The 54,803-nt window shown below is 63.2% G+C and carries 59 protein-coding genes; 32 read left to right on the forward strand and 27 right to left on the reverse strand.

Annotated features, from left to right (window positions below):
* Window positions 1–329 precede the first annotated feature (329 nt).
* Genes PHS32_RS04760 through PHS32_RS04805 form a run of 10 tightly spaced genes read left to right on the forward strand, consistent with a single transcriptional unit; the run spans window position 330 to window position 10,137 of the window.
* Window positions 330–1,595: a phenylacetate--CoA ligase gene (locus PHS32_RS04760; RefSeq protein WP_301077853.1), complete on the forward strand. Its 1,266-nt coding sequence runs from the start codon at window positions 330–332 to the stop codon at window positions 1,593–1,595.
* 2 nt (window positions 1,596–1,597) lie between these two features.
* Window positions 1,598–2,089, forward strand: coding sequence for a 2Fe-2S iron-sulfur cluster-binding protein (locus PHS32_RS04765; protein WP_301077709.1), 492 nt, complete (start codon window positions 1,598–1,600; stop codon window positions 2,087–2,089).
* Window positions 2,090–2,109: 20 nt separating this feature from the next.
* On the forward strand, window positions 2,110–4,440 hold the full coding sequence (hcrA, locus tag PHS32_RS04770; RefSeq protein WP_301077710.1) for a 4-hydroxybenzoyl-CoA reductase subunit alpha: 2,331 nt from the start codon (window positions 2,110–2,112) through the stop codon (window positions 4,438–4,440).
* A gap of 10 nt (window positions 4,441–4,450) precedes the next feature.
* Window positions 4,451–5,419, forward strand: a complete 969-nt coding sequence (hcrB, locus tag PHS32_RS04775; protein ID WP_301077711.1) for a 4-hydroxybenzoyl-CoA reductase subunit beta — start codon at window positions 4,451–4,453, stop codon at window positions 5,417–5,419.
* A gap of 11 nt (window positions 5,420–5,430) precedes the next feature.
* On the forward strand, window positions 5,431–5,691 hold the full coding sequence (locus tag PHS32_RS04780) for a DUF2249 domain-containing protein (RefSeq protein WP_301077713.1): 261 nt from the start codon (window positions 5,431–5,433) through the stop codon (window positions 5,689–5,691).
* Entirely contained in the window at window positions 5,691–6,998 is a 1,308-nt protein-coding gene (locus PHS32_RS04785; RefSeq protein WP_301077714.1) for a hypothetical protein, read from the forward strand. Before PHS32_RS04780 ends, PHS32_RS04785 begins: the two co-directional genes overlap by 1 nt.
* A gap of 50 nt (window positions 6,999–7,048) precedes the next feature.
* Window positions 7,049–7,543, forward strand: a complete 495-nt coding sequence (locus PHS32_RS04790) for a hemerythrin domain-containing protein (RefSeq protein ID WP_301077715.1) — start codon at window positions 7,049–7,051, stop codon at window positions 7,541–7,543.
* Window positions 7,544–7,580: 37 nt separating this feature from the next.
* Window positions 7,581–8,591, forward strand: coding sequence for a GNAT family N-acetyltransferase (locus tag PHS32_RS04795; protein WP_301077716.1), 1,011 nt, complete (start codon window positions 7,581–7,583; stop codon window positions 8,589–8,591).
* Between the two features lie 23 nt (window positions 8,592–8,614).
* The gene (locus PHS32_RS04800) at window positions 8,615–9,598 is read left to right on the forward strand and encodes an XdhC family protein (protein WP_366143460.1); all 984 of its coding nucleotides are present in this window, start codon (window positions 8,615–8,617) and stop codon (window positions 9,596–9,598) included.
* Window positions 9,595–10,137 carry a nucleotidyltransferase family protein gene (locus tag PHS32_RS04805; RefSeq protein WP_301077718.1) on the forward strand — a complete coding sequence of 181 codons (543 nt, stop codon included), beginning with the start codon at window positions 9,595–9,597 and terminating at the stop codon, window positions 10,135–10,137. The genes PHS32_RS04800 and PHS32_RS04805 overlap by 4 nt, the downstream gene beginning before the upstream one ends.
* 24 nt (window positions 10,138–10,161) lie before the next feature.
* Here the strand turns inward: PHS32_RS04805 and PHS32_RS04810 are convergent, their stop codons facing one another.
* Window positions 10,162–11,700, reverse strand: a complete 1,539-nt coding sequence (locus tag PHS32_RS04810) for a hypothetical protein (RefSeq protein WP_301077719.1) — start codon at window positions 11,698–11,700, stop codon at window positions 10,162–10,164.
* A gap of 156 nt (window positions 11,701–11,856) precedes the next feature.
* Between PHS32_RS04810 and PHS32_RS04815 the strand changes: the two genes are divergently transcribed.
* Window positions 11,857–12,249: an MAPEG family protein gene (locus PHS32_RS04815; protein ID WP_301077720.1), complete on the forward strand. Its 393-nt coding sequence runs from the start codon at window positions 11,857–11,859 to the stop codon at window positions 12,247–12,249.
* A gap of 55 nt (window positions 12,250–12,304) precedes the next feature.
* On the opposite strand, the gene PHS32_RS04820 is transcribed toward PHS32_RS04815, so the two are convergent.
* The 11 genes from PHS32_RS04820 to PHS32_RS04870 form a co-directional block, all read right to left on the reverse strand.
* Complete coding sequence (locus PHS32_RS04820; RefSeq protein WP_301077721.1) at window positions 12,305–13,258, reverse strand: alpha/beta hydrolase; 954 nt, start codon at window positions 13,256–13,258, stop codon at window positions 12,305–12,307.
* 85 nt (window positions 13,259–13,343) lie between these two features.
* Window positions 13,344–13,730 (reverse strand): type II toxin-antitoxin system VapC family toxin, encoded by a 387-nt coding sequence (locus PHS32_RS04825; RefSeq protein ID WP_301077722.1) that lies wholly within the window; start codon window positions 13,728–13,730, stop codon window positions 13,344–13,346.
* Window positions 13,731–13,738: 8 nt separating this feature from the next.
* Entirely contained in the window at window positions 13,739–13,999 is a 261-nt protein-coding gene (locus PHS32_RS04830) for an AbrB/MazE/SpoVT family DNA-binding domain-containing protein (RefSeq protein ID WP_301077723.1), read from the reverse strand.
* Window positions 14,000–14,079: 80 nt separating this feature from the next.
* A complete protein-coding gene (locus PHS32_RS04835) occupies window positions 14,080–14,439 on the reverse strand; it encodes a RidA family protein (protein WP_301077724.1) in 360 nt (119 codons plus the stop codon).
* Window positions 14,408–15,847: an NAD(P)/FAD-dependent oxidoreductase gene (locus PHS32_RS04840; RefSeq protein WP_301077725.1), complete on the reverse strand. Its 1,440-nt coding sequence runs from the start codon at window positions 15,845–15,847 to the stop codon at window positions 14,408–14,410. Before PHS32_RS04840 ends, PHS32_RS04835 begins: the two co-directional genes overlap by 32 nt.
* Window positions 15,844–16,149 carry a (2Fe-2S)-binding protein gene (locus PHS32_RS04845; protein WP_301077726.1) on the reverse strand — a complete coding sequence of 102 codons (306 nt, stop codon included), beginning with the start codon at window positions 16,147–16,149 and terminating at the stop codon, window positions 15,844–15,846. The genes PHS32_RS04840 and PHS32_RS04845 overlap by 4 nt, the downstream gene beginning before the upstream one ends.
* Complete coding sequence (locus PHS32_RS04850; RefSeq protein ID WP_301077727.1) at window positions 16,142–17,251, reverse strand: FAD-dependent oxidoreductase; 1,110 nt, start codon at window positions 17,249–17,251, stop codon at window positions 16,142–16,144. Before PHS32_RS04850 ends, PHS32_RS04845 begins: the two co-directional genes overlap by 8 nt.
* The gene (locus PHS32_RS04855; protein ID WP_301077728.1) at window positions 17,248–18,042 is read right to left on the reverse strand and encodes an ABC transporter permease; all 795 of its coding nucleotides are present in this window, start codon (window positions 18,040–18,042) and stop codon (window positions 17,248–17,250) included. Before PHS32_RS04855 ends, PHS32_RS04850 begins: the two co-directional genes overlap by 4 nt.
* A complete protein-coding gene (locus PHS32_RS04860; RefSeq protein ID WP_301077729.1) occupies window positions 18,039–18,899 on the reverse strand; it encodes an ABC transporter permease in 861 nt (286 codons plus the stop codon). The genes PHS32_RS04855 and PHS32_RS04860 overlap by 4 nt, the downstream gene beginning before the upstream one ends.
* Window positions 18,896–19,936: an ABC transporter ATP-binding protein gene (locus tag PHS32_RS04865; protein WP_301077730.1), complete on the reverse strand. Its 1,041-nt coding sequence runs from the start codon at window positions 19,934–19,936 to the stop codon at window positions 18,896–18,898. The genes PHS32_RS04860 and PHS32_RS04865 overlap by 4 nt, the downstream gene beginning before the upstream one ends.
* Window positions 19,937–19,966: 30 nt before the next feature.
* On the reverse strand, window positions 19,967–20,977 hold the full coding sequence (locus PHS32_RS04870; RefSeq protein ID WP_301077732.1) for an ABC transporter substrate-binding protein: 1,011 nt from the start codon (window positions 20,975–20,977) through the stop codon (window positions 19,967–19,969).
* Window positions 20,978–21,215: 238 nt separating this feature from the next.
* On the opposite strand from PHS32_RS04870, the gene PHS32_RS04875 reads away from it, so the two are divergent.
* Window positions 21,216–22,121, forward strand: coding sequence for a LysR substrate-binding domain-containing protein (locus tag PHS32_RS04875; protein ID WP_301077733.1), 906 nt, complete (start codon window positions 21,216–21,218; stop codon window positions 22,119–22,121).
* Window positions 22,122–22,172: 51 nt separating this feature from the next.
* Here the strand turns inward: PHS32_RS04875 and PHS32_RS04880 are convergent, their stop codons facing one another.
* From PHS32_RS04880 to argH, 11 genes are all read right to left on the reverse strand, one after another.
* On the reverse strand, window positions 22,173–22,502 hold the full coding sequence (locus PHS32_RS04880; RefSeq protein WP_301077734.1) for a multidrug efflux SMR transporter: 330 nt from the start codon (window positions 22,500–22,502) through the stop codon (window positions 22,173–22,175).
* 37 nt (window positions 22,503–22,539) lie between these two features.
* Complete coding sequence (hisC, locus tag PHS32_RS04885; protein ID WP_301077736.1) at window positions 22,540–23,604, reverse strand: histidinol-phosphate transaminase; 1,065 nt, start codon at window positions 23,602–23,604, stop codon at window positions 22,540–22,542.
* A 35-nt stretch (window positions 23,605–23,639) separates the two neighbouring features.
* Complete coding sequence (locus PHS32_RS04890) at window positions 23,640–24,179, reverse strand: DUF1697 domain-containing protein (protein WP_301077737.1); 540 nt, start codon at window positions 24,177–24,179, stop codon at window positions 23,640–23,642.
* Between the two features lie 52 nt (window positions 24,180–24,231).
* Window positions 24,232–24,756 carry a hypothetical protein gene (locus PHS32_RS04895; protein WP_301077738.1) on the reverse strand — a complete coding sequence of 175 codons (525 nt, stop codon included), beginning with the start codon at window positions 24,754–24,756 and terminating at the stop codon, window positions 24,232–24,234.
* A gap of 30 nt (window positions 24,757–24,786) precedes the next feature.
* A complete protein-coding gene (locus PHS32_RS04900) occupies window positions 24,787–25,137 on the reverse strand; it encodes a hypothetical protein (protein ID WP_301077739.1) in 351 nt (116 codons plus the stop codon).
* Window positions 25,138–25,311: 174 nt separating this feature from the next.
* Complete coding sequence (locus PHS32_RS04905) at window positions 25,312–25,530, reverse strand: DUF433 domain-containing protein (protein WP_301077740.1); 219 nt, start codon at window positions 25,528–25,530, stop codon at window positions 25,312–25,314.
* Between the two features lie 80 nt (window positions 25,531–25,610).
* Window positions 25,611–25,826: a hypothetical protein gene (locus tag PHS32_RS04910; RefSeq protein WP_301077741.1), complete on the reverse strand. Its 216-nt coding sequence runs from the start codon at window positions 25,824–25,826 to the stop codon at window positions 25,611–25,613.
* A 157-nt stretch (window positions 25,827–25,983) separates the two neighbouring features.
* A complete protein-coding gene (locus PHS32_RS04915) occupies window positions 25,984–26,916 on the reverse strand; it encodes a hypothetical protein (RefSeq protein WP_301077742.1) in 933 nt (310 codons plus the stop codon).
* A gap of 98 nt (window positions 26,917–27,014) precedes the next feature.
* A complete protein-coding gene (locus tag PHS32_RS04920) occupies window positions 27,015–27,614 on the reverse strand; it encodes a hypothetical protein (protein ID WP_301077743.1) in 600 nt (199 codons plus the stop codon).
* A 69-nt stretch (window positions 27,615–27,683) separates the two neighbouring features.
* Window positions 27,684–28,112 (reverse strand): hypothetical protein, encoded by a 429-nt coding sequence (locus PHS32_RS04925; RefSeq protein ID WP_301077744.1) that lies wholly within the window; start codon window positions 28,110–28,112, stop codon window positions 27,684–27,686.
* Window positions 28,113–28,197: 85 nt separating this feature from the next.
* Window positions 28,198–29,649 carry an argininosuccinate lyase gene (argH, locus tag PHS32_RS04930; RefSeq protein ID WP_301077745.1) on the reverse strand — a complete coding sequence of 484 codons (1,452 nt, stop codon included), beginning with the start codon at window positions 29,647–29,649 and terminating at the stop codon, window positions 28,198–28,200.
* 106 nt (window positions 29,650–29,755) lie between these two features.
* Between argH and PHS32_RS04935 the strand changes: the two genes are divergently transcribed.
* The 3 genes from PHS32_RS04935 to PHS32_RS04945 all read left to right on the forward strand — a co-directional run bounded on the left by PHS32_RS04935 (window position 29,756) and on the right by PHS32_RS04945 (window position 32,790).
* Complete coding sequence (locus PHS32_RS04935) at window positions 29,756–30,793, forward strand: histidine kinase (RefSeq protein WP_301077746.1); 1,038 nt, start codon at window positions 29,756–29,758, stop codon at window positions 30,791–30,793.
* A 19-nt stretch (window positions 30,794–30,812) separates the two neighbouring features.
* Window positions 30,813–31,553, forward strand: coding sequence for a LytTR family DNA-binding domain-containing protein (locus tag PHS32_RS04940; RefSeq protein ID WP_301077747.1), 741 nt, complete (start codon window positions 30,813–30,815; stop codon window positions 31,551–31,553).
* Window positions 31,554–31,617: 64 nt separating this feature from the next.
* Window positions 31,618–32,790 (forward strand): RICIN domain-containing protein, encoded by a 1,173-nt coding sequence (locus PHS32_RS04945; protein WP_301077748.1) that lies wholly within the window; start codon window positions 31,618–31,620, stop codon window positions 32,788–32,790.
* Between the two features lie 64 nt (window positions 32,791–32,854).
* Here PHS32_RS04945 and ppc read toward each other — a convergent pair whose 3' ends face one another.
* Window positions 32,855–35,692: a phosphoenolpyruvate carboxylase gene (ppc, locus tag PHS32_RS04950; protein WP_301077749.1), complete on the reverse strand. Its 2,838-nt coding sequence runs from the start codon at window positions 35,690–35,692 to the stop codon at window positions 32,855–32,857.
* Between the two features lie 100 nt (window positions 35,693–35,792).
* Here ppc and hemC point away from each other — a divergent pair, with 100 nt between their 5' ends.
* From hemC to PHS32_RS04970, 4 genes are read left to right on the forward strand one after another with little or no spacing between them, the layout of a single operon-like run.
* A complete protein-coding gene (gene hemC / locus PHS32_RS04955) occupies window positions 35,793–36,740 on the forward strand; it encodes a hydroxymethylbilane synthase (RefSeq protein ID WP_301077750.1) in 948 nt (315 codons plus the stop codon).
* Window positions 36,740–37,546: a uroporphyrinogen-III synthase gene (locus PHS32_RS04960; protein WP_301077751.1), complete on the forward strand. Its 807-nt coding sequence runs from the start codon at window positions 36,740–36,742 to the stop codon at window positions 37,544–37,546. The genes hemC and PHS32_RS04960 overlap by 1 nt, the downstream gene beginning before the upstream one ends.
* Window positions 37,536–38,597, forward strand: a complete 1,062-nt coding sequence (locus PHS32_RS04965; protein WP_301077755.1) for a uroporphyrinogen-III C-methyltransferase — start codon at window positions 37,536–37,538, stop codon at window positions 38,595–38,597. The genes PHS32_RS04960 and PHS32_RS04965 overlap by 11 nt, the downstream gene beginning before the upstream one ends.
* Before the next feature lie 2 nt (window positions 38,598–38,599).
* Window positions 38,600–39,886: a heme biosynthesis HemY N-terminal domain-containing protein gene (locus PHS32_RS04970; protein WP_301077756.1), complete on the forward strand. Its 1,287-nt coding sequence runs from the start codon at window positions 38,600–38,602 to the stop codon at window positions 39,884–39,886.
* 86 nt (window positions 39,887–39,972) lie between these two features.
* On the opposite strand, the gene PHS32_RS04975 is transcribed toward PHS32_RS04970, so the two are convergent.
* Window positions 39,973–42,882, reverse strand: coding sequence for an Rne/Rng family ribonuclease (locus tag PHS32_RS04975; protein ID WP_301077758.1), 2,910 nt, complete (start codon window positions 42,880–42,882; stop codon window positions 39,973–39,975).
* A gap of 205 nt (window positions 42,883–43,087) precedes the next feature.
* On the opposite strand from PHS32_RS04975, the gene PHS32_RS04980 reads away from it, so the two are divergent.
* From PHS32_RS04980 to PHS32_RS05000, 5 genes are read left to right on the forward strand one after another with little or no spacing between them, the layout of a single operon-like run.
* On the forward strand, window positions 43,088–43,357 hold the full coding sequence (locus PHS32_RS04980) for a hypothetical protein (protein ID WP_301077759.1): 270 nt from the start codon (window positions 43,088–43,090) through the stop codon (window positions 43,355–43,357).
* Window positions 43,358–43,405: 48 nt separating this feature from the next.
* The gene (locus tag PHS32_RS04985; RefSeq protein ID WP_301077760.1) at window positions 43,406–44,455 is read left to right on the forward strand and encodes an RluA family pseudouridine synthase; all 1,050 of its coding nucleotides are present in this window, start codon (window positions 43,406–43,408) and stop codon (window positions 44,453–44,455) included.
* Window positions 44,433–45,119, forward strand: a complete 687-nt coding sequence (locus PHS32_RS04990) for an HAD-IA family hydrolase (protein WP_301077761.1) — start codon at window positions 44,433–44,435, stop codon at window positions 45,117–45,119. Before PHS32_RS04985 ends, PHS32_RS04990 begins: the two co-directional genes overlap by 23 nt.
* 18 nt (window positions 45,120–45,137) lie before the next feature.
* Window positions 45,138–45,500, forward strand: a complete 363-nt coding sequence (locus PHS32_RS04995; RefSeq protein WP_301077763.1) for a Rieske 2Fe-2S domain-containing protein — start codon at window positions 45,138–45,140, stop codon at window positions 45,498–45,500.
* A 4-nt stretch (window positions 45,501–45,504) separates the two neighbouring features.
* Window positions 45,505–46,575 (forward strand): S49 family peptidase, encoded by a 1,071-nt coding sequence (locus tag PHS32_RS05000; protein WP_301077765.1) that lies wholly within the window; start codon window positions 45,505–45,507, stop codon window positions 46,573–46,575.
* Window positions 46,576–46,584: 9 nt separating this feature from the next.
* On the opposite strand, the gene PHS32_RS05005 is transcribed toward PHS32_RS05000, so the two are convergent.
* The gene (locus PHS32_RS05005) at window positions 46,585–47,379 is read right to left on the reverse strand and encodes an SAM-dependent methyltransferase (protein WP_301077766.1); all 795 of its coding nucleotides are present in this window, start codon (window positions 47,377–47,379) and stop codon (window positions 46,585–46,587) included.
* 2 nt (window positions 47,380–47,381) lie between these two features.
* Window positions 47,382–47,975 (reverse strand): Maf family nucleotide pyrophosphatase, encoded by a 594-nt coding sequence (locus tag PHS32_RS05010; protein ID WP_301077767.1) that lies wholly within the window; start codon window positions 47,973–47,975, stop codon window positions 47,382–47,384.
* Between the two features lie 25 nt (window positions 47,976–48,000).
* On the opposite strand from PHS32_RS05010, the gene PHS32_RS05015 reads away from it, so the two are divergent.
* The 8 genes from PHS32_RS05015 (at window position 48,001) to fabF (ending at window position 54,395) form a co-directional block, all read left to right on the forward strand.
* Window positions 48,001–48,549 carry a YceD family protein gene (locus PHS32_RS05015; RefSeq protein ID WP_301077768.1) on the forward strand — a complete coding sequence of 183 codons (549 nt, stop codon included), beginning with the start codon at window positions 48,001–48,003 and terminating at the stop codon, window positions 48,547–48,549.
* A gap of 111 nt (window positions 48,550–48,660) precedes the next feature.
* Window positions 48,661–48,843, forward strand: coding sequence for a 50S ribosomal protein L32 (rpmF, locus tag PHS32_RS05020; RefSeq protein WP_301077769.1), 183 nt, complete (start codon window positions 48,661–48,663; stop codon window positions 48,841–48,843).
* 106 nt (window positions 48,844–48,949) lie between these two features.
* Window positions 48,950–49,975, forward strand: a complete 1,026-nt coding sequence (gene plsX, locus PHS32_RS05025) for a phosphate acyltransferase PlsX (protein WP_301077771.1) — start codon at window positions 48,950–48,952, stop codon at window positions 49,973–49,975.
* Between the two features lie 27 nt (window positions 49,976–50,002).
* Complete coding sequence (locus tag PHS32_RS05030; protein WP_301077772.1) at window positions 50,003–50,980, forward strand: beta-ketoacyl-ACP synthase III; 978 nt, start codon at window positions 50,003–50,005, stop codon at window positions 50,978–50,980.
* 63 nt (window positions 50,981–51,043) lie between these two features.
* On the forward strand, window positions 51,044–52,009 hold the full coding sequence (fabD, locus tag PHS32_RS05035) for an ACP S-malonyltransferase (protein ID WP_301077773.1): 966 nt from the start codon (window positions 51,044–51,046) through the stop codon (window positions 52,007–52,009).
* Window positions 52,002–52,745, forward strand: a complete 744-nt coding sequence (gene fabG / locus PHS32_RS05040; RefSeq protein ID WP_301077775.1) for a 3-oxoacyl-ACP reductase FabG — start codon at window positions 52,002–52,004, stop codon at window positions 52,743–52,745. The genes fabD and fabG overlap by 8 nt, the downstream gene beginning before the upstream one ends.
* A 153-nt stretch (window positions 52,746–52,898) precedes the next feature.
* Window positions 52,899–53,138, forward strand: a complete 240-nt coding sequence (gene acpP / locus PHS32_RS05045; RefSeq protein ID WP_114973157.1) for an acyl carrier protein — start codon at window positions 52,899–52,901, stop codon at window positions 53,136–53,138.
* Between the two features lie 9 nt (window positions 53,139–53,147).
* Window positions 53,148–54,395, forward strand: coding sequence for a beta-ketoacyl-ACP synthase II (gene fabF / locus PHS32_RS05050; protein ID WP_301077776.1), 1,248 nt, complete (start codon window positions 53,148–53,150; stop codon window positions 54,393–54,395).
* The last annotated feature ends 408 nt before the right edge of the window (window positions 54,396–54,803 follow it).

A 54,803-nucleotide genomic window follows, 5' to 3' on the forward strand; every position in this document is an offset into this window, starting at 1 on the left:
GGTCAGGACATGATCCACGAACGCAGGCTCAAGCGTCTGCGACCTCGAGGTTGCATGCACACTACGCTCAGGCGCCGGAGGCCCGAGGGCGCCGGGGTGAGTGACTCCGCGGCTGTCCCCCGGCCTGATCCTGCCACCAACCTACACGCCTCTAACCATGACAAGGCCGTCAGCTTCCAAGCCTCTGACCTGCCGTCATTTCAGGACAGACAGGATGTCCAAAGCTTTACAAAAACCAAGGAGACAACATGGGTGCTAACACCATGCCAGAAGTCGGAGTCATCCAGAACACCGATGCCGACAATTACTTTGATCGCAGTGCCGAAACCATGCCGCGCGAGGCGCTGGAGGCCTTGCAGTTTGCGCGTTTGAGAACCACGCTGCGCAACGCGCACGACAACGTGGCGCTGCATCGAAAGCGCATGGAGGAGTCCGGTGTGGTGCCGGAAGAAGTTCGCACGCTGGACGATCTGCGGCGCCTGCCCTTCACCTACAAGAGCGATCTGCGGGACAGCTACCCGTTCGGCATGTTTGCCCGCCCCTTGAACGCCGTCGCGCGCATTCATGCCTCCAGCGGTACCACCGGCAAGGCAACGGTGGTCGGTTACACCCGGGAAGACATTCAGAACTGGGCCGACCTGATGGCGCGCTCGCTGCACAGCGCCGGTGCCCGCGCCGGCGACGTGATTCACAACGCCTATGGCTATGGTTTGTTCACCGGGGGTCTGGGCGCGCATTACGGCGCCGAACGGCTGGGCGCCACCGTGGTACCGATGTCCGGCGGCTCGACCGAGCGGCAGATCGCCTTGATCATGGACCTGGGCGCCAACATCTTGTGCGCCACGCCTTCTTACGCGCTGGCCATGGCCGAGGTGGCCGAGCAGCAGGGGGTTGACCTGCGCAAGAGCCAGCTACGGGTCGGCGTTTTCGGCGCCGAACCGTGGAGCAATGCCATGCGCTGCGAGATCGAGGAGCGCCTGGCGGTCAAGGCGATCGACATCTACGGCTTGTCCGAAATCATGGGCCCCGGCGTCGCCTGCGAATGCCCCGCGCAAGCCGGCTTGCATGGCTGGGAAGACCACTTCCTGTTTGAGGTGCTGGACCCCGAAACCCAGGCGCCGGTGCCCGAGGGCGATGCCGGCGAGCTGGTCATCACCACGCTGACCAAGCAGGCCTTGCCGATGCTGCGCTACCGCACGCGCGACATCACCCGGGTTACCACCGCGCCCTGCGATTGCGGGCGCACCCATCTGCGCATCCTGCGCATCACCGGCCGCAGCGACGACATGCTGATCATCCGGGGTGTCAACGTCTATCCGTCGCAGATCGAGTCGGTGCTGGTGGGGCGCGCCATGATCTCGCCGCACTACCAACTGGTGGTGGAGCGCCGCGGCACGCTGGACCACGTCACGATCGAGGTCGAAGCGCAGTGCGGTGTCGATGCGGAGGCCTTCCCGGCGATCGCCCGTGATGTGGCGCGTCACGTCAAGTCGATGGTGGGCATCAGCACCGATGTCGTGGTCAAACTGCCCGGCGAGATTCCCCGATCGCAGGGCAAGGCGGTGCGCGTGCGGGATCTGCGTCCCAAGGAGTAACTGTGGCCAAACGAATCGTCAATCTCACGGTCAACGGCCGAGTGCGCGAGGATGCGGTGGCGGAGCACACCTTGCTGCTCGATTACCTGCGCGAGCAATTGGGGCTGACCGGCACCAAGAAGGGTTGCGACGGCGGCGAGTGCGGTGCCTGCACCGTGCTGGTGGACGGCAAGCCGCAGCTCTCCTGCCTCACCCTGGCCTGCCGCTGCGAGGGCCGCGACGTGCAAACCATAGAAGCGCAGGCGCAGGCCGGGCGCTTGAGCGCCTTGCAGACTGCCTTCCACGAAAAACTGGGAACCCAGTGCGGCTTCTGTACCCCCGGCATGATCATGGCGGCGCAAGCCCTGTTGCTGCGCCAGCCCGATCCGTCCGAAGACGAAATTCGCGAAGCCTTGTCGGGCAACATCTGTCGCTGCACCGGCTACGTCAAGATCATCGAAGCGGTCCAGGCGGCGGCTGCCGTTCTGGCCCACGCAGCGGGAGAACCAGCATAGACACCACTTCGCAAACCCAATTGGCGCACCATGCCATTGGCCAGCGCCAGCCGCTGATCGATGGCATCGAAAAAGTCACCGGTTCGGCGCTCTACACGGCCGATCTGCCGGCGCGCGAGGCGCTGGTCGGCGCCATCCTGCGCAGCCCGGTGGCGCACGCCAACATTCGTGCCATCGACGTCAGCCGCGCGCGCGCCATGCCGGGCGTGCGTGCCGTCATCACCGGTGACGATTGCGACGTGCCCTATGGCGTGATTCCGATTGCCCAGAATGAATTTCCGCTGGCCCGCGGCCGGGTGCGCTACTGCGGCGAGCCGGTGGCGGCGGTGGCGGCGGTGGATCAGGCGACGGCGCGCGCCGCCCTGGCCGCCATCACGCTCGATCTGGAACCCTTGACCGCCTATTTCGATGCTGCCAGTGCGCGCGCCAGCGATGCGCTGCAACTGCACGACGATCAACCCGGCAATATTGCGCGTGACGTGGACCACAGCTTTGGCGATGTGGCGGGTGGTTTCGAGGCCGCCGATCTGGTGCTGGAAGAGCGCTTCCATTACGCCGAAGTGACCCACGCCATGATGGAGCCCAACGCTTCGCTGGCCAGTTGGGACGCAGAGCGCGGCCGCCTGACCCTGCACACCGTGTCGCAAGTGCCGTATTACGTGCATCTGATTCTGGCCCAGTGCATGCGGCTGGATGCGGCCCAGATCCGCGTCGTCAAGCCGTTTGTCGGCGGCGGCTTCGGGCACCGCACCGAGACCCTCAATTTCGAAATCATTGCCGCCCTGCTGGCGCGCGCGGCCAGCGGCACGGTCAAGCTGGAACTCTCGCGCGAGGAATCGTTCGTGACGCACCGGGGACGGCCCGAGACCGACGTGCGCCTGAAGATCGGTTTGTCCAGCAGCGGTGTCATCCAGGCGGTGGACTGCGAGGTGGTGCAGCGCGGCGGCGCTTATGCCGGTTACGGACTGGTCACCATTCTGTATGCCGGCTCCCTGCTGCACGCCCTGTACCAGTTGCCGGCCTGCCGCTATTTCGGTTTGCGTGTCTACACCAACACGCCGCCCAACGGCGCCATGCGCGGCCATGGCTCGGTCGATGTGCGCCATGCCTTCGAATCGATGCTGGACACCATGGCGCAAACACTGGGGCTCGATCCGTTTGCCGTGCGCCGCGCCAACCTGCTCGCTATCCCGCACCGCACCATCAACGACTTGCAGGTCAACTCCTGCGGCCTGTCCGAATGTCTGGACAAGGTGCAGGCAGCTTCCGGCTGGCAGCAGCGCCACGCCCACATGCCCAAGGGGCGCGGCCTGGGGCTGGCCTGCTCGCACTACGCCAGCGGTTCCGCCAAGCCGGTGCACTGGAGCGGCGAGCCGCACGCGGTGGTGAACCTGAAGCTCGATTTCGATGGCGGCATCACGCTGCTGACCGGCGCCGCCGACATCGGGCAAGGTTCAAGCACGCTGCTGGCGCAGACGGTGGCCGAAGTGATGGGCTTGTCGATGGAGCGCTTGCGCGTGGTGGCCAACGACAGCGCGGTGACGCCGAAGGACAACGGCTCCTACTCGTCGCGCGTGTCGTTCATGGTCGGCAACGCCGCCATCAACGCGGCCAAGGCCTTGCGCCAGGTCTTGCTGGAGGCGGCGGCGCGCAAGTTTGCGCTGCCTGTCGAGAACGTCGAGTGCCATGGCGAATACTACGGGGTGGCGGGCAGCGCACAGGTCTTGAGCTACAAGGATGTGGTGACGCTGGCGCTGCAAACGGGTGGCACGGTGACGGTGCGGGGCAGTTGGTCGACACCGCGTGAAACCCAGGGCGGCAAATTCCGCGGCGCGGCGGTGGGCACTAGCGCCGGTTACTCCTACGCCGCGCAGGTGGTGGAGGTGGAGGTCGACGAAGACACCGGCATGGTGCGGGTGGTCCAGGTCTGGGTCGCGCACGACTGCGGGCGTGCCATCAATCCGTTGGCGGTGGAAGGCCAGATACAAGGCTCGGTCTGGATGGGCATGGGGCAGGCGCTCAGCGAGGAAACGCAGTACCACAAAGGCTTGCACATGCGCGCCAATTTTCTGGACTACCGGATACCGACCATTGTCGAGTCGCCGCCAATACAAACCTTCATCGTCGAAGCGCCCGATCCGAACGGCCCCTTCGGCGCCAAGGAGGCGGGCGAGGGCTCCTTGTCCGGTTTTCTGCCGGCCCTGACCAATGCCATCGCGCATGCGACGGGCCTGCGTCTGCACGAGTTGCCGGCCTCGCCGGACCGTTTGCTGGACGCGCTGCAGGCGCGCCGGCGCGCGCAAAAACTCGCTGCCGCCAAGAGCGCGGCCATGCAGAAAGCGCAGGTCTAGGATGGATGCCATGACGCCCTTCGTCTTGCGCTCGCCCCGGTCGGCGGCAGAAGCGGTGGCCTGGCTGGCCGCCAACCCGCAGGCGCGTGTGCTGGCCGGCGGTACCGATCTGCTGCCCAATCTGCGCCGCGGCATAGTCGCATCGGACACCTTGATCGACCTGGGCGGCATTGATGACCTTCAGCAGATAACACGTGACGGCTCGGGCTGGGTCCTGGGTGCCGGCGTGACCTTGCAGCAGCTCGCCGGCCACAGTGAGATCAAGTCGGCGTTGCCGGCGTTGGCGCAGGCCGCCGCCAGCGTTGCCGGGCCTAGCCATAGAACGGTCGCCACGCTGGGCGGCAATCTGTGCCTGGACACGCGCTGCGTCTTCTACAACCAAAGCGAGTGGTGGCGCCAGTCGAACAATTATTGTCTGAAGAACCAGGGTGAGGTCTGCCACGTGGCACCGCAGGGCGCACGCTGCCATGCGGCCTGGAGCGGCGATCTGGCGCCGGCCCTGATAGCGCTGGACGCCAGCATCGAGATCCTGCACAGCGACGGTCCGCGCACTTTGCCGTTGGCTGATTTCTACCAGGATGACGGCGCCAACCCCTTGACGCTGGGCGCCGGCGAACTGGTCACCAGGGTGCGCATTCCGGCGCAGCCTGACGGCATGCGGTGCGGCTATCGCAAGGCACGCACGCGCGGCGCGGTGGACTTCCCGCTGGTTGGTGTGGCGGTGCGTGTCACCATGGCCAATGGGGTGATTAGAGAACTTCGGGTCGCCTTGACCGGTACCAACTCACGCCCTGTTTTGCTGGAAGGTTGCGCGGCTCTGTGCAAGCAGCCCGTAACGCCTGAGCTGTTGGGCGCGCTGGGCAAGCTGGTGCAAAAACAGGTCAGTCCGATGCGCAGCACCGTCACCGCATCCAATTACCGGCGCCAGGTCGCCTCGGTGCTGGCGCAACGTCTGGTCAGCGAATTGACCGGGCTTTGAGCACCAGCGCCATGCCCAGCGCACGCCGCCCCGGCGAACAGTGGACTGAGCCGGACGGCCTGCACGTCGAGGTGCGCGGACTGGCGCCGCCCAGTCCCTTCGTCACCATCATCAGACTGCTGGAGTCGCTCGGCGATGCGGCGACCCTGACGGTGCACCATGACCGGGAACCGGTGCCCCTGTATGCCGAGTTGGCGCAGCGCGGCTGGCGCGCCGAGCACATTCCAGGCGAGCCGGGTGAAGTTCGCCTGAAACTGACCCGGGATTCCTGATGGCCGGCGCCAGCGCCTTCCTGGGCGGTGCCAAGGGGCGCTTGCTGGCGGCGTCGATCCCGTTTCGTTTTTTCGCCGCGGCGGTGCTGTTCCAGTTGCTCGCCTGGGCGGCGCTATTTTGGGCCGCGCCAGACGTCGCCAACTTTGCCGGCGGCCTTGGTTGGCCCTTGGCCGCCTTGCACCTGGTGACCCTGGGGGTGTTGCTGATGACCGTGATGGGCGCCAGTTTGCAGTTGCTGCCGGTGGCGACGCGGCAGGCGGTGGCGCCACAGCGCTGGCCGTACGACTGGCTGTGGTGCCTTTACACCCTGGGTGTGCTGGGCGTGACCACCGGCATGGCCACCGCGTGGCCGCCGGTCTTGTGGATCGGGGCGCTGGCCGTCGCCACGGCGCTGCTGTTTTACCTGGTGCTGCTGGCGCGCAATTTGCGCGGCGCCAGGGGCATGCCCCTGGTCGTGCTGCACGCCTGGGCCGCCTGCCTGTCGCTGCTGCTGTTGCTGGCCTCCGGCTTGTCGCTGGCCGGTGCCTACAGCGGCGTCATCGTGCTGGAGCGCCAGAGCGCCATCGCCTTGCACGTCACTTTTGCCGGCTACGGTTTCATGGGCTTGCTGGTGATGGGTTTTTCCTACATTCTGGTGCCCATGTTTGCGCTGTCCGACAACCCGCCAGCGGCCTGGTCCTGGCTTTCGCTGGGCTTGGCTCTGACCGCGCTGGTGGCTGTGTTCCTGGTCGTGTTGGGCCTGCTGCCCCCCAATTTCATTGCCTGGTCGATTGCGCTGGCCGGCATCGCCTTCCTGCTGCATGTGGCCCTGATGGAACGCGCCTTGCACAGCGGCATGCGGCGCGGCCTGGGTTCGTCTTTTGTGCTGGTGCGCATCGGCTGGGATTGCCTGGCGGCCAGCTTGGCGCTGGCCTTGGCGATCGAGTTGGAGGCCAGCGTGCCGCATGGGCTGGTCTTGTTTGGCGTGCTGTTGATCGGCGGTTTGCTGACCCTGCTGCTGGGCATGCTGTCGCGCATTGTTCCGTTCCTGGCGGCGATGCACGCCGGCGCCGGCATGCGCCGACCGCCCACCGCCTCCAACATGACGCAGCAGCAGGCGCTCGATGTGCATCTCTACTGCCATGCGACGGCACTGCTGCTGTTGCTGGGCGGGGTTTTGCTGGACAGCCCCTGGCTGCTGCGCGCCGCTGCCGCCAGCGGCACCCTGGGCGCGGCGGCGTTCGCTCATTTTTTCTTTCATGCGTGGCGCCGCATGACGGCGCTGTTGCGCAAAAATGGCACGCCGGAAAATGCCAAACCATCTTAGAATTGCCGCTAGTCCCCTAATTTGGTATTCTGATACCATTATTGCTTATCATGAACTTCTCACGACAAACCAGCCGCGCCCTGCATGAAGATCACCGGGCCAATCTGCAACTGCTGGGCCGGGCCGAGCAGATGTTTGCCAAAGCTCCGCGCGCACAGGCCAGCCGCGATCCGGAACTGCTGAAACTGGTGGCGGCGCTGGCGCAGCACCTGCAACAGGATGTGGACCGGCACTTCGGCTTTGAAGAGCGCGAATTGTTCAGCCGCCTGCGCGAGGCCGGCGATGGCGGCATTGCCATGTTGCTGAGCGAAGAGCACGAGGCGATTCGTGCCGTCGCCGAAGAATTGGCGCCGCTGGCCGGCGGCGTGGCCTCGGGCAGCCTGGACGGCGCCGGCTGGGACACGCTCAAAGCCTGCGTGCTGGAATTGGTGGAGCGCCAGGTGTCGCATATCCAGAAGGAAGAAATGGCTTTGCTGCCGATGCTGGACGATTTGCTGGACGACGAAACCGATAGGCAACTGGCATTCGATTACGCTGCCAGTTAGCGCTGCCCCATAACCTGAAGACCGAAGGAGCCACCCCATGGACGCTATTGCCCACCGGAAAATTGTCATTCGCGCGCTGGCCAAGGAGGACCTGGATGCGGTGGTTGCGATCGACGCCGAGATCGAAGGCCACGCGCGGCGCGACTACATCGAGCGCCGCCTGGCGGCTGCCCTGCGCGAGCCGGCCTTGCACGCCCAGTTTGCCGCCCTGGAGGGCGACCAGCTGGTGGGCTACCTGCTGGCACGCTTGCTGGTGGGTGAATTCGGCCGGCCGCACCCGGGGCTGCGGCTGGAGATTGTCGGCGTGCACCACCAGGCGCGCGGCATCGGCGTCGGCGCGCAACTGTTGCAGGCCTTGCTGAGCCATGCGCGCAAGCACGGACTGAGCGAACTGCACACCTCGGCCGCCTGGAACGACCACGCCATGCTGCGCTGGTTCGATGCCATGGACTTCACGCTGGCGCCGGAGCGCTGGCTCGATTGCCAGGTCGATGGCGGTGCCTACCATGCCGGCCGCGACGAGGCAGTGGAAGCACCCGATGGCTTCGGCCCGGGTCACGAAATCGATTACGGCGCGCCGGGCGACAACGATTTTGAAAAGCTGGCGCGCGACAGCGCCGACGTGCAGTCCATGAAGCCACAGGACTTGCAGGAAATCGCCCGCATCGACCGCGCCCTCACCGGACGCGACCGCACTGACTACATGCAGGCCAAACTGGCCGAGGCCCTGAATGATTCGGCGCTTCGGGTCTCCATGACAGCACGGCTGGATGGCACCATCGTGGGCTACCTGATGGCGCGCGCCGACCTGGGCGATTTCGGCCGCACCGAGCCGGCCGCCGTCATCGACACCATTGGCGTCGATCCGGAGTACGAGCACCGCGGCGTCGGCCGCGCGCTGTTGTCGCAACTGTTTGCCAATCTGGGTGCCTTGCGGGTGGAGCGGGTCGAGACCTTGACGGCGCCACGCGATCAGGCCTTGCTGGGTTTCCTGTTCGACGCCGGCTTCCAGCCGTCGCAACGCCTGGCCTTCAGCCATCCCATCTGATGCAGAGCCTGGATATCAGGGTTTTGAGTGATGCGCTGGCCTGGCGGCAGGCCGGCCACGCGGTGACGCTGGTGACCGTGGTGGAAACCTGGGGCAGTGCGCCGCGCCCGCCCGGCGCCCTGCTGGCGGTGCGCGATGACGGGGTGGTCAGCGGGTCCGTGTCGGGTGGCTGCGTCGAAGACGACTTGATTGCCCGCACCCAGGCCGCGTTAAAGACCAAAGACGCGCACGCTGATGACGTCAAACCGAGCTTGATCAGCTACGGTGTCAGCAAGGAAGAGGCGGCACGTTTTGGCCTGCCTTGCGGCGGTACCTTGCGCCTGTTGCAGGAGCCTTTGCGGGACGACGGCTGGCTGGTCGAGTTGCTGGCGCGCACGGCGGCCCAGCAATTGGTGGCGCGCAGCGTGACGCTGGCCAGCGGTGCCGTGCAACTGGGCAGCGCGGTGCGCGGGCAGGCCTTGCAGTTCGATGGCGTCACGCTGACCACGGTGTTTGGCCCGAACTGGCGCCTGCTCCTGATCGGTGCCGGCCAGTTGTCGCAGGCGGTGGCGCAAATGGCGCTGATGCTGGACTTTGAAGTGCTGGTCTGCGATCCGCGCGAGGAATACGCCGCCACCCTGGTGGCCAGCGTGCCGGGGATCCGGCGCGTCGAGGGCATGCCCGACGATGCGGTGCTTGAGCTGCGGCCCGATGTTCACACCGCCATCGTGGCCTTGACGCACGACCCCAAACTGGACGATCTGGCTTTGCTGGAAGCGCTGCAATCCGACGCGTTCTATGTCGGGGCTTTGGGCTCGCGACGCAACCAGGCGGCCCGCAAGCAGCGACTGGCCCAACATTTCGATCTGAGTGCCGAACAACTTGTGCGCCTGCACGGCCCGGTCGGTCTGGCGCTGGGGGCCAAGACGCCGGCCGAGATTGCAGTGGCCATCGTGGCCGAAATCATTCAGGTCAAAAACTTGGTGGCGGGCGCTCTGACGACCACGCCAGGCGGTGTACCCCATTGAGTGGCCCCACCGTCATCGTGCTGGCTGGCGGCCGTGGCGAGCGCTTTGCCGCATCGGGCGGCAGCAGCCACAAGCTACAGGCGCCGTTGCTGGGAAAAACCGTGTTGCAGCACACGCTGGACGCGGTCCGCGCCAGCGCTTTGCCCTGGCATCTGGAAGACAGCGGCCAGCCCGGCATGGGCGACTCGATCGCCGCCGCCGTGCGGTCCACGGCACAGGCTGCCGGCTGGCTGATTCTGCCGGCCGATTTGCCCTTGATCCACAGCGCCACCTTGCGCGCCGTGGCGACGGCGCTGAAGAACCACGCGGTGGTGCTTCCGATATACCGGGGCCAGCGCGGCCATCCGGTGGGGTTTTCTGCCAGTTGTCGTGAGGCGCTGCTGGCGCTCAAGGGAGACCACGGTGCCGCCGCCGTGGTGCGCAGCTACCCGGCCTTTGAGCTGGTCGTGAACGACGCCGGTTGCGTGACCGACATCGATACGCTGGACGATCTGCGGCTGGCCGAACGGTTGATGGTGGCGCTCCGCGCAGCGCCGTGACGCAACAGCGATTCCCGCGCGCCGTCAAAACCTGCGCTCGAAGGCGGTAAACGCATCCTCCAGTTCCCATTGCAGCCGCGCCTTGGGGTTCTGCTCCAGATAAGTCCGGCACGCGACGCCAGCTTTTTTTGCGCCACGCAGGTCGCTGCCGCACGCCGCCACCGGGCGCAGTTTTTCGATGTCCTGCCACAAGGGGGCGCCTTCCACAAACGCATAGTGCAAGCTGTTGCGCGTCATGGTTTTCAACTGGCGGTAATCGACTTTTTGTTCTTCAACAGCCTTCACGTATTCCCGCGTCATCTCGGAGCGCGAGACGCCCTCGTCGTCGGTCGCCAGTGCCACTGGCACACCATATTTCAGATAGGCCGACAGCGGGTGCTGGGCGCCGCTGACACCCAGGATGCCGCTGTTGCTGGTCAGGCAGACTTCCACCAAAACCCGCTTGCGCGCCATCTCTTTCAGCAAGCCGATGGCATCGTCTTCCTGCATCACGGCGACACCATGGCCTATGCGTTGGGCGTGTCCCACCTCGATCGAATCGCGGATGTGAAAACGCAGTCCCTCCGGCGGCACCAGGCCCGGTACCAGCTCACCGGCATGCAGCGTGACCTGCACCTTGGGGTAGAGGCCGTGCAGGTAGTCCAGCAGCCGCATGTGCAGGGAGAAATCGCGCATGGGCACCAGCGCATCCTCCGGCATCACCAGGTTCAGTCCCACCACGCGCGCGTCGGCCTGGGCCAGCTCGAAGCCGACCAGCATCTGCGCGAACACGATTTCCTTCGGCAAGCCGCGCAGCACCTGGTACAGATAGCGCACCGTGACGGCGCAGCCGGCGGCGGCCTGGGGCGTGCCGCAACGCAGGATTTCGCGTTGCTTGGCGGTGGCGCTGTTCAGGTCGGCGGCAGCCGCCTTGACCGCTTCGGGCAAGCCGTTCTCCAGCAGCGACGCGCGCATCTTGCCGAAGTCGTCATTCCAGCCCGCCTTCGCCGCGAGCTTGAAGGTTTCCGCGGAGGCAGGCGTGGTCATCAACTCCAGGTAACTAACGTGCCCGGCACTGGCGCGCGACGCCACTTCGGCCAGCATGTCGCCATCGCGCTTGCGGGTGGCGGAACCGAATTTGCCGAAGCTGTCGAAGAACAGGTCATGACCGCTGAGCCCCGAAGGCCCCGGGTTGCGCATCGACCAGGCGTCGATCATGCGCCGGAACAGAACCGTGTCGGTCAGCGCGTCTTTTGCCGCCACCTGCCCCTGCGCCTGGTCGCACGGCGGCGGCAGGATGACCAGCGTCCTGGTGTCCACGCACAGCCCATCTTCGGCGGCCCAGCCGATCATCGATTCGGCGTAGATGGCACCCGACAAATGGCTGTGCAGATCGCCGCCCTTGGGCATGTCCTTGAGAAAAGCCCACAGCAGCGGCGGCTGGGAATGGATCGAGTGCAAATACGCCGCGGTGCGGGCCTGCGCCGGGCTGCCTGCCGTCGTCTCGCCATGCGCCGGCAAGAGCAGACCGGCCGCCAGGGCCACGCCAAGCCAGAGAGTCTTCAGTGTGGATTTGATTTTCATCGCTACCGGCCTTCCTTTGTTGCGCCAACCGTGCCTGTCAGAATAGCACGGGCCGTGAGGGGGCCGGGTGGGCTTGCTAGCGGAGAATCGGGGTATTCGAAAGCCGATCCGTCCCCGCTGCCCGGATTTGAGTACGATCTGCCGGAGGAGATCGATATGACTGTTGCAAATTGGTGCGTGGCGGCGGCTTGCGTGCTGCCGGTTCTGACCGCTGGATTGGCCAAGGCCAGCGGCGCGCGCAAGCCCAAAAAAGACGGTGGTTACGACAATCGGCAACCGCGCGAATGGGCCTCGCACTTGACCGGCTGGCAGGCACGCGCCATGGCGGCGCAGAGCAACGGTTTTGAAGCCCTGCCCTTGTTCATTGCCGCCGTCATTCTGGCGCAGCAGGCGCATGCCGATCAGGGCCGTATCGATGCCCTGGCCCTGCTCTTTATTGTTATTCGTCTCGTCTATGTGGCCAGCTACCTGATGAACAAGGGCACACTGCGCAGTCTGGTCTGGACCGCCGGACTGGCCGTCAGCATTGCCATCATGGCCATGTCCTGAAGCTGGTTTGGTGGCCGCGCCGGCAAGCCGGGCAGTGCGCTCCGAATGTCGTTGCCTAGCGCGCCACGGCAAGGAACTCTGTGACGGCCTGCGCCGTGCGCTGCGGGTCTTCTTCCTGCGGCACATGTCCCAGGCCCTCGAAGACCTGCAAGCGGCTGCCGGCGATGTCTCGGTTGAAATGCTGGCCGTTTTCCAGGGGTATCAGACGATCGCGCTGGCCCCACAATATCAGTACCGGCAGATGCAGCGTCGCAATGCGCGCCACCAGCGGGCCCGGCTGGTTCTGCTTGAAGCGCTGGGCCAGCGCGCGGCGATTGCCTGCGCGGCGCGCCAGATCGTAGTAACGATCGACCAATTCCGGTGTCACCGCGGCCGGGTTGCCATAGACGTTCTTCACGCTGGCTTCCACCATGCCGCGCGGCAGGATGTTTTCCATCAGGCGATTGAGGCCCGGCAGCCGGGCGATGCGAAAAGCAATGGGCGCCGATTCGGATCGAAACGCATAGCCCGCCGCATCGACCAGAATCAGGCGCTCGATGCGCTCCGGAAACATCACTGCGGTGGCCCAGGCGATTTCACCGCCCAGGGAATTGCCGCCCAGCACGACCTGCTTGAGTTGCAGGGCATCGAGCGTGGCGGCGACAAAGCGCGCGTAGCGCTCCAGGCTGTAATCGTTGTCCGGCGCCGGCCCGGTGAGGCCGAAGCCAGGCAGGTCGAAGCGGATGACGCGGCGTTGTTTCGAAAGGACCCGGACCCAGCCGTCCCAGGTGTGCAGGCTGGCCGAGGTGCCATGCAGCAGCACCAGCGGCGTAGCGTCGTCGCGCGGGCCTTCGTCACGCACGTGAACCTGCATGCCTTGCACCGTAATGAAGGTGGACGGCGGCGCTGCCCAGCGCGCTTTCAGGGAATCGACCGGCATATCGGGCGCCCAGAAGACAATGATGGCGCCTGCAAAAACCAGAATGACGAGCGCCAGCAGGACTAACACAAAGCGAATGTGGATGCGCATGTCAGGTGTCTCCGTGAATGGGAAGAGCCGTGCCTCGCCGTCGGGTGGTCAATGCGCACGACCCATTTCTTGATCACCCATGGGTTCAAATTGTCCAGTCTTCGATGCTTAGACCGGCAACCAGACCGAAAGCCCGGTCGTTGCTGACCAAGGCGGCGCCCACACTCAGCGCGTGGGCTGCAATCATCATATCCAGTGGCGCGAGAACCTTGCCTTGTCGCTCCATATTCGCTCGCACGGTGCCGTAGTGCTGCACCACCGCACTGTCCCAGGGTAGTACCTCGACGCGCAGCAGGAACTCATGTACCGCAACATGAAGCCGTTTGGCATCGGGACGCTTTGCCAAGCCAAAAAGCATTTCACCCTCGGTAACAGCCGAGATGCAAAGGGAAGCCATAGGGGTAGCCACCATCCGGGCGACGGCAGCCGGGTGCCCCTTGATCAGGTGGCTGACCGTGTTGGTGTCAAGCATGTGGAGGCTCATTCGCGCCAGCCATCGAATGGGTCACGCTCATGCGGTGTCTGCTTGCGTTCTTTTTTGCCCAGAAAATCGTGGGGCACATCAGCACCCTTGAGCGCGGCCAAAAAGCCGTCCCAGGTTGCCGGTTTGCGAGACAAAATGACGTCACCGGTTTGCGGATCTTGCCGGATGAAAACTTCCTTGGAATCGAAGCGGTAGACGGCCGGCAGGCGAACCGCCTGGCTGCGGCCGTTGGTGAATAGCTTGGCAACCTGTTCCATGTCGCACCTCGCTTTTGTTGGTATATATCTCAGTATATGCCTTGCACCGGAATGCGTCAATGCGGTTTACGCCATGCGGTCTACGCCGATGCCGCCACCACAGTGATCTCGATCAGCAGATCGGGGGACGCCAGATCGGCCTGCACGGTGGTGCGTGCCGGGGCGGCGCCGGCTGGCATCCAGGCTTCCCAGATCGTGTTCATGGCAGCAAAGTCCTGCATCCGTTTCAGGTAGATGGTGGCTGACAGAAGGCGGCTGCGCGCGCTGCCGGCCTCGGCCAGCAAGGCGTCGATGCGGGCCAGTACTTCGCCGGTCTGGCTTTCGATATCGGGCAGCGTCTTGCCGCTGGAAGTCTGTCCGCACAGAAAGACCAGTCCGCCGTGGCGCACGATCTTGCTCATGCGGGCGTTAGTGTGATGGCGCTGGATGTCTTGGCTCATGGAGTGCTCTGTCCTGTGGTTCTGCTTCGGGGATGGATGACGCGAGGGCGGCCAGGGAGGCCAGCGGAATGGGTTTGAGCGGCGCGCGAATGCGGTAAGCACCAATTTCCGCGGGTGTCTTGCCCAGCTCTTTGGCCAGTATCTGGGTCACCGCCAGGCCGCACATGCGACCCTGGCAGGGGCCCATGCCGCAGCGGCTGAAAAACTTGGTCTGACTAGGCCCCTGGCAACCCAGCCGGGCCATCTCGCGGATGCGCCCGGCCGTGACTTCCTCGCAGCGGCAGACCACCGTGTCGTCGGCTGGCGTGTTGATCCACTCGGGCGGCCGGTACAGCGCATCGAGAAAAGGCCGGACCCGAAGTTGCTGGCGCAAGGCCTGGCGCAGCGGCGTCGCGCGCTGCTCGCGTTCGGTGCTGGACAGGCGTTGCAGCGCGTGCGCCGCGCCCAAGGCCGCCAGGGCGCCGCTGGCTTCGGCCGCCAGCGCACCGCCAATGGCGGCGCCGTCACCGGCGACGCGCAAGCCGGCCAGCGAGGTCTGGCCCCAGTTGTCGACGCGCGGCTGCCACGCCAGTTGCGCATCGCTCCAATCGTGTGCCACGCGCAACAGGCGCGTCAACTGCGTGTTGGGCACGACCCCGTGGTGCAGCAGCACGATGGAGGCGTCCAGCCGCTGCGTGCGCCCATCCACGGTGAAGCGCAGGGCCTCGGCCTGTTGCTGCCCTTCGACCGCGAGCCCGGAGGCGCCGGTGAACCAGGGGACGCCGGCCGAGCGCAGGCGCCGTAGCATGCGCCAGCCTTTGAACAAAGTGGCCGGCGCCCCCAGCGCCGCTGGCAGATGCGGCAATGCGGCCCGGCGGTTGGCGCCGGGCGCGGTCTCGACGATGCCGGCCAGCGTGACCCCGGCATCGAGCAACTGGCAGGCAACCAGCAGCAACAGCGGGCCGGCGCCCGCCAGCACCACTGAGCCCGTTGGCACCGAGCCGGCACTCTTGAGGGCGATCTGCGCCGCGCCGGCGTTCATGACCCCTGGCAGCGTCCAGCCGGGGAGGGGCGAGGGCCGCTCCATGGCACCGGTGGCGGCTATCAGTTGCGGCGCATGGAGCTGGAATGACTGGCCGTCTTGCAGCGCGGTCACGGTCAGGTCGGGTGCCACATCCCACACCAGGGCAGCGTAACGGAGCTCGACGCCGGATGTCGCCAGCCGCTGGGCCAGCGAGCGGCCGTGCGTGTAGTCCGGCCCCAGCAAGCTTGCCACCTTGGGGTCAACGGCCGTGATGTTGCGGTAAATCTGGCCGCCCACCCTGGGTTGCTCGTCCAGCAGTACGGTTTTGAGGCCCAGCGCCGCAGCGGTCAGCGCCGCCGAGATGCCGGCCGGGCCGGCGCCCAGGATCACCAGGTCGTGCGTCATGCCCGGTCCCCCGCCCGCCGCGCGCCGGTGGGCAGGCGCACCTGCATGCCGTCGCGCACCTCGGTCATGCAGGACTGCACGTTCTGCTGGCCATCGACTTCGACCAGACAATCGAAGCAGACGCCCATCAGGCACATCGGTGCCCTGGGTTGACCGGAAACGGCGGTCTGGCGAAAGCGCAGCACGCCTGCGTTCAGCAGCGCGATCGCCAGCGTGTCGCCGGCACGTGCGCTGATGGGCCTGCCCTCCAGGTGCAGCGTGACTGTGGCTCGCGCGTTGCTGGGTTCTATCGGTCTAAACATGAAAACGCTCCGCCTTGAAGCCGCTGATGTCGGCCGGCTCAGGTCCGCCCCGGATCCAGTCCGCCAGCGCTCCCGCGTGCTGGCTGGCCAGTGTGACACCGCTGTGGCAGGTGACGACGAAAGCACCCGGGCAAGCCGCCGACGCCTGGTAAATGGGAAAACCGTCGGGGCTCATCACGCGCAAGGCGCCCCAGCTGCGCACTACGTTGACGCCCTTGAGCAGCGGGAAGCAGCGCGTGGCGCGCTCGGCGATGCGCGAGAGCTGGGCCAGCGTGGTGCCGTCGTCGAAACCGACATCCTCTTTGGAGTCGCCGATCTGTACCACGCCTTCGCCGGTTTGCCGCACCTGCATGGTGGGGTGGCGCAAAAAGGGCCGGACACGCTCGGTGACCATGACCTGGCCCCGGTTCGGATGCACCGGCGCTTTGAGTCCTACCAGCGGTGCCAGTTTGCGGTTGCCGAGTCCGGCCGCCAGCACCAGTTTAGGGGCCACGTGGTCGACGCTGCCGGTGCGCACGTGAAACTCGCCGCCACGCTGCTCGATGGCATCGACATGCACGCCGGGTAGCAGCTCACCGCCCATGTTCTGGAAACTCTGGACCAGCGCGCGCAGCAGCCGCAGCGGGTTGACGTGGCCGTCCAGCGGGCAGAAGACGGCGCCCGTGACTGCGGGGCCGACGTGCGGCGACAGCTCGCGGATTTGCGCCAGGTCGAGCACCTGGTACGGGTAGTTGCCGCCCAACTGCTGGCGGATGGATTCCAGCGCAGCGGCGCGCTGTCTGAGTTCGGCGTCGTCCAGGCACAGGGTCAGGCCGCCAATCTGGGACAGATCGACGTCGATGCCGCTGCGCTCTGCCAGATCCTGCGCAAGAGCCGGCCAACGCTGGGCAGCGGCCATCGTCCAGCGGGCATAGGCTGGCCGGTCCAGACCCTTGCCCTGGACCCAGACCAGGCCGAAGTTGCCGCGTGCCGCGCGAAAGGCGTCGTCGCCTTCGTCGAGCAGGCGCACGCGCTCGCCGGCGCGCGCCAGACCGTAGGCGACGGACATGCCGACGACGCCGCCGCCAATCACCAGGGTGTCGATTTCGTTGTGTTGCTTCATGCTTTGCCCGACAGGATGCGGTCCAGTCCGTAATAGCGGTCCAGTGCGATCATCAGCACCAGCGTCAGCACGATCATGGCGCTGGAGATGGAGGCCAGCAGCGGGTCTATGGTGTTGGCGATGTGGTTGTACATTTTGACGGGCAGGGTCTGGGTACCGGCGGAAGCTACAAAGATCGACATGGTCAACTCGTCGAAGCTGTTGATGAAGGCGATCAGCCAGCCGCCCGCCACGCCCGGCACGATCAGTGGCAGCTCGATGCGGCGAAAGACAGTCCAGTTGGATGCGCCCAGCGACTGCGCGGCTTGCGCAATGCTGCGGTCGAAACCGGTCGCCGCCGCCACCACCAGACGCAGCACGTAGGGCAGCACGATCACGGTGTGCGCCGCCGTCAGACCCCACAGACTGCCGGAACCGCCAATCTGGGTCAGAAAGCGCAGCAAGGCGATGCCCAGCACCACATGCGGCACCATCAGCGGCGACAGCAGCAGGCCCAGCAAGGCGTCGCGGCCGGCAAAGCGGTGCCAGGCGATGGCCATGCCGGCCGGCACCGCCATCAGGGTCGCCAGCGTGGCGGCGGTGGCGCCCAGCCCCAGGCTGCGCCAGAACGCCGCGATGAAATCGCCCGCCTCGAAGATCGCGCGGTACCAGCGCAGCGAGGCGCCGTCGAAGGGCATCGCGATGTAGCCCTTGGCGGTGAACGACACCAGCACCACCATGGCCAGCGGCGCCAGCATGAAGATGCCGAACAGCCAGTGAAACAGTAGCAGCGAGCGCGGTGTAGTGTTCATTGGAACACCTGCTTCCAGCGCCGTTCGACCAGCCGATTGACCCCCAGGGAGACCGTCAGCACGATCAGCACCAGCACCACCGCCAGCGCGGCGCCCAGCGGCCAATTGAGATTGCCCAGAAACTCATCGTAGATGGTGGTCGGCACCACCTTCAGCCGCCGGCCGCCGATGATGGCGGGCGTGGCGAAAGCGCTGGCCGCCAGCGCGAACACGATCAGGCCGCCCGACAGCACGCCCGGTATCACCTGCGGAAAGACAATGCGCCGCAGCACCGTGGGCAGGCCGGCGCCCAGCGACTGCGCCGCCTGTTCGGTGGCCGGATCGAGTTTTTGCAAGGAGGTCCAGACCGCCAGCACCATGAAGGGCACCAGCACATGCACCATGGCAATCACCACGCCGGTGAAGGTGAACATCAGCTTCAGCGGTTCGCTCACCAGCCCGCTGGCCAGCAGCAGGTTGTTGATGACGCCCTCGCTGCCCAGCAGTATGGCCCAGCCCAGGGTGCGGATGACGACCGAAATCAGCAGCGGTCCCAGCACGATCACCACCGACACGGCACGCCAGCGCTCGGACAGGCGTGTCAGCACATAGGCTTCGGGCACGCCGATGACGATGCACAGGCCGGTCACCAGGAACGCCATGCCGAAGGTGCGCGCGAAGATGGCGTGAAAATAATCGTCGCGAAAAATCTCCGCGTAGTTGGTGCCCGTCAGTTGCTCACCGACGCCACCGCCCGGAACAAAGGGATAGAGGCTGAGCGACAGCGTCAGCACCAGCGGCAGCGCCACAAAGGCCAGCGTCATCAGCATGCCCGGTGTGGCCAGCCAATAGGGCAGCAGATTGCGTTGCGCCTTCACCGCGCAGCTCCGGCCGGGATCACGCGGGCGTGCTGGCCCGACCAGTTGAGGCCCACCTCGTCGCCTTCGCCGGCCTGCGGCAGGCCGCTGTTGGCGTGGGTGATCTGCATCGTCCCGAGCGCCGTGTCGACCTGGAACAGCCAGTGGTTGCCCAGGAACACGCGGGCACTGATACGCCCGCGCAACAATGCCAGTCCGTGCGTGAGTTCGACCTTTTCCGGGCGCACGATGTAGTCGACCGCGCCCGTCGCCGCGCTATCGGCGCAGGGCAACGGGTGGCCCATGACTTCGACCCTGCCAGCGGCGGCGAGCCCCTGGAACACATTGGCCTTGCCCAGGAAGGTGGACGAGAAGCGACCGTTGGGCTGCTCGTACATGTCGAAGGGGCGGCCGACCTGCTCGATGCGGCCCTGGTTCATCAGCACCACGCGGTCGGCCAGCGTCATGGCCTCGGCCTGGTCGTGCGTCACCATGATGGTGGTGATGCCGACCCGGTGCTGTAGCGCGCGCAGCTCGATCTGCATCTCCTCGCGCAGCTTGGCGTCGAGCGCGCCCATGGGTTCATCCAGCAGCAGCACCGGCGGCTGGATCACCAGGGCGCGCGCCATCGCCACCCGCTGGCGCTGACCGCCGGAGAGCTCGCGCGGGTAGCGCTGGGCCAGCGACTCCAGATGCACCAGCTCCAGCGTCTCGCCGACGCGCCGGCGCCGCTCAGTCGCCGGCACGCCGCGCATCTCAAGACCGAACGCGACGTTGTCGACCACGCTCATGTGCGGAAACAGGGCGTAGCTCTGGAACACGATGCCCAGGCCGCGCTTGTCGGGCTTGACGTCGGTGATGTCGCGGCCGTCGAGCAGAATGCGCCCCGCGCTGGGCGGCACGAAGCCGGCCACCATCTGCAAGGTGGTGGTCTTGCCGCAGCCCGAGGGACCCAGCAGGCAGACGAACTCGCCCTTGGCAACCGACAGGCTGCATTCGCTCACGGCGGTGAAGTCGCCAAAGTGCCTGGACAGGTTTTGCAGTTCGAGAAAGCTCATCGCGTGTTCCGGGGCAGGGGGGTGGTCGGCTCAGCGCTCGACCGCGCGGTTCCAGCGGTTGGTCCACTCGGCGCGCTTGGCGTTGATGATGTCATAGTTGGGCGCGATCAAGGTGTTGACCTTGTCGGGGCCAAAGACGACCTTCTTGGCCACCTCGGGCGCCAGCTTGGTGGTCTTGTTGACCGGGCCGAAACCGACCACCTGGGCCAGCAGCGCCTGTGTCTCGGCCGACACCACATGCTGCAGGAACTGCTGCCCCAGCTTGGCTTGCGGCGCCCCTTCAACCACACAACCGGCCACCATGAGGGCCACCGCGCCCTCCTTGGGGTAGACAAACTCGACCGGTGCCCCCTGGTCCACCACGGCCTGCACCCGGCCATTGCCCCAGACCACCAGTGCCGCCTCGCCGGTCTGCAGCATCTGCGCCATCTTGCCCGGCGACGGTTCCCACACCAGCACGTTGGGCGCGACCTTTTTGATCATGACGTCGAAGCCGGGCTCCATGTTGGCTTCGCCGCCGCCGTTCAGGCGCGCCATCATCATCAGCGTCAGCAGCCCATAGCCGTTGGTGATCGGTGGGATCACGACCTTCTGCTTGTATTTCGAATCCGTCAGGTCCTGCCACGAGGTTGGTGCTTTCCAGCCGTGCTTGGCGAACTGCTCCTTGTTGTAGGCCAGGCCGGTGGCGATGAAGCCTATGCCCACCGACTTGTCACCCACCATGCGGGCCGTCGGGTACAACTCCTTGATGGCACCTGCCTCCTCGACCTTGGCGCACAGGCCTTGTCCGACGGCCTGGTACATGGGGCCGTCGTCGATCAGCGCGACCGAGATTTCCTGCCTGCCTTTTTGCGCCTGCAGCTTGGCCAGGATGTCGGTGGAATTGCCCGGCACATAGACCACCTTGGCGCCGGTCCTGGCCTCGAAGGCAGGAATGATTTTTTCCTTGAACAGTTGCTCGTTGGAGCCGCCCGCGCCGCCGACGTAGAGGGTTTCCGCCGCCTGGGCGCTCAGGCACGTCGCCAGTGCGACGCAGCTCATCAGGGCGATCCGGCGTCGGGTTGCCCGAAGGGGGGTCAACCCTCGCGAGGGACGACAAGGACCGGCAGTGCCGGGCGTGGGGGCCAGATAGTTGCGCATAAAGGTCTCCGGTTGGTTCAAGTTTTAGGAAAAGGGCGCTGCCCCAGTGCGAAAAGAATCTGGGACGCTGCCAGTTTAGGCGTCGCCACAACGCTTGAAAAGGTAAACATTGACGGTTGTATATGCCAAAATGTTATCTATGAAACCGGTTCTTAATTTGCGCCAGATCGAGGCCTTCCGCTCCGTCATGCTGACCGGCAGCGTGGTCGGCGCGGCGCGCCTGATGAGTGTCACGCAACCCGGTGTCAGCCGGACCATAGGCTTGATGGAGTTGCGCATCGGCTACGCCCTGTTCGAGCGTCGCGGCAGGCGTCTGGTGCCGACGCCCGAGGCGGAGGCGCTGTACCGCGAGATCGAGCAGCTCTATGGCAGCATCGAGCGCATCTCGCAGGTGGCGCAGGACATCCGCTTCCAGCGTGCCGGAGCCTTGCGCGTGGCCACCCTGCCGGCGCTGGCCCAGTGGCTGGTGCCGCGTGCCATTGCGCGCTTTCTGGCCACGCGCCCCAACGTGACGGTGTTTGTGCAGAGTCTGCCGTCGCGCCAGATCGCGGAACTGGTGTCGACCCGGCAGTTCGACGTCGGCGTCGTCGAGCTGCCCCTGTCGCGACCGGCGATCGAGATCGAACCGCTGGAGCCGGTGGCGTCGATGGCGGTGTTGCCGGCCGGTCACCGTCTGGCATCGAAAAAGCTGATCTCTCTGAAAGACCTGGATGGCGAACGCATGGTGATGCTGTCGCAGCACAGCTTTCTGCGCTATCAGATGGACGAGGCCTTCTCCAAGCTGGGGGTCGCCCCCAACGTGGTGCTGGAAACCCCCAGCTCATCGATCGCCTGCGCGCTGGTGGCGGCCGGCGCCGGGGTTACGCTGGTATCAAGATTGACCGCCGCGCCTTTTGCCGGGCCGGATCTGGTGGTGCGCCCGGTGAAGGAGGCGATTGCCTCGCGCCAGGCACTCATCTTTGCGCAGGTCGGCACCCGACCCCTGCTGGCGGATGCGTTTGCCAAGGATTTGCGGGAGGAGATTCGGCTGTCGGACCTGGGTTGAAGTGGTGGCCGATTGGGCCTGCAACGCGCTGGCGGTTGAGGGAGAGAGGACTCAATGGCCCACAGTCGTAGTCGTGAGGTTGAGCACCACCACCCCGGCAACGATCAGCGCGATGCCGATCAGCGCCCCGGTACTGAGTGTTTGATGGTAGATCAGCCAGCCAACCAGGGAGACCAGCGCCACGCCGACCCCCGACCAGATGGCATAGGCGACGCCCAGCGGAATGGTGCACAGGGTCAGCGAGAGAAAATAGAAGGCCGAGGCATAGCCCACCACGACCAGCAGCGAGGGACCCCAACGGGTGAACCCTTCGGCCGCCTTGAGGGCCGAAGTGGCGGCGACTTCCGACAGGATGGCAATCGCCAGGTAGAGCCAGTTCATGGTTTCACTCTCCTCATGTGCTCGCGGCCGGATTTGACTACTCGCCTTGCAGGATTTCTCCAAGCGCGGCAACCAGCTGGCGGCATTCCTCCGCGGTTCCGATCGAGATGCGAAGGAACTCGGCAATTCTCGGTTTGGCAAAGTGCCGGACCAGAATGCTCCGTTGCCGCAACTGCTGCTGCAGCTCCCGGGCCGCGCGCAAGGGGTGGCGGACGAACAGGAAGTTGGCCTTCGATGGCAGCACCTGGAAACCCAGTGCCTGGAGCCGGGTCGCCAGCCAGTCGCGACTTTCCATCACCTGGCGGCGCGTCGTTTCGAAGTGCCGGGTGTCGCGCAGCGCCGCTTCGGCCCCGGCCAGGGCAAGCCGGTCCAGCGGGTAGGAGTTGAAGCAGCCCTTCACCAGATTGAGGGCTTCGATCAGGCCGGGATCGCCGAGCGCAAAACCGACCCGCAGGCCGGCCAGGGAGCGCGACTTGGAGAGGGTTTGAATCACCAGCAGGTTCGGGTAGTCCTGCACCAGCGGGGCGGCGCTCTCGGCTCCGAAATCGACGTAGGCCTCATCGATCACAACAACAGAATCCGGGTTTTGCGCCAGCAGCGAGCGCAGTGGCGCCAGACCCAGGGCCATGCCGGTGGGCGCGTTCGGGTTGGGCAGAACGATGCCGCCGTTGGGCCGCGCATAGTCGGCGATGTCGACCTGAAATGCCGCGTCGAGCGGCACGGTCTCGAACTCGATCCCGTACAGGCCGCAGTAGACCGGATAGAAGCTGTAGCTGACATCCGGGAACAGGATCGGCCGCGGGTGTTTGAGCAAGCCCAGAAAGGCATGCGCCAGCACTTCGTCGGAACCGTTGCCGAGGAAGACGTTGGCGGGGCGCAGGCCCAGCAGGTCGGCAATGGTCTGCTTGAGCGCCTTGCCGTCGGGGTCCGGATAGAGTCTGAGGTCGGCGTTGATGGCACCGCGCAGCGCGCTCAGGACGATGGGCGACGGCGGATAGGGGTTTTCATTGGTGTTGAGCTTGATCAGCTTGGCCATAGCCGGCTGCTCGCCGGGGCTGTAGGGCTCAAGACCGCGGATGCAGTCGCTCCAGAGTGGGTTCATGGGTTGGGGCTGGTTTGGTGGAAATGTCCGTCGCTTCAATCAACAAGCTCCGCGCTCAACTCGGCAAGACGGGACAGGGTGTTGAAGTTCCTGGTGGTTGCGGCAACCTTGAGCTTGCGTTCGAAAAAATTGTTGGTGAAGCGCGAGTCGCTGTGTTGGGTGGCATAGCGGGTGTAGATCGCGTCGTCCAGCACCTTGACCTGGTCCGGCGCAAAGTTGATCGCCTGCAATTCTTCAAGGAGATGCGGCGCCGGCCGCGCTGCCAGCAAGGAGAAATACAGTCGTGTTGAATCCGTCTGCGGGAACGGATTGCGCCGCAAGGTGCGCTGTATCTGATGGGGGGTTCGGGCGATGACCGTGATGTCGGCGCCAATGCTTTGCTGGATCACCTCGTGGACCAGACCAGCGACCCCGGAGCCGTCCAGCTGGGACCGGGCAATGACGTTCCCGCTCTGAATGTAGGTCCGGACGTCCATCAGTCCAGCCTGCGCCAGCGCCACGCGCAACTCCGCCATGGGGACTCTGTTTCTTCCGCTGGGTGTGACGCCCCGCAGCAGGATGACGTGGGTTTTCATGGTGTCGGGGTGGTTTCTTGCCGCTCCACTTCGCGGCTACTCGAACCTACATTCAAGTGGGCCGCGGCGCTGTGACATCTTCAATACCCAGACGTTGAAGCAGACCCGGCAAGTTGGGATAGTCAGCAGGGAAGTGGATGGTGAGATTTCGAATACGCCAACCGGAGGGTGACTGCTCTGCCGCAACGGCATACCTGACGTTGATGCCAAGCTTGCTGGGTCCCTCATAGACTCTCTGGACAGTGCGTATGACTTGGCGTGTATCGGATAGGGGGACACGTCTGGCAATCTCCGCCACGAAGGTGGTGCCGTTTGGCTGTGAGCCGAGTTGGCGCATGGCGGCGAGATTGCCAACCTCCTGCTGAAGCACATTGAGCTTATGCGCAATCGAAGAGACTGCTTCGGACTGGGTGGAAAGCTCCGGGTAGAAACTCCCGGCGGCTTTGTTGAATTGCCCACCTTGCAGCGCGGCAGCGAATTCGGAGAGGGTGGCGTCCGGCGTGTCGGCTGCGATCGCGTGAAACGGGGTTGCAGAAACAACGAACACGGCGGCGAGCAGGATTGAGCGGCGGTGCATGTTAGTGACAGGAAAAGCTTGGTGCCAAACCTACTTGGCGCACTCCGGGAACGCCGCCTTGACGCCAGGCCTTATGACGCACTGCTTGAAATTGGCGGGCAGGCCGCTGACCTTTTTCGACTGGCCCACCGGCAGCGTGAATTGTTGCAGGAAGGCGTGGGTACACACCAGCGTCGGTCGGCCATTCTTGACGGCGGACTCCTCGCAGTTTGACGAGTACAAGACGAAGGTGCATGCCTGCGTGGAGGTGCCGTCGCAACGAAACTGGGATTCGGTTGTCGTTGGCACAGGCGGCGGGCTGGGCTGGGCCAGGAGTACGCTGCTGGCAGTGGCCAACAGCAGTGCCACCGAGACGGGCCGGAGTATGGATGGGAGTTTCATATTGAGCGTTGGCGCATGGGCGAGGAATGTTTATGGAATCTGACTCAAATGAAACACTGGTCAGGGCACGATTAGAAACTTCAGTGTGGCCGCTCGGGACTGATTCAGGGACCCGGAATTCATGCTGCAAGAACGGCACCAAGCGGCGCGACAGGTTCTCGTCCAGCAGCAGCTTCATTGCGCTTTCAGGGAATAGACTTGATGTTCCCGGTCGGCCGCATAGGCCAACACCGACTGTATGTCTTCCCGTGTCAGCTCGGGGAAGTCGTCCTGAATTTCCTGTTGGGTCATCCCGCTCGACAACATGGAGAGAACGTCGTAAACCGTGATGCGCAGCCCACGTATGCACGGCCTGCCGCCGCGTTTGCCGGGCTCCAACGTGATTCTGTTCATTTCATACTCCAAATGGACCTGCGTGAGCGGCTAATTGTGCCTCAGTTGCCGTTCGTTGTTCGATCAGAAATATCTAGTTGTCAGGCAGGGCCAAGGTGGCTTGTCATGGTTGTTGGCATCTGGACCTGATTTTCATTGAATTCGTCGTAGTGTCGAAACATGATTTCTGCGCCATGTAAGCCGCTGGCAATCGACAAAGCACGGCGAAATGTCCCAGGATTCAGGAGATGGTGTCTATCTTGCGGTGCGATCGTCATGTCGATTTTCGACAGCTTATCAATGGCCGCGTAATGCATTGAAATATTGACGATTTATGGTGGCAGCACGTTTTTAGCAAGGCACCAAGCACTTGAAAAACAGCTGTTTACATAAGACGGAATCGTAGGCGATCAGTGAGAAGAAAGTCCCATGCCGTACAACATGAGTACGACACTGGAAGCCGGGAGCAATCAGCTATGAGCACACAGACGACTTTGAGACCCAATTCGGCGGATTGGTGGCGTCAGGCGCTGCCGTCTCACAGTTGCCTGTGTCTTTTTGGTGCCAAATGAGGCCGTTATCAGTGGCCTTGACCCAATCAACCTCCACATAGGAGGTGAACAATCGATCGTTATTGATGTTGATCTTGATCGGGGAGAGGTCATCGGCTGTCACCAATTCTGCGGTCCAAAAATGGCCGCTGATTGGGCTCACTCGATCATAAAAAACGACTACCGTCGCTTGACCGTTGGCAGTGACCCTCATGGTTACATATCTCCCCGTGTCTTTGAAACACGACTGGCTCGGAAAGACGCAGGTCGCCGGAACTAGCTGATGGGTACCAGCGACCTCAATCGCCGATGGATAGAGGCAAACATTGAGCCCGGGTATCCGGACCGCTGGTGCCTCACACTGTGGCCGGGGCAGGGTGATCGTGAACGTAAGGTCTACTTGCGTTGTGACTGTTATTCCAGCATTGTCGGTTGTCACGACCGGGCCTTTAACCGTACAGACATCGCCAACGACCACGGCGCCAAACGTCGGATCCAGCGTAAGGGTCGATGTCTTTTCGGTACTGCTGCTCCCCTGCCCAAACATGACCACTCTGCCAGAGCATAGAAACACAAGCCCGCTTCCTGTGCTTTGGGCAGAGAAGTTTGTTCCGAATTCAAATGTCGGCCTGACATTCTCCGCCACGTTGGTTGCCCCGGATGCCGGGGTCACTGACAGGAGCGTCGCTGTCGGTGGTCCGACTGGAGTCACTGATGGCCCGCTGTTTCCGCCTCCTCCACCGCAGCCGGGCAACACCAACAACGCAAGAGCGACCACAAAGGCGATCAGAAATAGCGCAGACTTGGTCTTCATGATGACCCTTTCAAAAAGTTTCAAAGAACGAACCAAAATCACAAAAACTCTTCTTCATCTCAGGCTAAGAAACCTACTCACCACCAGCATTACATGAGACGGGATCGTAGACGGCGCAGCAAAATGAATACCAGAATGAATCACTGAATGCGTTGAACAAGCCACCCCAGCTCCTGCCTTACCGACTCTTTGTCGGACTGCCGAGGGTCAAGCATAGAAAGAGTTGCTATTGTTTGGCTTGTCCCAAGAGTAGACTTGGAATAGAGGAACAAAATTGAAATCCAAAAAGTTGGTCCATTCTCTGCAACAAGGTTGCAGTTGGCGACAACCGTGTCGATCTTGCCCAGCTTCTTCGGGAAAGAATCCTCCTCGTCACAATAGAGTTTGCCCGCCTTCATTTTGTTGAAAGCCAGTATTTTGTTTCCGATGTCCCGTGAGGCGTCAACTTTTTTGTAGTCCACTGACTTCCAACCGACAAAAATATGTATTCTGGAATCGTGAATAGTCCCGTCACACACGGTTTTTCCTGCAGGCGGCGAATCATCAAAAGTCGCTGGCAGGTTTTTCTCTTCGCATGAGAAAACTCCCAACAGCTTCTCTTCCTGCGTGAGACCAAGGCTATACCCAAGAGCGCTAGTGAGACCTGCAACTTTCTCTAAGTTGTGGTCTTGTGCTTGAACCACGCCCCCAGCGAAAAGTGAAAAAAGGATGAAGTACGTGACCAAACGAACGAGACTCATACGATGTCCCTCCACGGTTACGGTTGTAAAGTTTACTTAAGACAGAATCGCAGACGCAGAGGCAACACTCTACTCGGAGACTACGGCAACTGGAACAAACGAGGTGCCCCCGGTGTCGCTGTACAAAGACATGAAGACTTGGTCTCCAATTTTGTAGAAGAGAAAGTTGAAATCGGCCCATCTACCAGTTTTGAAGCTAATGCGATTTTCTATTGTTTCCCATGAACCCGTAGTAGGCCCTTTGTTGTTTTTGCCTTCGAGTTTCCCGCCTTCCTTCAGGATGAGGTAGACATACCCGAACTCCTGGAACCGGTTATGGCGGTACTTCAGAGTCTTCCCCGAAAGGGCTCGCATTTCCTCCGCCGTGAGGCATTGGAAAATATCCCCACAGGAAATTTCGGTCAGGTTCCGCCATCGTGGCTTTTCTTGGGCCTCCGCGGAGGCCAATAAACTCATGCAACCAATCATGGTAATGATGAAAGTTTTGAATGCATTCATGGACATCTCCTCTGCGCACAGCGCATGTTTACATAAGGCAGGCGAATTCTATGAACGAGTTATGCGCTGAACCATTAACCCTTACTCACCCCAACCGCGCCCGATGCCCGGCAATCTGTGCGCGCACCTGCTTCGGCGCCGTGCCGCCCAGAACGTCGCGCGCATTGAGCGAGCCGCGCAGACTCAGCACTTCGTAGACATCCTTCTCGATCTTCGGGTTGAACTGCTGCAATACCGCCAGCGGCAATTCGGACAAGTCGACCTGGTGCGTGACGGCGGCTTTGACGGCGTGCGCCACGGTCTCGTGGGCATCGCGGAACGGCAGGCCTTTCTTCACCAGATAGTCGGCCAGATCGGTGGCGGTGGCGTAGCCTTTGAGGGCGGCGCGCTCCATGGCTTCGGGTTTGACGCTGATGCCGCCTTCCTTTGCGCCGGAGGCCGGGTTGAGCTGGCCGCCCACCATTTCGGCAAAGATGCGCAGCGTGTCCTTGAGCGTGTCGACGCTATCGAACAGCGGCTCCTTGTCTTCCTGGTTGTCCTTGTTGTAGGCCAGCGGCTGGCCTTTCATCAAGGTGATCAGGCCCATCAGGTGGCCTACCACGCGGCCGGTTTTGCCGCGCGCCAGTTCCGGCACGTCGGGGTTCTTCTTCTGCGGCATGATGGAACTGCCGGTGGTGAAGCGGTCGGCAATCTGGATGAAGCCGAAGTTCTGGCTCATCCACAAAACCAGCTCTTCGCTGAAGCGGCTGATGTGCACCATGCACAGGCTGGCGGCGGCTGTGAATTCGATGGCGAAGTCGCGGTCGCTGACGGCGTCCAGCGAGTTCTGGCAGACCTGGGGCTGGCCTTGCGCATCGACCATGCCCAGTGTTCTGGCGACCCGTTCGCGGTCCAGCGGGTAGCTGGTGCCTGCCAGGGCGGCAGCACCCAGTGGCAGACGGTTGGTGCGGCTGCGCACCTCGCCCATGCGCTGGGCGTCGCGGCTGAACATTTCGACATAGGCCAGCAAGTGGTGGCCGAAGCTCACCGGTTGCGCCACCTGCAAATGGGTGAAGCCCGGCAGAATCACTTCGACGTTTTTCTCGGCCACTGTCAGCAACGCTTTTTGCAGCTCGATCAGCAGGCCGACGATCAAATCGATTTCGCCGCGCAGCCACAGCCGCACGTCGGTGGCGACCTGATCGTTGCGGCTGCGTCCGGTGTGCAAGCGCTTGCCGGCATCACCCACCAGTTGCGTCAGACGCGCCTCGATGTTGAGGTGTACGTCTTCCAGGTCCAGCTTCCATTCAAAGGCGCCGGATTCGATCTCGGCCGTGATGTTGGCCATGCCGCGCTGAATCGCGCTGTAGTCTTCCGTCGTGATGATTTCTTGGCTGCTGAGCATTTCCGCATGGGCCAGTGAGCCGGCAATGTCGGCCTGCCACAGTCGCTTGTCGAAAAAGACGCTGGCGGTGTAGCGCTTGACCAGATCGCTCATGGGTTCCGAGAACAGGGCGGACCAGGCAGTGGACTTTTTGTCGAATTGGTTGTGTGACATGGGTGCGGGCCCTGGCTTGCGAAGGCCGGGCTGTCAGGTGGGTTTGGGGTTGTGGCAGCAGATCATCAATAATCAGGCTTGTGGCGCGCATGCACCCCATTATTGAATGAAAGACTCACGAATTTTATCGACCTTCCAGGATTTGTTGCCCGCGCCTTCTGAAGCGGCGCCGGCACGGGTGTTGGTGTTTGACGCCTGCCACGTCGGCGTGGCGCTCCGGGCGGTGCTGTTCGTGGAACTGGTGGTGGGGCTGGGCGCCATGTTTGGCGCGGCCTCGTTCCTTGACTGGGTGAGCCGTGTCTCGGTGCTGACCGGTGGCGCCCTGCCGGCCACCCTGGTGTGGCTGATTGCGGCTTGCGCTCTGAAGAACGCGCTGGCCCGACTGGGCGCAACGGCGCAGCAGGTGGCGGGGGTCGCTCTGGGTGCCCTGGCCGGCCTGTATGGTTGCGGCGTCTTGTTCTGGGTCGGCTGGCTGGAGCCGGCGCCCTGGCTGGCCTGTGCCTTGAGTGGTGCCCTGTTGGCGGCGCTGCTGGTGGCAGCCCTGGTGCTGCGGGCGCGCGGCAAGACGCCGGCCGACACGGCGGCCCGTTTGATTGAATTGCAGTCGCGCATCCGCCCGCATTTCCTGTTCAACACCCTCAACAGTGCCATCGCCCTGGTGCGTGCCGAGCCGGCCAAGGCCGAGGCGTTGCTGGAAGACCTGAGCGATCTGTTTCGTCATGCGCTGATGGAGCAGGGCGATTCCGTCACGCTGGCCGACGAAATTGCCCTGGCGCAGCGCTACCTGGCGATCGAGCAGGTGCGTTTCGGTGATCGCATCCAGGTCGAGTGGGTGCTGGACCCGCAGGCCTCGGAGGCCAGATTGCCGCCTCTGCTGCTGCAGCCGCTGGTGGAAAACGCGGTCAAGCATGGCGTCGAACCCAGCGCCAGCGGGGCCCAGATCAGGATCTCGACGCAGCGCCGCGGCTCCCGCGTCGTCATCAAGGTCGCCAACACGGTACCGGCCGGCCAGGGTGAGTTCGGTAGCCGGGTGGCGCTGGACAATGTGCGCGATCGGCTGCGCCTGCTGCACGATGTGCAGTGCCAGTTTCAGAGCGTTCTGAAGGACGGTATTTTTCTGGTCCGGATCGAGTTGCCGGCGTGACAAAAAGAAAGACTCTCCCATGCGCCTGAAAGTCTTGCTGGTGGACGACGAACTGCTGGCGCGCTCGCGTCTGCGCACCCTGCTGGCCGATTGCAGCGCACCGGCCGCCAGCGTCGAGGCCGAAGCCGGCAACGCGACACAGGCCATCGAGTGGCTGCAACGGCAGCAGTTTGACGTGGCGTTGATCGACATCCACATGCCCGGCGCCGATGGTCTGACCCTGGCCCGGACCCTGCGCACCTTGCCCAAGCCGCCGGCCATTGTTTTTGTGACGGCCCATGCCGAACACGCGGTGCAGGCCTTCGAGCTGGAAGCGCTGGACTACCTGACCAAGCCGGTGCGGCTGGAACGCTTGCAGCAGGCGCTGCGAAAAGTGGCGCGGCTGATCCCTTCAGCCCCCGCTCGTGAGCCTGCCTTGCCGGAGGAAGTGGTGATCATTCAGGAGCGCGGCCGGACCGAGCGTGTGCCGCTGTCGGAGGTCTTGTACCTGAAGGCGGAACTCAAATACATCACCGTGCGCACGCAGGCCAGGAGCTACCTGCTGGAGGCCTCCCTGAGTGAGTTCGAGGCCAAGTACCCGACCCGTTTCCTGCGCATTCACCGCAACGCCCTGGTGGCCAGGCATGCCGTGCGCGCCCTGGAAAAACACGATGACGCGCAAGAAGGCGAGGGCTGGGCGGTGCGGCTGGCCGGTATCGATGAGTTGCTGTTGGTGTCGCGCCGGCAATTGACGGCGGTGCGCGAACTGGTGGCGGGATGAAAGCAGCAACAAGACTGAAAGTCCGAGGTGGCTATCGGTCTCGATTGAAGAATAGGAATACATCATGACCAGGTCATTCAAAGTCTTCTGTCTCATCGCCAGTATTTTCTTGGTAGCGTTCATAGCCGGCTGCGGTGGTGGCGGCAACAGCGTTCCTTCAGCCGCTCCGTCTGACGACAGCGGCGGCATGATTGGCGACGTCGGACCTCCGCCGGCAACCGTTTCTGCCCCCGTCCACTGCGACGGCTTGATGCTCTCGGGCTCGGCACGTTGGTGCAAGCAGGACGACGGCACCGTCAAGGATATGACGACGGGTACGGTGTGGCTGAGGGATGCGGGCTGCGCGGGCTGGAGAGTCTATTCGGACGCTGTCACCTGGACTACAGGTCTGGCAAGTGGGGTTTGTGGGCTGACCGATGCGTCCAAAGCCGGGGATTGGGCGATACCGGACGCATCTGGACTGCTTGCGCTGACACAAGGCGCCGAACCGGTCTCCGAACACCTTGCGATAACACAACCTGCCCCTGGCAGTGGGCCGCAAGCGTTCAATAACGTCGATCCGATCGGTGAGTATTGGACAAGCACCGCTAGCAAAAACCTTCCGGGGTGGCAAGGAGCGGTAGTCTTCGGTGACTATTTGTCAGGTTTTGGGAAATACCCGTATTTTGCGCCCGCTATTAATTCTCTCAACGTCCTTCCCTATCGCCGATACACCGACAACCGGTCGACAACGCTCGACGCTGGGCAGGGCTACGCGCTAGCGGCTTCGACGGCTTCGATCGCGGTTCCTGGCACCAGCAATGGGTTCACGCGCCGATTCGTCAATCAAATTCAGTGGACCTACGGCTTCAACGCTTCCTATGTCGTCTTGTGGGACTGGGACGAAAATAGCATCTACCGAACCTACCGAATCTGGTATTTCGTCGCGGACAACACCGGTTACTTCCGCATCCGCACTCAGCCGTGGACCGGAGGTGCTTGGGATTACTGGCGCTATCTGGCGGTTGAGAATGCTTCCACTTCGGCGGGTGCCCACGTTGTCGCGTGGCCTGACCCGGGCGGAGACAATCACCTGTGGTTCCTCCATCTCAACGCCGACAATACCTGGTGGTTCCAGAACAAGCACAGCGGCATGTGTCTGCAGTGGCAAAGCAATGCGAACAACCAATCACTGGAACAGCGGCCGTGCGCGGCGGGAAGTCCGAATCAGAGCTTCATCGCGTTTCCTCGGCAGTAGATGAGCGATCGAGTGTTGTTGACGTTCAGGAACGGTGGCTGGAGCGCGAGCCAATAAAGCCTGGTTAACCCGTATTGCGCAGCCCGGCCGCAATGCCGTTGATCGAGATGTGAATGCCGCGCTGAATGCGCTCGTCGGTCTGCCCGGCGCGGTAGCGGCGCACCAGCTCCACTTGCAGGTGGTGCAGCGGATCGATGTAGGGAAAGCGGTGCCGGATGGAGCGTTGCAAGGCCGCGTTGTGGACCAGCCGCTGCTTGTCGCCGGTGATTGTGCCCAGGGCGTGGGCCGTGCGGTGCCACTCGGCTTCGATGGCGCTGAAGATTCTTTTGCGCAGGCGCGCGTCGGCCACCAGTTCGCTGTAGCGTGAAGCCAGCGCCAGGTCGCTCTTGGCCATCACCATGTCCATGTTGGAGAGCAGTGTCTTGAAGAAGGGCCACTGCCGGTACATCTCTTGCAGCAAGGCCAGCGGGGCTTTGCCAGTGGGTCTGTCCTGGCGTTGCAGGAACAGTTCCACGGCCGAGCCAAAACCGTACCAGCCGGGCAGCGTCAGGCGGCATTGACCCCAGCTGAAGCCCCAGGGAATGGCGCGCAAGTCCTCGATTTTTTGACTGGCCTTGCGCGAGGCCGGGCGGGAGCCGATGTTGAGTTGGGCAATCTCCCGGATCGGGGTCGAGTCGAAAAAGTACGGGGTGAAGCCGGGGGTTTCGTAGACCAGCTTGCGGTAGGCCGCCATGCTGCTCTGCGAGAGTTCGGCGGCGGCTTGCAGGAACGGCTGGGTTGCCGATTTGGTGGGTTGCAACAGGGTCGCCTCCAGCGTTGCGGCGACCAGAGTTTCGAGATTGCGCCGGCCGATCTCTGGATTGGCGTATTTGGAGCCGATGACCTCGCCCTGTTCGGTCAGGCGAATCTGCCCGCGCACGGTGCCCGGCGGCTGCGCCAGGATGGCCTGGTAGCTGGGACCGCCGCCGCGCCCGACAGTGCCGCCCCGGCCATGAAACATTCGCAGACGAAGAGTGGCCCCCACGCTTGCCAGCTCATCAAACAGTTCGACCAGGGCAATTTCGGCGCGGTAGAGTTCCCAGTTGCTGGTGAAGATACCGCCGTCCTTGTTGCTGTCGGAGTAGCCCAGCATGATGTCCTGCTCGCAGTACTGGTCGGGGCGGCCGCGTTGTAGCAGCGCCAGGATGCCCGGCAGGGCGTAGAACTCGCGCATGATGGGCGCCGCGTTGCGCAGGTCTTCGATGGTTTCGAACAGCGGCACCACGATCAGGTCGCATGTGGCCTGCGCGTCCAGTGTTCCCTGCATCAAGCCGACTTCCTTTTGCAGCAGCAGCACTTCCAGCAAGTCGCTTACCGTTTCGGTGTGGCTGATGATGTAGTGGCGGATGGCCTGCGTGCCAAAGCGCTGGCGCATCAGCTTGGCGGTTTCGAAAATGGCCAGTTCGCTCTGCGTGTTGGCCGAATAGACCGCGCCCACCACGCGCAAGGGCCGGGCATCGCTCAGCAAGCCCATCAGCAAGCGGCGTTTGGCCATCTCGTCCAGCTGGGCATAGGCTCTCTCCAGGCGTGCCTGGGACAGCAGTTCGGCGACGACGGCTTCATGCTGGTCCGAGCTTTGTCGCAGATCGACCGTCGCCAGGTGAAAGCCGAAGACCTCCAGCGAGCGAATCAGGGGATGCAGGCGCTGCGCCACCAGGGCGGCGCCATGGTGGGTCAGCAGCGAGGCTTCGATGGTGCGCAGGTCGGCCAGGAACTCCTGCGCTGTGAGGTAGGCGTTTTGCGGCGCCACCGCATGGCGTGCCGCCTCGCCCCCGGTCAGGTCTTTCAGGCTGGCGGCCAGCCGGGCATAGACGCCCACCAGGGCGCGCCGGTAGGGCTCGTCCATGCGGTGCTGGTTGCTGTCGGGCGACTTGTCGGCCAGCGCCTGCATCTCCGGCAGGCAGTCCACCAGCAACGCCGACAGCGACAGTTCGCCGCCCAGGTAATGCACTTCGGTCAGGTAGTGGCGCAGCGCCACCTCGGCCTGGCGGCGCAGCGCGTGGGCCAGCGTCTGCGCGTTCACGTTGGGGTTGCCGTCGCGGTCGCCGCCAATCCACTGGCCCATGCGCAGGAAGCTGTGCACCTGGCAGTGGCCCAGTTCGCGTTCCAGCTCGGCATAAATCTTGGGGATCTCACGCAGGAAAGTCGATTCGTAATAGCTCAGCGCATTCTCGATCTCGTCGGCCACCGTCAGTTTGGAAAAGCGCAGCAGCCGGGTTTGCCAGAGTTGAAAGACGCGGGCCCGCATCTGTTCCTCGTTGGCGCTGAGTTCGCGCGGCGTCAGGGCATCTTTTTTGGCGTTGACGCCGGCCGCCCTGATCTTGATGTCGTCGCGGCTCGCCAGCAGTTGGGCAATGTCGCGCTCGGCGTCCAGAATGCTTTTGCGCTGCACTTCGGTCGGGTGCGCGGTGAGCACCGGAGAGACAAAGCTGACGGCCAGGGTGGCGGCAATGGTGTGCGATGTAATGCCGACCTTGCGCAAGCGGGTCAGGGCCATCTCGATGCTGCCCTCCTGGGTGTCGCCGGCGTGCTCATGGACGGCGCGGCGGCGGATGTGATGCCGGTCTTCCGCCAGATTGGCCAGGTGGCTGAAATAGGTGAAGGCCCGAATCACGCTGACGGTTTGATTGCCGGTCAGGCTTTTCAGCAGCTTCTTCAGCGCCTGGTTGGCTTCGTGATCGGCGTTGCGGCGAAAGGCCACCGACAGGCGGCGGATCTGCTCGATCAGCTCGAAGGCTGCCTGGCCTTCCTGCTCGCGGATCACATCGCCCAGAATGCGGCCCAGCAGGCGGATGTCTTCCACCAGCGGGAGTTCGTTTTTCTGGTCGCGTTTGACCGACTCGGACTTCTGTGTTTTTGCCATGGTGTTTTGCAGAGGCCTGCTGAAGAATTCTGTGTCGGCCATGCTAGCATCTCGCGTTCACCCCGGATTACCAACCAGTTACAACCCAGAGTACCAGCGTATGAGCAGTTTGACGATAGCAACACGAGAGAGCCGCCTGGCCCTGTGGCAGGCACAGCATGTCAAGGCCTTGCTGGAGCAGCGCGGACATCAGGTGCGCCTGCTGGGCATGACCACCCTGGGGGACCAGATTCTGGACCGCACGCTGAGCAAGGTGGGCGGCAAGGGCTTGTTCGTGAAAGAGCTGGAGGTGGCGCTGGAAGACGGCCGGGCCGACCTGGCGGTGCACTCTCTGAAGGACGTGCCGATGGAGTTGCCCGAAGGCTTCGCGTTGGCCTGTGTGATGGAGCGCGAAGACCCGCGCGACGCTTTTGTCTCCAACCACTATGCCGATCTGGCCAGTTTGCCGCAGGGCGCCGTGGTCGGCACCTCCAGCCTGCGGCGCATGGCGCTGCTGCGGGCCTTGCGGCCGGATCTGACGATTGAACCCTTGCGCGGCAACCTCGATACGCGGCTGCGCAAGCTCGACGAAGGGCAGTATGCCGCCATCGTGCTGGCGGCCGCCGGACTCAAGAGGCTGGGTCTGGGCGAGCGAATCCGTGCCACTTTCGAGCCCGCCATGATGCTGCCGGCGGCCGGTCAGGGCGCCCTCGGGATTGAGGTCCGCAGCGCGCGTCAGGACGTCATCGATGCACTGGCGCCGCTGGCACACCACACCACCTGGCTGGCGGTCTCGGCCGAGCGCGCGGTGAGCCGGGCCATGGGTGGCAGTTGCTCCATGCCGCTGGCCGCCTTTGCCACGCTGGAAGGCGATCGCCTGAGCATCGATGCCGCTTGGGGTGACCCCGAGGGCGTGCTGGAATTGGTGGCGGTGCGCGCGGCCGCGCCAGTGACCGATCTGGCCAGTGCCGCCGCGTTGGGTACGCAGGTGGCGGCCGATTTGCGCTCCGCCGTGCTGGCCAAGGGCGGCTCCATCCTGGCGCCCGATGCGCCCCAGAGCCAAGCCTGATGACCCGCGTCATCGTTACCCGCGCGCAACGCGAGGCGAAACGATGGGCCTCTGACTTGTCGGCGCAGGGCTTCGAGGCCCTGGCGCTGCCCTTGATAGCGGTCGGCCCGGTGGCCGACACGGCGGCCCTGAAGCAGGCCTGGCGGCAGCTGGACAACTATCTGGGTGTGATGTTTGTCAGCGCCAATGCGGCCGATTATTTTTTTGCATCCAAGCCGCCTTCGGCGCCCGATTTCAGCGCACAGTCAGGCGCCAGCACCAGGGCCTGGGCCACCGGTCCCGGAACCGCCAGGGCTTTGTTGCGGCTGGGCGTTGCGCCGCAGCGGATTGATGCGCCGGCGGCGGACGCCGGCCAATTCGATTCCGAAGCCTTGTGGCAGCTTATCGGCAGTCAGGTGCGACCTGGCCAGCGGGTGCTGATCGTGCGCGGTGCCGACGCCGAGGACGGCGCTGATAGCGCACAAGGCAGCGGACGCGCCTGGTTCGCCCAGCGCGTTGCGGCGGCGGGCGCCCAGCCTGAGTTTGTGGTGGCTTACCAGCGCAGTGCACCTGAATTCAGCGGCACCGAGCGTGAGCTGGCACGCCAGGCCGCCAGCGATGGCTCGGTCTGGCTGTTCAGCAGCGCGCAGGCGCTGGCCAATCTGAAGGCCGCATTGCCCGGGCAAAGCTGGTTGCGCGCGCGCGCCCTGGCGACCCATCCGCGCATTGCCTCGGCTGCAAAAATAGCCGGTTTTGGTGTTGTTTGTGAGTCGCGTCCAACGCTGGCGGAGGTGGTGGCAGCGCTAAAATTGGCCGATGAACCCTGAACCCAGCGCCGAAGTGCCTGCTCTCGATGCAGCGTCCCCGGTTGCGGACCCCGCGCCGGCGCTCAGCGCGCCGCTGACCGTGCCACGCTGGCTCGTCCTGCTGCTGGCGGCGCTGTCCCTGCTGGCGTTATTGACCAGCGGTTTGCTGTGGCAAAAGCTGTCCTCCATTCAGGAACTGTTGGCGCGTCAGAGCGCCGACACCGCGGCGCAGTCCACGGAAGCGCGCGCGGTCGCCAGGCAGGCCCAGGAGTTGGCCCGCGAGGCGGCCGCCCGAGTGGCTGTGTTTGATGCGCGTTTGAGCGAAGTCGCGCTGCAAAGAACGCAGCTTGAAGAATTGATGCAGAGTTTGTCGCGCTCGCGCGATGAAAACATGGTGGTCGATATTGAAGCGGCGATCCGTCTGGCGCAGCAGCAGGCCCAACTCACCGGCAGTGTCGAGCCCTTGCTGGCGGCACTCAAAAGTGCCGACCAACGGGTCGCCAGAGCAGCGCAACCCCGCTTGACGCCCTTGCAACGGGCTATTGCGCGGGACATTGACCGCATCAAGTCGGCGGCGGTCAGCGACACGCCGGGCCTTTTGGTCAAGCTGGATGAATTGGTTCATCTGGCCGACGAACTGGTGCCGGCCAACGCCGTGTTGCCGATGAATGGTGGCGTCGTGAAGCGCGCGATTCTTGACGCCAAGCCAAGCTGGTGGCAACGCAGTTTGCAGGTGGTGCTGGACGAAGCCAATGCCTTGTTGCGGGTCAGCCGCATCGAGCAGCCCGAGGCGGCGCTGTTGTCACCCGAGCAGTCTTTTTTCCTGCGCGAAAATTTCAAGCTCAAATTGCTCAATGCACGCCTCGGGCTGCTGGCCCGCCAGCTTGAATCCTCGCGCGCCGATCTGGCGGCGGCGACCATGTCGCTGAACAAATATTTCGACCCCACTTCGCGCAAGACACAGATCGCCGCCACCCTGTTGCAGCAGGTCCAGACCCAGATGAAAACACTGCAACTGCCGCGCGTGGACGAAACGCTGACCGCCCTGACGACCGCGGCTGCGGGAAGGTAGCCATGCGGGCGGCCTTGTGGTTTTTGGGCTTGTTCGGGGTGGCCGTTGCGATCGCCCTGTTTGCCGGCAACAACCAGAGCACGATCACGCTGTTCTGGCCGCCTTACCGGATCGATCTGTCGCTCAATCTGGTGCTGTTGCTGCTGGCACTGCTTTTCTTTACCCTGCACGTTGCCCTGCGCGCGCTGGACGCCCTGTTTGCCATGCCCGGTCTGGCGCGGCGCTGGCGCATCCAGCATCAGGAGCGCGCGATTCACGCGGCTTTGGTCGACGCTCTTTCGCACTTGGTGGCGGGGCGTTTCATTCGGGCCAGAAAAGCGGCTGAGGCGGTGTTGGCGCGGGAAAGTGCCATGGCGCGCAGCGGTGAGACACTGGCTTATTCGGGGCGCCTGCGCGCCCTGACCCACTTGCTGGCGGCCGAGAGTGCCCAGGTACTGCAGGACAAAGCGGGGCGTGAGGCGCACTTCCGCCAAGCACTGGAACAGGCGTCCAAGCGCGATGCCCAGGAAGCGCGCGAAGGCGTGCTAATGCGCGCGGCACGCTGGGCGCTGGAAGACCACGACGCGCATGGCGCTCTTCAGTGGCTGGATGACTTGTCGCAGGGCGCGGCGCGGCGCACCATTGCCTTGCGCTTGCGCCTGAAGGCGGCGCGGCTGGCGCGCCAAACCGGGTTGGCACTGGAAACGGCACGCTTGCTGGCCAAGCACCGCGCTTTTTCGGAAGTCGCCGCGGTGGGCTTGCTGCGCGGTCTGGCACTCGAGTTGGTGGCCACCGCGCACGATCCGGACCAGATGCAGGTGGTCTGGCAGCAGCTTGACAGCGCAGAGAGGTCGACGCCCGAAGTTGCCGTCGAAGCCTGTCGCCGGATGTTGCAACTGGGTGGTGATGTCGATTTGGCGCTGGGCTGGTTGTTGCCCATCTGGGAGCGCATGGTGGCGCAGCCGGATGCTTTGACGGAACTCCAGCGGGTGCATCTGATTCGCGTCCTGGAGAGCGGTTTTGCGCTCGCATCGGGGACCCCGCAAGCGCCTTGGCTGACTCGCATCGAGCAGGCGCAAATGGCCAATCCGGGCGACGCCGCCCTGCAGTACCTGGCTGGCGTTACCTGCCTGCGCTTGCAGTTGTGGGGCAAGGCGCAGCAGTTGCTCAAGCAGTCGCTGCCGCGCTTGCAGGATGCCGGACTGGAGCGAAATGCCTGGGCCGCTTTGGCGGAACTGGCCGAGCAGCGCGGCGACGCGGTGGCTGCCACGCAGGCTTGGCAACAGGCCGCCAAAGCAGCCAGCATGTGACGCCGCGCAGGCGCTGGGTGATGGATTGAAAAAGGGCACCGAAGTGCCCTTTTTTTTACAGCGCGGCGAGGGCCTTGCGGCCCAACTTACTGGGGCGTCTCAAACGGCAGGCTGATGCTGCGCAGATCGCGTTTGGTTTCCACCAGGATCAGCGGTCCGGCGTCAATCTGCACCGGCGCCGGCCGCTCGCGCGGTACGTGGATGGCCTTCGGTTCAGCCGCTATGGCGGCCTGGACCGCGGCGACTTTTTCGGCGTCGGAGTTGACCCAGTTCAGGCCGGAACCCTCGGCCACCTGGGCCAACTCGACCAGCGGCAGAGCGTAGGGTTGCAACTTGGGCATGCCCGTTGCGATCGGCGCTGGCGCTGGCTCCGGTGTCGGCGCGGCAGCGACTGCAGGGGCCACGGGGGCTGCCGGGGTGGCAGCAGCTGCCTGCGGCACCGCTGCGGCGACAGCCGTCTCGGCGCTGGCCTCGGTAGCGGTCGTGAAATAAGACCTGCGAGGTTGTTCTTCAAGCGCCTCCTCCGGCGACGGCTGACTGGGTCGTTCCTGGCGGTTGCCTGGCTCGGAGCGATCGGCACGCGGACCGCGATCACGGCCGTAGCGATCACGCGGGCGCCGTTCGCGCGTCTGCGGAGCTTCTGCCTGGGCGGCCGACTCAGCGCCACCCGTGTCACCCGTGCCGCTGTCGGCGACCGGGGTTGCGCTCTGGTCGATCGGCTTACTGTCGCCGGCAAGGTCGCTGCGCGAACTCTCATCCGGGCGCCGGCTGCGCTCGGGTCGGCGTTCATTGCGCCCGTCTGCGCGCGGCTCGCCGCGTTCGGCTTGCGTGCCGGCTTCGGCATTGTCGCCACGCTCACCACGGTTGCGTTCGCCACGGTTGCCGCGCTCACCACGCCCGGCATTGCGGGCCGGGCGCTCTTGCCCTGGCTCGCCTCTTGCCGCATCCGGGCCAAACCCGTTCAGAGGTGCTTGCGCAGCGCCCGCGCCGGTGTCGGTCGGCAGCGGTTTGCCTTCGGCATCGAAACGCTCGCGTTGTCCCTGGGGTGCCCGCTCGCCGCGACCGCCGCGCCCACCTCGCCCGCCACGGCCATCGCCGCGACCTTCCGGGCGGCCGCCACGGCCCGGGCGACCTTCCTCGCGGCCCTCGCCACGCGGCTCGTTGCGACGCGCACCATCGCGTCCCGGGCGACCTTCTCGCTTGTCGTCCTTGTCAGGGCTGGCGACAGGTTTAACCGGCGCAACCGGTGTTGGGGCTGGCGCAAACAGCTGTTTCAACCAGCCAAAGAAGCCTTTTTCTGCTGCCACCGGTGCCGGGGCTGGCTTCGGCGTGGCGCGCTGGGCTGCCGCCACCGGCTTGGGCGGTTCGGCTTTCGGGATCGCAGCGGGTGCCGGTGCATCAGGCAACACGCCCTTGATGATGGGGGTCTGCCGGTTGGTGGGCTCCTGCGAGCGGCGCGTCACGGCCACCGGGTCCTCCATTTGCTCCGCCATCTTGTAGCTGGCTTCCACGTTGTCCAGGCGCGGATCGTCGTGCTTGAGGCGCTCCAGCTTGTAGTTGGGGGTTTCCAGCGTTTTGTTGGGCACCATCAGCACGTTGATGCGCTGCTTGATTTCGATCTTGGCAATCTCGGCCCGTTTTTCGTTGAGCAGGAAAGAGGCCACTTCGACCGGCACCTGGCACAGCACCGAGGCGGTGTTGTCCTTCAGCGATTCTTCCTGGATGATGCGCAGGATTTGCAGGGCACTGGATTCGGTGTCGCGGATGTGGCCGGAGCCACCGCAGCGCGGGCACGGGATGGATGCCCCTTCGGAGAGGGCAGGGCGCAGGCGCTGGCGGCTCATCTCCATCAGGCCGAATTTGCTGATGGTGCCGAACTGGACGCGGGCCCGGTCTTGCCGCAGCGCATCGCGCAGGCGGTTTTCAACGTCGCGGCGGTTGCGGCTCTCCTCCATGTCGATGAAGTCGATCACGATCAGGCCACCCAAATCGCGCAAACGCATTTGGCGCGCCACTTCCTCGGCGGCTTCCAGGTTGGTGCGGGTGGCGGTTTCCTCGATGTCGCCACCTTTGATGGCGCGCGCCGAGTTGACGTCCACCGAGACCAGCGCCTCGGTATGGTCGATCACGATGGCTCCGCCGCTGGGCAATTGCACGGTGCGGGCGTAGGCGGATTCAATCTGGTGCTCGATCTGGAAGCGGCTGAACAGCGGCGCATCGTCACGGTAGCGCTTGACACGGGCAGCATGCTCGGGCATCACGTGCGCCATGAATTGCTGGGCCTGATCGTAGACATCGTCGGTGTCGATCAGGATGTCGCCGATGTCGTTGTTGAAATAGTCACGAATAGCGCGGATGACAAGGCTGGATTCCTGGTAAATCAGGTAAGCGCCTTTGCCGCTCTTGGCGGCACCGTCAATGGCGGCCCACAGTTTGAGCAGGTAGTTCAGGTCCCACTGCAGTTCCGGCGCGCTGCGGCCGATGCCGGCGGTGCGCGCAATGATGCTCATGCCGTTGGGGTATTCGAGCTGGTCCAGCGCTTCCTTGAGTTCGGCGCGGTCTTCGCCTTCGATGCGACGCGAGACGCCACCGCCGCGCGGGTTGTTGGGCATCAGCACCACATAGCGGCCGGCCAGCGAGACAAAAGTGGTCAGGGCCGCGCCCTTGTTGCCGCGTTCTTCTTTTTCCACTTGCACCAGCAATTCCTGGCCTTCCCGGATGGCGTCCTGGATGCGCGCCTGGCTGACCGAGACGCCTTGCTGGAAATACTGCCGCGAGATTTCCTTGAACGGCAGGAAGCCGTGGCGGTCCTCACCGTAGTCGACGAAGCAGGCTTCCAGCGAAGGCTCGACGCGCGTGACGACGGCCTTGTAGATGTTGCCTTTGCGCTGTTCGCGCCCCTCGATTTCAATTTCGTAGTCGAGCAGTTTTTGTCCGTCGACGACCGCCAGGCGGCGTTCCTCTGCCTGTGTGGCGTTAATCAGCATCCGTTTCATGGCTAGCGTTCCTTCAATTCAAATAACCAACATGCTCTTGACGAGCTTTGATACCGGAACTGACGCTTCGAATTGAGGAGGAATTGCCGGAGAACCGAGACTTAGACGATAAATCTTGGTGTAGGCGCGTGGAGGGGAGCGAGAGGCCTGGGTTGTGGAAGTGCTATTACATGAATAGCGGGTTGCGCCCAGGGTGCGGGCGCAGATGGCCGATCCAAGCCAAAAAACGGGGCGAAAACGCACCGCAGGCAAGAGTGAATCAGGCTCATCAACACAAACATTTCGCTTCATTCCGTTGGCAGACGACTTGTCTGTCAACTTGGGGTATTCCGTATCAGTGTTTCAAGGCGTCGTCTTGGCCGTTCGTTTTGCAGGCCACCGCAAGCATCTGGCTTGCGGTTTGCGGGCAAGGGCAAACGGCGGTATCGACTTACTAGCGCCGCTGGTGCTGCCGGGTGAACTAAACTCCACCTAAACTACGACTTAACTATCTGTTAAATCAACCACTTACAGCGCATCGCTAGTGAAACACATTATAGGGGGCAATCCGGCCCCGCTGCTGCCCCGGGTCAAAACAGTCGTTGTGGAGGAAGATTGTGCCGGCCAACGCCTGGACAATTTCCTGCTGCGCCAGCTCAAGGGTGTGCCCAAAACCCACGTTTACCGCATTATTCGAAGCGGCGAGGTCCGGATCAACAAGGGCCGGGCGGCGGCCGATTCAAGGCTGGCGGCGGGTGACGCGGTGCGCTTGCCACCACTGCGGGTGTCGCAGAGCATGGTTGCCAAGACGCAGGCCATGGCGGATCTGGCGGGGCGGGGGGTGCCGGCCCGCAAGTTCCCGGTGCTGTTTGAAGACGACTACCTGCTGGCCATCGACAAGCCCGCCGGAGTGGCGGTGCATGGCGGCTCGGGGGTGAGTTTTGGCGTCATCGAGCAACTGCGCATGGCCAGACCGGAAGCCAAATTTCTGGAACTGGTGCACCGTCTGGACCGCGATACCAGCGGTATTTTGCTGATTGCCAAGAAAAGAAGTGCGTTGAAGCATTTGCAAGACCAGTTTCGCGAGCGCGAAACCGGCAAGACTTATCTGGCGCTGGTGGCCGGGCGCTGGCCGGCGAACAAGAAGGTGCTGGACAAGCCCCTGCACAAGTATTTGCTACCCGACGGTGAACGCCGCGTCAAGGTGGTGGCGCGCGATGACCCGAACGGCATGCCTTCCGTCACCCTGGTGAAGGTGGCGCGCCGGCTGTCCCATCCGCAGGCCGCGGGCCAGGACCGGGGCGAGGGGTTTACCTTGCTGGAAGTCACTCTGAAGACCGGGCGCACGCATCAGATCCGCGTCCACCTGGCCAGCGAAGGGCACCCGATTGTGGGGGACGACAAGTACGGCGATTTCGAATTGAACAAGGACTTGATGGCGAGCGACAAAACGCCCATCCTGAAACGCATGTTCCTGCATGCCTGGCGCTTGCAGTTCAATCATCCGGCCAGCGGCGAACGGATCGAACTGCAGGCCCAATTACCCTCTGAACTGGAAGCGTTTGCCACCCATGCTGCACCCCAACCCTCCTGAAACCCCCAGGTCCCGCCAGTTTGACTTGATTGCCTTCGACTGGGATGGCACGCTGTTTGACTCGACCGCCCTGATTACCCGCTGTATCCAGAACGCGGTGCGCGATGTCGGTGGCGCGGTGCCCAGCGACAAGGACGCGGCCTACGTCATCGGCATGGGTTTGATGCAGGCGCTGGCGCATGCGGCGCCCGATGTGCCGGTGGAGCGCTACCCGGAGCTGGGTGCGCGTTACCGGCATCATTACATTGCCAGCAAGCACGATCTCAGCCTGTTTGAAGGCGTTTTGGCGATGCTGACGGAACTCAAGTCGCGCCAGCACTGGCTGACGGTGGCGACCGGCAAGAACCGTCAGGGCCTTAATGACGCCTTGCAGGCGGCCGAGCTCAAAACCATGTTCGACGGTTCGCGTACCGCGGACGAAACGGCCGGCAAGCCGCACCCACGCATGTTGCAGGAGTTGATGCGTGAATTTGGCGTCGATCCGGCGCGCACCCTGATGATTGGCGACACCACGCATGATTTGCAGATGGCCCTGAATGCCGGCTGCCCCAGCGTGGCGGTCAGCTATGGCGCTCACGAGCCCGAGGCGTTCTATGCCTTGCAGCCGCTCTTTGTGGCCCATTCCGTGCCCGAACTGCACGCTTGGCTGGTCCGCAACGCCTGACCAGGTCACAGTCCCGCCATGACGCAGCGCATCGCCTTGTGCCACTCCACCGACCTGATCAACAGCGCGCAGGCCGTCCCCTTTGACGTGCTCTATGGCACGCGGGTCTGCGCCGCGTTTGCCATTCGTTACCAGGATCAGGTCTATGCCTACCTGAACCGCTGCGCCCATGTGCCGATGGAGATGGACTACCAGTCGAACCGCTTCTTTGACAGCAGCGGCCACTGGCTGATGTGCGCCACGCACGGCGCCATGTACCAGCCGCAGACCGGCGCCTGCCGCAGTGGCCCCTGTCGCGGTGGTTTGATAAAAATTGAAACCTCCGAGGTGGACGGCGTCGTGCACTGGCATACTGCTGACAACCTGAAGCCCATAGAGTGATGAAATGACCGAACCCCTGCTGCCCGAAAATTCCGCCGAACCGTCGGTTCCCGACCCAACACCTGGTCCGGGCGCCAGGCCGACCGGCGAAGCTGTAAAAAAAGTTCAGTCAGCGCAAACCAACGGCGCCAGAGAGGGTTTGCCGGAGAGCCCGGGATGGGAGCGTGCCACGCTCGAAAAATTGGCTTTTGCAAGCTTGACCGAACAGCGCCTGGCACGTCGCTGGCGCAATTTTTTCCGGCTCGCCTGGCTGGCATTTTTCATTCTCATGGCCTGGGCGGTGATCAGTCACAACGGGCCGCCCAAGGATGGCACGACGCCCCACACCGCAGTGGTGGAGATCAAGGGCGAAATAGCGTCCGGGGCGGAAGCCAGCGCGGAACTGATTGTGGCGGCTTTGCGCGGCGCCTTTGAAGATGAGGGCGCGCAGGCCGTGGTCCTGCTGATTAATTCGCCCGGCGGCAGTCCGGTGCAGGCCGGCATCATCAACGATGAGATCAAGCGCCTCAAGATCAAGCACAAGAAGCCGGTCTATGCGGTGGTGGAAGAGTCCTGCGCCTCTGCCGCCTATTACATTGCCGTGGCGGCGGACAAGATCTTTGTCGACAAGGCCAGCATCGTGGGCAGCATCGGTGTGCTGATGGATGGTTTTGGTTTTACCGGCCTGATGGACAAACTGGGGGTCGAGCGGCGTCTCATGACGGCCGGCGAGAACAAGGGTTTTCTGGACCCGTTCAGTCCGCAAACCGAGAAACAGCGGGCCTTTACCCAGGTCATGCTGGACCAGATTCACAAGCAGTTCATCGACGCGGTCAAGGCCGGTCGCGGCAAGCGACTGAAGGAGACACCCGAGACCTTCAGCGGCCTGTTCTGGACCGGGCAGCAAGCGATTGAACTGGGACTGGCGGACCAACTGGGCAATCTTGACTTTGTGGCGCGCGAAATCGTCAAGGCCGAAGAAATCATCGACTACACGCGCCGCGACAATGTCGCCGAACGGCTGGTCAAGCGTTTTGGCGCCGCCATGGGCGAAGGCGCTGCGCACGCCTTCAAATCGATCCCGGCGCTGCGCTGAACCAGCCGGTCAACGACCCAGGGCAAATACCGCCGGGGTCGAATTGTCCAGCGCGGAGGCCTTTTTCCGCCAGTTTTTGACGCTGTCGCTACAGCAGACGCCACGGCTCAGGGTCAGACCGCTGCAGACCGCCAGCCGGGTGTTGTGTTGCAGCGTTTGCAGCAAGGTCTGCAGCATCGCCGCATTGCGGTAGGGGGTTTCGATGAACAACTGGGTTTGCCCCGTTTTAAGCGCCAGCGATTCGAGTTCCTTGACGCGCTGGCTGCGCTCCACAGGGTGCTGCGGCAAGTAACCTGCAAACGCGAAATTCTGACCGTTGAGGCCGCTGGCGGCCAGTGCCAGCAACAGCGATACCGGGCCAGTCAGGGGGATCACCTCAATGCCCAGATCATGGGCCGCGCGCACCACCGATGAACCTGGATCGGCAATGGCCGGCATCCCGGCCTCGCTGACCAGTCCCATGTCCTTGCCTTGCAGCGCCGGCGTGAGCAGGTGGCGGGCGTCAAAGTTGCCGCCGTGATCGCCTTTCTTGTGCACTTCCCGCGGCAATTCCTGAATCTGCAGGGTCTGTATCGCAGCACTCAGCGGGATGATGTCATTGACGCGTTTCAGGTAGGCGCGCGCCGACTTGGCGTTTTCGCAGATCCAATACTGCAATTGCGAAGCCACCTTCAAGGTGCCTCTGGGCATGCTGTCTTGCAGGTCTGCCGGGTCGTCGCAGCCAAAATCCAGCGGTGCCGGCACCAAGTAGAGCTTGCCGGCAGCGGTGGCTTTCGGCTGGGTCGGCGTTGCGGCTGCGGACACGGTCATAACACCTTGACGCCGGCGGCGCGAATCATCCGGCAGGTGCGTATCAGCGGCAAGCCGACCAGGGCGCTCGGGTCGTCGTTGTCGATGGACTCAAGCAAAGCAATGCCAAGCCCCTCGCTTTTGGCGCTGCCGGTACAGTCGTAGGGCGTCTCGGCTCGCAGGTAGGCTTCAATTTCCGCATCGGTCAGTTCGCGAAACTTGACTTTGACCTGGGCCAGGTCCAACTGGGCAAACCCGGTGTCGCTGCACACCACCGCCACCGCAGTCTGAAAGATCACGGTTTTACCGCGCATTTGCTGCAATTGTGAGGTGGCGCGTTCGTGGTTGCCCGGTTTGCCCAGGGCCTGGCCATCGAGATCCGCGACCTGGTCCGAACCAATCACAACGCAGGCCGGGAACTGTGCCGCCACGGCACGTGCCTTGGCCATCGCCAGACGGCAGGCCAGTTGCTTCGGCGTTTCCGTCGCTTGCGGCGTTTCGTCAACTTCGGGCGCGGCAACCTGAAAAGGAACGCGCAGTCGGGCCAGCATTTGGCGGCGGTAGGGCGAAGTGGAGCCCAGTACAAGTTTTCGGTCTGTGGTTTCAGGCATGCCCTGATTCTCTTACACTGCGGGCATGAAGCAAGAGACTCCCCCCAACTATCTCGATGTCAAGGCGTTTGCGCAGTCTGCTGGTGTTATCTGCGGCCAGGATTTATTGTCCAGATACGAGCGCCTGATGCAGGAAACGCAAGGGCTGGGGGGTGAAAATACCTTGGACTGGTCGGCTCACGGAGAGTTGCGAGGCGATACCGCAGCGACCGAGCAGGTCTGGCTGCATCTGACGGTTGAGACCCAATTGCCCTTGACCTGCCAGCGCTGCCTGAGGCTTGCTGACATCCCGGTGCGGGTGAATCGCTCATTTCGCTTCGTCAGCAACGAAGAAGTGGCCGAAACCCAGGACGCCGAGGCGGAAGAGGATGTGTTGGCGCTGAGCCCTGATTTCAGCCTGGCAGCACTGATCGAAGACGAGGTGCTGATGGCCTTGCCGCTGGTTCCGCGCCACGACGTGTGCCCGGTTGAAGTCAAACTGGCGGCGGTCGATCCCGGTTTCGAGGCCGCGTTGCAGGAGCAGCGCCAGCCTTTTTCGGTCCTGGCGCAGTTGAAAAACCGAAAGCCACACTGAAGCGCGTGACTTGTCCTATAATGGAAGGCTTCGCGCGGACTGGGAATAGCCGCGTATTCCACCAACCCGTGGTGTTGCAAGTGCCGCAGCACCCATGTCTAGGAGCGGATCATGGCCGTCCAACAGAATAAAAAATCACCGTCGAAACGCGGCATGCACCGTGCGCACAATGCGCTGGTTGTGCCTGGTATTGCCGTTGAAGCCACCACTGGCGAAACCCACTTGCGTCACCATATCAGCCCGACCGGCTTTTATCGGGGCCGCAAAGTGCTGAAGACCAAGTCTGAAGCCTGATTTCCTCATAAAGCGAAGGCCCGAGGCTACCGTGTTTGTAGCGTCGGGCCTTGTCTTTTATGTCTGCGGTAACTGCGTGCCACTTGCCTGACGGCACAGATTTTTCATGATCACGATCGCTGTCGATTGCATGGGTGGCGATCACGGCCCGGTCGTGACGCTACCTGCTTGCCGCAATTTTCTGGACAAGCACACCGATGCGCGACTGCTGCTGGTCGGATTGCCGGACAGTCTGGGCGCTTTTTCCCATCCGCGCGCCCAGGCTGTTGTCGCGACCGAGGTGGTTGGCATGGATGACCCGCTGGAAGTGGCGTTGCGGCGGAAAAAAGACTCTTCCATGCGCGTCGCCATCCAGCAGGTCAAGGACGGTGCGGCGCAAGCCGCTGTATCGGCCGGAAACACCGCCGCGCTGATGGCCATTTCACGTTATTTGCTCAAGACGCTGGACGGCATCGACCGTCCCGCCATCGCCGGACAAATCCCCAATGCCAAAGGTGCAGCCACCACGGTGCTTGACATGGGGGCCAATGTCGACTGTTCCGCCGAACATTTATTGCAGTTTGCCATCATGGGCTCCGCCCTGGTGTCTGTCTTGAACGGTGTTGACAACCCCTCGGTGGGTTTGCTCAATATTGGTGAAGAGGCGATTAAAGGCAACGAAGTCATCAAAAAAGCGGGGGAGCTGCTGCGAGCAGCGTCCAAAGCCGGTGATTTCAACTTTTATGGCAACGTCGAAGGCAATGACATTTTCAAAGGCACTGCCGACATCGTTGTCTGCGATGGGTTTGTCGGCAATGTCGCCTTGAAAGCCAGCGAAGGCCTGGCGACCATGATTGTCGATTTTTTGCGGGTGGAGTTCTCGCGCAATATCTTTACAAAATTTGCTGCAATTGCCGCCTATCCGATCGTATCGGCTCTTAAAAAGCGAATGGATCACCGCCGGTATAACGGTGGCGCCCTACTTGGACTGCGTGGCCTGGTTTTTAAAAGCCATGGTTCGGCCGATGAATTGGCGTTTGAGTATGCGTTAGCGCGGGCGTATGATGCGGCCCGGAACAATTTGCTGGACCGTGTTCAAGTCCGGATCGCTCATGTTGCACCACTGCTGGTCGACATCGCCCCCTCCATGTAAAACGGCGTCGCCGTATATTCCTTATCAATGAGCCCTTATTCACGCATTACCGGAACCGGGAGCTATCTTCCGCCGCGTCGGCTGAGCAACGCCGATCTGGCCGCCGAGCTGGCTGCCGGGGGAGTTGAAACCTCGGATCAATGGATTGTCGAGCGCACCGGCATACGGGCCCGTCATTTCGCCGCACCCGATGTTTGCAGCAGCGATCTGGGCCTGGTGGCGGCGCGCCAGGCTTTGCAGGCGGCCGGTCTCCAGGCACAGGACATCGACCTGATCATTGTCGCCACTTCCACGCCCGACATGGTGTTTCCGTCGACCGCCTGCATCTTGCAGAACAAATTGGGCGCCCATGGTTGCCCAGCCTTCGACGTGCAGGCCGTCTGTAGCGGTTTCATTTACGCGCTAACCGTTGCCGACGCGTTGATCAGGACCGGCAGCGCCAGGAGGGCGCTGGTGGTTGGTGCCGAAGTTTTTTCACGTATTCTCGATTTCAAGGACCGGACCACTTGCGTGCTGTTCGGTGACGGGGCTGGTGCGGTGGTGCTGGAAGCGTCTGACCGCCCTGGCATTCTTGCCAGCGACCTGCATGCGGACGGCAAGCATGTGGGTATTCTGTGCGTCCCGGGGCATGTGTCGGGTGGCAATGTGCTAGGTGACCCGGTTCTGAAAATGGATGGCAAGGCGGTGTTCAAGCTGGCGGTGGCCGTGCTCGACGAAGCCGCCCACGCGGCGTTGGCGAAAGTCGGCAAGGTGGCTTCTGACATTGACTGGCTGATCCCCCACCAGGCCAACATACGCATCATTCAGAGCACCGCCAAGAAGCTCAAAATGTCGATGGACAAGGTCATCGTTACCCTGGACCAGCACGGCAACACCTCGGCCGCGTCGATTCCGCTGGCGCTGGACACGGCGGTGCGCGCCGGCAAGGTCAAAGCCGGTGAGTTGCTCATGCTCGAAGGCGTGGGCGGCGGCTTCACCTGGGGTGCGGTGCTGCTGCAGCTGTAGTTTGGAGTTCAGCGGCTGCAAGGACACCGGTCCGATATCAAACTCAATTTTGACAAGAACAGCATGAAACCTTTTGCTTTCGTTTTTCCGGGCCAAGGCTCCCAATCGGTCGGCATGCTCGATGCATGGGGCGATCATCCGGCGGTGCGTGAGGTGCTACAGGAAGCTTCCGCTGCCTTGGGCGAAGACATTGGCGAGCTGATCCGGAGCGGACCCAAGGAGGCGCTGGCCTTGACCACCAATACGCAGCCAGTGATGCTGGTGGCGGGGTTGGCTGCCTACCGGGTCTGGCTGGCGGAGACTGGCCTGGTGCCGGCGGCGGTGGCGGGACATTCGCTGGGTGAGTATTCGGCCCTGGTGGCAGCCGGGGTTCTGACCTTGTCGCAGGCGGCTCCGCTGGTGCGCTTCAGAGCCCAGGCGATGCAGGACGCGGTGCCGGTGGGTGCCGGTGCCATGGCCGCCATTCTGGGCATGGAGGCGGCCAAGGTTACGGCTGGCTGTGCGGGTGTGATGGCCGAATTTGGTGAAAATTCGCCCGAAGTGGTGGAAGCCGTGAACTTCAACGACCCCCTGCAAACGGTCATTGCCGGTAGCAAGGCCGCCGTCGAAAAAGCCTGCGAGGTATTGAAGGCCAACGGCGCCAAGCGCGCTTTGCCGTTGCCGGTGTCGGCTCCTTTCCATTCCAGTTTGATGCGGCCGGCAGCCGAAAGACTCCGGGAGAGACTGGCGTCGCTGGCGTTTTTACCGCCTCAGATTCCGTTAGTCAATAATGTTGACGTCATGGTTGAGGTCGAGGCTGGACGTATCCGGGACGCTTTGTACCGGCAGGCCTTCGGACCTGTGCGCTGGGTCGAGTGCGTGCGGGCGCTTGGCGCGCGGGGCCTGAGTTCTGTGGTTGAATGCGGTCCTGGCAAGGTGCTGGCTGGCCTGGTCAAGCGCATAAACCCGGAAATGAACGGCCTGGCGCTGCTGGACCCGACCTCTTTGGCTGTTGTGAAAAGCGAACTGTTGAGTAATCACCATGAGTAATTTTGAAGGACAGGTCGCCCTGGTAACCGGGGCGTCACGTGGCATTGGTGCCGCCATTGCCTTGGAATTGGCCGGGCGCGGGCTCAAGGTCATCGGTACGGCCACCAGCGATGAGGGCGTTGCAAGAATCGGGCAGGCACTTTCTGCTTTTCCCGGATGCGGCGGCAAGACCCTTGATGTCAACGATGCGCAGGCGGCGGAAACCCTGGTGGGCGACATCGTCAAGGAACATGGTGGACTCCAGGTGCTGGTGAACAATGCCGGCATCACCCGCGACAACCTCGCGATGCGAATGAAAGATGAAGAGTGGGATGCGGTACTTGACACCAATCTCAAGGCCGTATTTCGCATGAGCCGCGCTGTCATGCGCACCATGATGAAGCAGCGCTATGGCCGCATCATCAACATTACCTCCGTGGTGGGGACATTGGGCAATCCGGGGCAGGCCAACTATGCTGCAGCCAAGGCCGGGGTGGCCGGCATGACGCGCGCCCTGGCGCGTGAACTGGGCTCGCGCAATATCACCGTCAATTGCGTGGCGCCGGGGTTTATAGAAACCGACATGACCGCCAATCTGCCGCAGGAACAGCAAAAAGCATTGTTCAGCCAAATTCCGCTGGGGCATTTCGGCAAGCCAGCCGACATTGCGCATGCCGTTGCCTATCTGGCTTCGCCCCAGGCGGACTATGTAACGGGGCAGGAGTTGCACGTCAACGGCGGCATGCTTATGGCATGATGGGTCGCGAACAGAGTTGATCCGCTTGGCGTTGCCGAGAACTGCCCCACAAAGTTCGAACAGGCCGATTTGTCCGCTCGGCGGCCGGATTAGGGAATCATCCCTAAGCCCGGCTAGAATCGCAGATTCATTTACAACCCTTTGAGGGAACCCATGAGCGATATAGAAGCACGCGTCAAAAAAATTATTGCCGAACAGCTCGGCGTGGAAGAGTCACAAGTGACCAGCGAAAAAGCCTTTGTGGCCGATCTGGGCGCCGATTCTCTTGATACGGTGGAACTGGTCATGGCGCTGGAGGATGAGTTCGGAATTGAAATTCCGGACGAGGATGCAGAGAAGATCACGACCGTGCAAAACGCTATCGATTACGCCAATACACACAAGAAGGCGTAGCCTATTCCTATGTCCCGTCGTCGTGTTGTAGTAACAGGTTTGGGCTGTATCAGCCCCGTGGGCAACACGGTGGCTGACGCTTGGAACAACCTGCTGGCCGGCAAGTCCGGCATTGACCTGATAAGCAAGTTTGACGCGTCGAGTTTCGCCTGCAAAATTGCCGGTGAGGTCAAGAATTTTGAAGTCGAGTCCTATATTGGCGCCAAAGAGGCGCGCGCGATGGACACCTTCATACATTTCGGTCTGGCAGCGGCCTGCCAGGCGGTTGCGGATGCCGGCCTGCCGACAGGCGAAGCGCTGGCCGATGAACTGTCCACCCGTATCGGTTGTCTGATTGGGTCCGGCATCGGTGGTCTACCGATGATCGAAGAAACGCACGCGGTGTTGCTCAGTCGGGGCGCGCGTCGCATTTCTCCCTTCTTTGTGACCGCTACGATTGTCAACATGATTGCCGGCCACGTGGCGATTCGCTTTGGCTTCAAGGGTCCCAATATGGCGATCGTGTCGGCTTGCACCACTGGCTTGCACTGCATCGGCGAAGCCGGCCGCATGATCGAATACGGCGATGCCGATGTCATGGTGGCGGGGGGCTCCGAGGCCACCGTGTCGCCCCTGGGTATCGGCGGTTTTGCGGCGATGCGGGCCATGAGCACGCGCAATGATGATCCGCAAACCGCTTCGCGGCCATGGGACAAGGACCGTGACGGTTTTGTCCTGGGGGAAGGTGCCGGTGTGATGGTGCTCGAAGAGTACGAACACGCCAAGGCACGCGGCGCCAGGATTTACGCCGAGCTAGCAGGTTTTGGCATGAGTGCCGACGCCGGCCACATGACCGCCCCCAATATGGACGGCCCGCGCCGCGCCATGCTCAATGCCATGCGCAATGCCGGCGTGAATCCCGATCAGGTTGATTACCTGAATGCCCATGGCACCTCGACGCCGCTGGGGGATTTGAATGAATCCAATGCCATCAAGGCGGCCTTGGGGGAGCATGCGAAAAAGGTCGTGGTCAATTCAACCAAGTCCATGACCGGGCATCTGCTGGGCGGCGCCGGTGGCCTTGAGTCGATATTCACCGTGCTGGCGCTGCACCACCAGAAGAGCCCACCCACGATCAATATTTTCAACCAGGATCCGGAGTGCGATCTGGACTATTGCGCCAATATCGCGCGTGACATGAAGATAGAAGTTGCCCTGAAGAACAACTTCGGCTTTGGCGGCACCAACGGCTCGCTTCTGTTCAAGCGTGCACCGTAACCCTTTCCAGTAGCGCCGATTCAACATCGACCACCCGCTTGATTCCCGCATGCACAGCGCTCCTGCGCTTACTTATCCGGTAGGGCGTTCTCGTTTTCATGGCTGGCTGCTGGGTTTGACCAGCTTGGGGGGGGTGTTTGTCGGGCTCCTTTGGAGCTATCAGGCCGACCCCGCTGCCTGGCGCCGGGGGCTTTTTGCCGTAACGGTGTTGGGGGTTGCCTGGGTTGCTGTCAAAGCCTGGCGCCACTCGAGGCGCGGCAGCTTGAGTTGGGATGGACAAGCCTGGAACTGGACCGACGACACCGGCGGGCTGAGCGGGCGGGTAAGCGTTCATCTTGACTTGCAGTTTTGTCTGCTGCTTTGTTTGCGCACCGAAACCGGCACCCGCTTGTGGCTCTGGCCGGAACG

Origin of the sequence: Rhodoferax sp., from assembly GCF_028714215.1 — a bacterium.
In the GTDB taxonomy this organism is placed as follows: Bacteria; Pseudomonadota; Gammaproteobacteria; order Burkholderiales; family Burkholderiaceae_C; genus Rhodoferax.

Excerpts from the sequence above, each read along its gene's own strand:
- PHS32_RS04760 (WP_301077853.1), top strand. The coding sequence starts at position 330 with ATGCCGCGCGAGGCGCTGGAGGCCTTGCAGTTTGCGCGTTTGAGAACC.
- hcrB (WP_301077711.1), top strand. The coding sequence starts at position 4,451 with ATGACGCCCTTCGTCTTGCGCTCGCCCCGGTCGGCGGCAGAAGCGGTG.
- PHS32_RS04780 (WP_301077713.1), top strand. The coding sequence starts at position 5,431 with ATGCCCAGCGCACGCCGCCCCGGCGAACAGTGGACTGAGCCGGACGGC.
- PHS32_RS04785 (WP_301077714.1), top strand. The coding sequence starts at position 5,691 with ATGGCCGGCGCCAGCGCCTTCCTGGGCGGTGCCAAGGGGCGCTTGCTG.
- PHS32_RS04790 (WP_301077715.1), top strand. The coding sequence starts at position 7,049 with ATGAACTTCTCACGACAAACCAGCCGCGCCCTGCATGAAGATCACCGG.
- PHS32_RS04795 (WP_301077716.1), top strand. The coding sequence starts at position 7,581 with ATGGACGCTATTGCCCACCGGAAAATTGTCATTCGCGCGCTGGCCAAG.
- PHS32_RS04810 (WP_301077719.1), bottom strand. The coding sequence starts at position 11,700 with ATGAAAATCAAATCCACACTGAAGACTCTCTGGCTTGGCGTGGCCCTG.
- PHS32_RS04815 (WP_301077720.1), top strand. The coding sequence starts at position 11,857 with ATGACTGTTGCAAATTGGTGCGTGGCGGCGGCTTGCGTGCTGCCGGTT.
- PHS32_RS04820 (WP_301077721.1), bottom strand. The coding sequence starts at position 13,258 with ATGCGCATCCACATTCGCTTTGTGTTAGTCCTGCTGGCGCTCGTCATT.
- PHS32_RS04825 (WP_301077722.1), bottom strand. The coding sequence starts at position 13,730 with ATGCTTGACACCAACACGGTCAGCCACCTGATCAAGGGGCACCCGGCT.
- PHS32_RS04830 (WP_301077723.1), bottom strand. The coding sequence starts at position 13,999 with ATGGAACAGGTTGCCAAGCTATTCACCAACGGCCGCAGCCAGGCGGTT.
- PHS32_RS04835 (WP_301077724.1), bottom strand. The coding sequence starts at position 14,439 with ATGAGCCAAGACATCCAGCGCCATCACACTAACGCCCGCATGAGCAAG.
- PHS32_RS04840 (WP_301077725.1), bottom strand. The coding sequence starts at position 15,847 with ATGACGCACGACCTGGTGATCCTGGGCGCCGGCCCGGCCGGCATCTCG.
- PHS32_RS04845 (WP_301077726.1), bottom strand. The coding sequence starts at position 16,149 with ATGTTTAGACCGATAGAACCCAGCAACGCGCGAGCCACAGTCACGCTG.
- PHS32_RS04850 (WP_301077727.1), bottom strand. The coding sequence starts at position 17,251 with ATGAAGCAACACAACGAAATCGACACCCTGGTGATTGGCGGCGGCGTC.
- PHS32_RS04855 (WP_301077728.1), bottom strand. The coding sequence starts at position 18,042 with ATGAACACTACACCGCGCTCGCTGCTACTGTTTCACTGGCTGTTCGGC.
- PHS32_RS04865 (WP_301077730.1), bottom strand. The coding sequence starts at position 19,936 with ATGAGCTTTCTCGAACTGCAAAACCTGTCCAGGCACTTTGGCGACTTC.
- PHS32_RS04870 (WP_301077732.1), bottom strand. The coding sequence starts at position 20,977 with ATGAGCTGCGTCGCACTGGCGACGTGCCTGAGCGCCCAGGCGGCGGAA.
- PHS32_RS04875 (WP_301077733.1), top strand. The coding sequence starts at position 21,216 with ATGAAACCGGTTCTTAATTTGCGCCAGATCGAGGCCTTCCGCTCCGTC.
- PHS32_RS04880 (WP_301077734.1), bottom strand. The coding sequence starts at position 22,502 with ATGAACTGGCTCTACCTGGCGATTGCCATCCTGTCGGAAGTCGCCGCC.
- hisC (WP_301077736.1), bottom strand. The coding sequence starts at position 23,604 with ATGAACCCACTCTGGAGCGACTGCATCCGCGGTCTTGAGCCCTACAGC.
- PHS32_RS04890 (WP_301077737.1), bottom strand. The coding sequence starts at position 24,179 with ATGAAAACCCACGTCATCCTGCTGCGGGGCGTCACACCCAGCGGAAGA.
- PHS32_RS04895 (WP_301077738.1), bottom strand. The coding sequence starts at position 24,756 with ATGCACCGCCGCTCAATCCTGCTCGCCGCCGTGTTCGTTGTTTCTGCA.
- PHS32_RS04900 (WP_301077739.1), bottom strand. The coding sequence starts at position 25,137 with ATGAAACTCCCATCCATACTCCGGCCCGTCTCGGTGGCACTGCTGTTG.
- PHS32_RS04905 (WP_301077740.1), bottom strand. The coding sequence starts at position 25,530 with ATGAACAGAATCACGTTGGAGCCCGGCAAACGCGGCGGCAGGCCGTGC.
- PHS32_RS04910 (WP_301077741.1), bottom strand. The coding sequence starts at position 25,826 with ATGCATTACGCGGCCATTGATAAGCTGTCGAAAATCGACATGACGATC.
- PHS32_RS04920 (WP_301077743.1), bottom strand. The coding sequence starts at position 27,614 with ATGAGTCTCGTTCGTTTGGTCACGTACTTCATCCTTTTTTCACTTTTC.
- PHS32_RS04925 (WP_301077744.1), bottom strand. The coding sequence starts at position 28,112 with ATGAATGCATTCAAAACTTTCATCATTACCATGATTGGTTGCATGAGT.
- argH (WP_301077745.1), bottom strand. The coding sequence starts at position 29,649 with ATGTCACACAACCAATTCGACAAAAAGTCCACTGCCTGGTCCGCCCTG.
- PHS32_RS04935 (WP_301077746.1), top strand. The coding sequence starts at position 29,756 with ATGAAAGACTCACGAATTTTATCGACCTTCCAGGATTTGTTGCCCGCG.
- PHS32_RS04940 (WP_301077747.1), top strand. The coding sequence starts at position 30,813 with ATGCGCCTGAAAGTCTTGCTGGTGGACGACGAACTGCTGGCGCGCTCG.
- PHS32_RS04945 (WP_301077748.1), top strand. The coding sequence starts at position 31,618 with ATGACCAGGTCATTCAAAGTCTTCTGTCTCATCGCCAGTATTTTCTTG.
- ppc (WP_301077749.1), bottom strand. The coding sequence starts at position 35,692 with ATGGCAAAAACACAGAAGTCCGAGTCGGTCAAACGCGACCAGAAAAAC.
- hemC (WP_301077750.1), top strand. The coding sequence starts at position 35,793 with ATGAGCAGTTTGACGATAGCAACACGAGAGAGCCGCCTGGCCCTGTGG.
- PHS32_RS04960 (WP_301077751.1), top strand. The coding sequence starts at position 36,740 with ATGACCCGCGTCATCGTTACCCGCGCGCAACGCGAGGCGAAACGATGG.
- PHS32_RS04965 (WP_301077755.1), top strand. The coding sequence starts at position 37,536 with ATGAACCCTGAACCCAGCGCCGAAGTGCCTGCTCTCGATGCAGCGTCC.
- PHS32_RS04970 (WP_301077756.1), top strand. The coding sequence starts at position 38,600 with ATGCGGGCGGCCTTGTGGTTTTTGGGCTTGTTCGGGGTGGCCGTTGCG.
- PHS32_RS04975 (WP_301077758.1), bottom strand. The coding sequence starts at position 42,882 with ATGAAACGGATGCTGATTAACGCCACACAGGCAGAGGAACGCCGCCTG.
- PHS32_RS04980 (WP_301077759.1), top strand. The coding sequence starts at position 43,088 with ATGGCCGATCCAAGCCAAAAAACGGGGCGAAAACGCACCGCAGGCAAG.
- PHS32_RS04990 (WP_301077761.1), top strand. The coding sequence starts at position 44,433 with ATGCTGCACCCCAACCCTCCTGAAACCCCCAGGTCCCGCCAGTTTGAC.
- PHS32_RS04995 (WP_301077763.1), top strand. The coding sequence starts at position 45,138 with ATGACGCAGCGCATCGCCTTGTGCCACTCCACCGACCTGATCAACAGC.
- PHS32_RS05000 (WP_301077765.1), top strand. The coding sequence starts at position 45,505 with ATGACCGAACCCCTGCTGCCCGAAAATTCCGCCGAACCGTCGGTTCCC.
- PHS32_RS05010 (WP_301077767.1), bottom strand. The coding sequence starts at position 47,975 with ATGCCTGAAACCACAGACCGAAAACTTGTACTGGGCTCCACTTCGCCC.
- PHS32_RS05015 (WP_301077768.1), top strand. The coding sequence starts at position 48,001 with ATGAAGCAAGAGACTCCCCCCAACTATCTCGATGTCAAGGCGTTTGCG.
- rpmF (WP_301077769.1), top strand. The coding sequence starts at position 48,661 with ATGGCCGTCCAACAGAATAAAAAATCACCGTCGAAACGCGGCATGCAC.
- plsX (WP_301077771.1), top strand. The coding sequence starts at position 48,950 with ATGATCACGATCGCTGTCGATTGCATGGGTGGCGATCACGGCCCGGTC.
- PHS32_RS05030 (WP_301077772.1), top strand. The coding sequence starts at position 50,003 with ATGAGCCCTTATTCACGCATTACCGGAACCGGGAGCTATCTTCCGCCG.
- fabD (WP_301077773.1), top strand. The coding sequence starts at position 51,044 with ATGAAACCTTTTGCTTTCGTTTTTCCGGGCCAAGGCTCCCAATCGGTC.
- fabG (WP_301077775.1), top strand. The coding sequence starts at position 52,002 with ATGAGTAATTTTGAAGGACAGGTCGCCCTGGTAACCGGGGCGTCACGT.
- acpP (WP_114973157.1), top strand. The coding sequence starts at position 52,899 with ATGAGCGATATAGAAGCACGCGTCAAAAAAATTATTGCCGAACAGCTC.
- fabF (WP_301077776.1), top strand. The coding sequence starts at position 53,148 with ATGTCCCGTCGTCGTGTTGTAGTAACAGGTTTGGGCTGTATCAGCCCC.